54 protein-coding genes and 1 pseudogene (1 of these 55 running past the window's edge) are annotated in these 56,099 nt (G+C 66.2%); 31 read left to right on the top strand and 24 right to left on the bottom strand.

Going from position 1 to position 56,099, the window contains the following annotated elements; genetic code table 11:
- The 4 genes from U7114_RS10060 to U7114_RS10045 form a co-directional block, all read right to left on the bottom strand.
- Positions 1-768, bottom strand: partial view of an aconitate hydratase gene (locus tag U7114_RS10060; protein ID WP_321216111.1) — the start only. Its footprint begins 1,230 nt before the window's first position; the window shows 768 of its 1,998 coding nt (coding positions 1-768); it begins with the start codon at positions 766-768; its stop codon lies beyond the left edge, outside the window.
- An 84-nt stretch (positions 769-852) separates the two neighbouring features.
- Positions 853-1,926: an ABC transporter substrate-binding protein gene (locus U7114_RS10055; RefSeq protein ID WP_321216112.1), complete on the bottom strand. Its 1,074-nt coding sequence runs from the start codon at positions 1,924-1,926 to the stop codon at positions 853-855.
- A 32-nt stretch (positions 1,927-1,958) separates the two neighbouring features.
- A complete protein-coding gene (locus U7114_RS10050; RefSeq protein WP_197432532.1) occupies positions 1,959-2,756 on the bottom strand; it encodes an ABC transporter permease in 798 nt (265 codons plus the stop codon).
- Positions 2,757-2,818: 62 nt separating this feature from the next.
- Positions 2,819-3,664 carry an ABC transporter ATP-binding protein gene (locus tag U7114_RS10045; RefSeq protein ID WP_157242437.1) on the bottom strand — a complete coding sequence of 282 codons (846 nt, stop codon included), beginning with the start codon at positions 3,662-3,664 and terminating at the stop codon, positions 2,819-2,821.
- A gap of 142 nt (positions 3,665-3,806) precedes the next feature.
- Between U7114_RS10045 and U7114_RS10040 the strand changes: the two genes are divergently transcribed.
- The 3 genes from U7114_RS10040 to U7114_RS10030 all read left to right on the top strand — a co-directional run bounded on the left by U7114_RS10040 (position 3,807) and on the right by U7114_RS10030 (position 6,959).
- A complete protein-coding gene (locus U7114_RS10040) occupies positions 3,807-4,598 on the top strand; it encodes an IclR family transcriptional regulator (RefSeq protein WP_157242436.1) in 792 nt (263 codons plus the stop codon).
- 124 nt (positions 4,599-4,722) lie between these two features.
- A complete protein-coding gene (locus tag U7114_RS10035; protein ID WP_323057254.1) occupies positions 4,723-6,042 on the top strand; it encodes a CaiB/BaiF CoA-transferase family protein in 1,320 nt (439 codons plus the stop codon).
- Positions 6,042-6,959, top strand: a complete 918-nt coding sequence (locus U7114_RS10030) for a hydroxymethylglutaryl-CoA lyase (protein WP_323057252.1) — start codon at positions 6,042-6,044, stop codon at positions 6,957-6,959. Before U7114_RS10035 ends, U7114_RS10030 begins: the two co-directional genes overlap by 1 nt.
- Before the next feature lie 77 nt (positions 6,960-7,036).
- On the opposite strand, the gene U7114_RS10025 is transcribed toward U7114_RS10030, so the two are convergent.
- The 3 genes from U7114_RS10025 to catA form a co-directional block, all read right to left on the bottom strand.
- Entirely contained in the window at positions 7,037-7,450 is a 414-nt protein-coding gene (locus U7114_RS10025; protein WP_323057251.1) for a thermonuclease family protein, read from the bottom strand.
- A 612-nt stretch (positions 7,451-8,062) separates the two neighbouring features.
- Positions 8,063-9,388, bottom strand: coding sequence for a benzoate/H(+) symporter BenE family transporter (locus U7114_RS10020; protein ID WP_323057250.1), 1,326 nt, complete (start codon positions 9,386-9,388; stop codon positions 8,063-8,065).
- Positions 9,389-9,497: 109 nt separating this feature from the next.
- The gene (gene catA / locus U7114_RS10015; protein WP_323057249.1) at positions 9,498-10,382 is read right to left on the bottom strand and encodes a catechol 1,2-dioxygenase; all 885 of its coding nucleotides are present in this window, start codon (positions 10,380-10,382) and stop codon (positions 9,498-9,500) included.
- A 330-nt stretch (positions 10,383-10,712) separates the two neighbouring features.
- Between catA and benA the strand changes: the two genes are divergently transcribed.
- The 5 genes from benA (at position 10,713) to U7114_RS09990 (ending at position 18,076) form a co-directional block, all read left to right on the top strand.
- Positions 10,713-12,098 carry a benzoate 1,2-dioxygenase large subunit gene (gene benA / locus U7114_RS10010; RefSeq protein WP_323057247.1) on the top strand — a complete coding sequence of 462 codons (1,386 nt, stop codon included), beginning with the start codon at positions 10,713-10,715 and terminating at the stop codon, positions 12,096-12,098.
- A 35-nt stretch (positions 12,099-12,133) separates the two neighbouring features.
- Positions 12,134-12,670, top strand: a complete 537-nt coding sequence (gene benB / locus U7114_RS10005; RefSeq protein WP_321216128.1) for a benzoate 1,2-dioxygenase small subunit — start codon at positions 12,134-12,136, stop codon at positions 12,668-12,670.
- Positions 12,671-12,792: 122 nt separating this feature from the next.
- Positions 12,793-14,364 carry a benzoate 1,2-dioxygenase electron transfer component BenC gene (benC, locus tag U7114_RS10000; RefSeq protein ID WP_323057246.1) on the top strand — a complete coding sequence of 524 codons (1,572 nt, stop codon included), beginning with the start codon at positions 12,793-12,795 and terminating at the stop codon, positions 14,362-14,364.
- Complete coding sequence (locus U7114_RS09995; RefSeq protein WP_157242420.1) at positions 14,364-15,191, top strand: 1,6-dihydroxycyclohexa-2,4-diene-1-carboxylate dehydrogenase; 828 nt, start codon at positions 14,364-14,366, stop codon at positions 15,189-15,191. Before benC ends, U7114_RS09995 begins: the two co-directional genes overlap by 1 nt.
- A gap of 53 nt (positions 15,192-15,244) precedes the next feature.
- Positions 15,245-18,076 (top strand): AAA family ATPase, encoded by a 2,832-nt coding sequence (locus tag U7114_RS09990; RefSeq protein ID WP_323057244.1) that lies wholly within the window; start codon positions 15,245-15,247, stop codon positions 18,074-18,076.
- A 21-nt stretch (positions 18,077-18,097) separates the two neighbouring features.
- Here U7114_RS09990 and catC read toward each other — a convergent pair whose 3' ends face one another.
- From catC to U7114_RS09970, 4 genes are all read right to left on the bottom strand, one after another.
- Positions 18,098-18,376, bottom strand: a complete 279-nt coding sequence (gene catC / locus U7114_RS09985; RefSeq protein WP_323057243.1) for a muconolactone Delta-isomerase — start codon at positions 18,374-18,376, stop codon at positions 18,098-18,100.
- A gap of 27 nt (positions 18,377-18,403) precedes the next feature.
- The gene (locus tag U7114_RS09980; protein WP_157242417.1) at positions 18,404-19,507 is read right to left on the bottom strand and encodes a mandelate racemase/muconate lactonizing enzyme family protein; all 1,104 of its coding nucleotides are present in this window, start codon (positions 19,505-19,507) and stop codon (positions 18,404-18,406) included.
- The gene (locus tag U7114_RS09975; protein WP_323057411.1) at positions 19,504-20,448 is read right to left on the bottom strand and encodes a LysR substrate-binding domain-containing protein; all 945 of its coding nucleotides are present in this window, start codon (positions 20,446-20,448) and stop codon (positions 19,504-19,506) included. Before U7114_RS09975 ends, U7114_RS09980 begins: the two co-directional genes overlap by 4 nt.
- Positions 20,449-20,576: 128 nt before the next feature.
- On the bottom strand, positions 20,577-21,962 hold the full coding sequence (locus U7114_RS09970; protein ID WP_323057242.1) for an aromatic acid/H+ symport family MFS transporter: 1,386 nt from the start codon (positions 21,960-21,962) through the stop codon (positions 20,577-20,579).
- Positions 21,963-22,286: 324 nt separating this feature from the next.
- Here U7114_RS09970 and U7114_RS09965 point away from each other — a divergent pair, with 324 nt between their 5' ends.
- The 3 genes from U7114_RS09965 (at position 22,287) to U7114_RS09955 (ending at position 24,974) form a co-directional block, all read left to right on the top strand.
- Positions 22,287-22,985, top strand: a complete 699-nt coding sequence (locus tag U7114_RS09965; protein ID WP_323057241.1) for a maleylpyruvate isomerase family mycothiol-dependent enzyme — start codon at positions 22,287-22,289, stop codon at positions 22,983-22,985.
- A gap of 368 nt (positions 22,986-23,353) precedes the next feature.
- Positions 23,354-24,331, top strand: a complete 978-nt coding sequence (locus U7114_RS09960) for a muramidase family protein (RefSeq protein ID WP_323057239.1) — start codon at positions 23,354-23,356, stop codon at positions 24,329-24,331.
- A gap of 283 nt (positions 24,332-24,614) precedes the next feature.
- Positions 24,615-24,974 (top strand): hypothetical protein, encoded by a 360-nt coding sequence (locus U7114_RS09955; RefSeq protein ID WP_323057237.1) that lies wholly within the window; start codon positions 24,615-24,617, stop codon positions 24,972-24,974.
- A gap of 33 nt (positions 24,975-25,007) precedes the next feature.
- Here U7114_RS09955 and U7114_RS09950 read toward each other — a convergent pair whose 3' ends face one another.
- Both U7114_RS09950 and U7114_RS09945 read right to left on the bottom strand, forming a co-directional pair.
- On the bottom strand, positions 25,008-25,238 hold the full coding sequence (locus U7114_RS09950; RefSeq protein ID WP_323057236.1) for a hypothetical protein: 231 nt from the start codon (positions 25,236-25,238) through the stop codon (positions 25,008-25,010).
- 3 nt (positions 25,239-25,241) lie between these two features.
- A complete protein-coding gene (locus U7114_RS09945; RefSeq protein ID WP_323057235.1) occupies positions 25,242-25,979 on the bottom strand; it encodes a CapA family protein in 738 nt (245 codons plus the stop codon).
- Between the two features lie 106 nt (positions 25,980-26,085).
- Here U7114_RS09945 and U7114_RS09940 point away from each other — a divergent pair, with 106 nt between their 5' ends.
- On the top strand, positions 26,086-27,117 hold the full coding sequence (locus U7114_RS09940) for an NADPH:quinone reductase (protein WP_323057234.1): 1,032 nt from the start codon (positions 26,086-26,088) through the stop codon (positions 27,115-27,117).
- Positions 27,118-27,184: 67 nt separating this feature from the next.
- Here the strand turns inward: U7114_RS09940 and U7114_RS09935 are convergent, their stop codons facing one another.
- The 3 genes from U7114_RS09935 to U7114_RS09925 form a co-directional block, all read right to left on the bottom strand.
- Positions 27,185-27,646, bottom strand: a complete 462-nt coding sequence (locus U7114_RS09935; RefSeq protein ID WP_323057233.1) for a hypothetical protein — start codon at positions 27,644-27,646, stop codon at positions 27,185-27,187.
- A 118-nt stretch (positions 27,647-27,764) separates the two neighbouring features.
- Complete coding sequence (locus tag U7114_RS09930; RefSeq protein ID WP_323057232.1) at positions 27,765-28,385, bottom strand: signal peptidase I; 621 nt, start codon at positions 28,383-28,385, stop codon at positions 27,765-27,767.
- A gap of 67 nt (positions 28,386-28,452) precedes the next feature.
- A complete protein-coding gene (locus U7114_RS09925; protein ID WP_157242407.1) occupies positions 28,453-29,076 on the bottom strand; it encodes a TasA family protein in 624 nt (207 codons plus the stop codon).
- Between the two features lie 247 nt (positions 29,077-29,323).
- Between U7114_RS09925 and U7114_RS09920 the strand changes: the two genes are divergently transcribed.
- A complete protein-coding gene (locus U7114_RS09920; RefSeq protein ID WP_157242406.1) occupies positions 29,324-29,701 on the top strand; it encodes a hypothetical protein in 378 nt (125 codons plus the stop codon).
- 125 nt (positions 29,702-29,826) lie between these two features.
- On the opposite strand, the gene U7114_RS09915 is transcribed toward U7114_RS09920, so the two are convergent.
- The 3 genes from U7114_RS09915 to U7114_RS09905 form a co-directional block, all read right to left on the bottom strand.
- Positions 29,827-30,555, bottom strand: a complete 729-nt coding sequence (locus U7114_RS09915; protein ID WP_323057231.1) for a hemerythrin domain-containing protein — start codon at positions 30,553-30,555, stop codon at positions 29,827-29,829.
- Positions 30,556-30,851: 296 nt separating this feature from the next.
- Complete coding sequence (locus U7114_RS09910) at positions 30,852-33,026, bottom strand: DNA/RNA non-specific endonuclease (protein WP_323057230.1); 2,175 nt, start codon at positions 33,024-33,026, stop codon at positions 30,852-30,854.
- A gap of 67 nt (positions 33,027-33,093) precedes the next feature.
- On the bottom strand, positions 33,094-34,323 hold the full coding sequence (locus U7114_RS09905; protein ID WP_157242403.1) for a S8 family peptidase: 1,230 nt from the start codon (positions 34,321-34,323) through the stop codon (positions 33,094-33,096).
- A 330-nt stretch (positions 34,324-34,653) separates the two neighbouring features.
- On the opposite strand from U7114_RS09905, the gene U7114_RS09900 reads away from it, so the two are divergent.
- Both U7114_RS09900 and U7114_RS09895 read left to right on the top strand, forming a co-directional pair.
- Positions 34,654-35,547: an SMP-30/gluconolactonase/LRE family protein gene (locus U7114_RS09900; protein WP_157242402.1), complete on the top strand. Its 894-nt coding sequence runs from the start codon at positions 34,654-34,656 to the stop codon at positions 35,545-35,547.
- Positions 35,548-35,561: 14 nt separating this feature from the next.
- Complete coding sequence (locus U7114_RS09895) at positions 35,562-36,593, top strand: aldo/keto reductase (protein WP_323057228.1); 1,032 nt, start codon at positions 35,562-35,564, stop codon at positions 36,591-36,593.
- 3 nt (positions 36,594-36,596) lie between these two features.
- Here the strand turns inward: U7114_RS09895 and U7114_RS09890 are convergent, their stop codons facing one another.
- A complete protein-coding gene (locus tag U7114_RS09890) occupies positions 36,597-37,193 on the bottom strand; it encodes a dihydrofolate reductase family protein (RefSeq protein WP_323057227.1) in 597 nt (198 codons plus the stop codon).
- A gap of 287 nt (positions 37,194-37,480) precedes the next feature.
- Between U7114_RS09890 and U7114_RS09885 the strand changes: the two genes are divergently transcribed.
- The gene (locus U7114_RS09885; RefSeq protein WP_157242399.1) at positions 37,481-38,104 is read left to right on the top strand and encodes a dihydrofolate reductase family protein; all 624 of its coding nucleotides are present in this window, start codon (positions 37,481-37,483) and stop codon (positions 38,102-38,104) included.
- A gap of 82 nt (positions 38,105-38,186) precedes the next feature.
- Complete coding sequence (locus U7114_RS09880) at positions 38,187-38,846, top strand: cyclodeaminase/cyclohydrolase family protein (RefSeq protein WP_157242398.1); 660 nt, start codon at positions 38,187-38,189, stop codon at positions 38,844-38,846.
- Here the strand turns inward: U7114_RS09880 and U7114_RS09875 are convergent.
- On the bottom strand, positions 38,800-39,654 hold the full coding sequence (locus U7114_RS09875) for a glycosyltransferase family 2 protein (RefSeq protein ID WP_323057225.1): 855 nt from the start codon (positions 39,652-39,654) through the stop codon (positions 38,800-38,802). The genes U7114_RS09880 and U7114_RS09875 overlap by 47 nt on opposite strands.
- 97 nt (positions 39,655-39,751) lie before the next feature.
- Here U7114_RS09875 and U7114_RS09870 point away from each other — a divergent pair, with 97 nt between their 5' ends.
- The 8 genes from U7114_RS09870 to U7114_RS09835 all read left to right on the top strand — a co-directional run bounded on the left by U7114_RS09870 (position 39,752) and on the right by U7114_RS09835 (position 49,407).
- Complete coding sequence (locus U7114_RS09870) at positions 39,752-40,687, top strand: hypothetical protein (RefSeq protein ID WP_323057224.1); 936 nt, start codon at positions 39,752-39,754, stop codon at positions 40,685-40,687.
- Positions 40,688-40,847: 160 nt separating this feature from the next.
- Positions 40,848-42,236 carry a sigma 54-interacting transcriptional regulator gene (locus U7114_RS09865; protein ID WP_323057223.1) on the top strand — a complete coding sequence of 463 codons (1,389 nt, stop codon included), beginning with the start codon at positions 40,848-40,850 and terminating at the stop codon, positions 42,234-42,236.
- Positions 42,237-42,243: 7 nt separating this feature from the next.
- A complete protein-coding gene (locus U7114_RS09860) occupies positions 42,244-44,250 on the top strand; it encodes a VWA domain-containing protein (protein WP_323057222.1) in 2,007 nt (668 codons plus the stop codon).
- A gap of 107 nt (positions 44,251-44,357) precedes the next feature.
- Positions 44,358-45,296, top strand: a complete 939-nt coding sequence (locus U7114_RS09855) for a 5'-3' exonuclease (RefSeq protein WP_323057221.1) — start codon at positions 44,358-44,360, stop codon at positions 45,294-45,296.
- 143 nt (positions 45,297-45,439) lie between these two features.
- Positions 45,440-45,808, top strand: a complete 369-nt coding sequence (locus U7114_RS09850) for a hypothetical protein (protein ID WP_321216154.1) — start codon at positions 45,440-45,442, stop codon at positions 45,806-45,808.
- Positions 45,798-46,379: a hypothetical protein gene (locus U7114_RS09845; protein ID WP_321216155.1), complete on the top strand. Its 582-nt coding sequence runs from the start codon at positions 45,798-45,800 to the stop codon at positions 46,377-46,379. Before U7114_RS09850 ends, U7114_RS09845 begins: the two co-directional genes overlap by 11 nt.
- A 60-nt stretch (positions 46,380-46,439) precedes the next feature.
- Complete coding sequence (hrpB, locus tag U7114_RS09840; protein ID WP_323057220.1) at positions 46,440-49,100, top strand: ATP-dependent helicase HrpB; 2,661 nt, start codon at positions 46,440-46,442, stop codon at positions 49,098-49,100.
- 154 nt (positions 49,101-49,254) lie between these two features.
- Positions 49,255-49,407 (top strand): hypothetical protein, encoded by a 153-nt coding sequence (locus U7114_RS09835; RefSeq protein WP_197432528.1) that lies wholly within the window; start codon positions 49,255-49,257, stop codon positions 49,405-49,407.
- A gap of 58 nt (positions 49,408-49,465) precedes the next feature.
- Here U7114_RS09835 and U7114_RS09830 read toward each other — a convergent pair whose 3' ends face one another.
- Entirely contained in the window at positions 49,466-50,143 is a 678-nt protein-coding gene (locus U7114_RS09830; RefSeq protein WP_323057219.1) for an alpha/beta family hydrolase, read from the bottom strand.
- Between the two features lie 68 nt (positions 50,144-50,211).
- On the opposite strand from U7114_RS09830, the gene ligD reads away from it, so the two are divergent.
- Positions 50,212-51,234, top strand: a complete 1,023-nt coding sequence (gene ligD / locus U7114_RS09825; RefSeq protein ID WP_323057218.1) for a non-homologous end-joining DNA ligase — start codon at positions 50,212-50,214, stop codon at positions 51,232-51,234.
- Positions 51,235-51,297: 63 nt separating this feature from the next.
- Here the strand turns inward: ligD and U7114_RS09820 are convergent, their stop codons facing one another.
- Positions 51,298-51,918 (bottom strand): L-threonylcarbamoyladenylate synthase, encoded by a 621-nt coding sequence (locus U7114_RS09820; protein ID WP_321216159.1) that lies wholly within the window; start codon positions 51,916-51,918, stop codon positions 51,298-51,300.
- Positions 51,919-52,047: 129 nt separating this feature from the next.
- On the opposite strand from U7114_RS09820, the gene U7114_RS09815 reads away from it, so the two are divergent.
- From U7114_RS09815 to U7114_RS09795, 5 genes are all read left to right on the top strand, one after another.
- A complete protein-coding gene (locus U7114_RS09815; protein ID WP_157242388.1) occupies positions 52,048-52,482 on the top strand; it encodes a VOC family protein in 435 nt (144 codons plus the stop codon).
- A gap of 209 nt (positions 52,483-52,691) precedes the next feature.
- Positions 52,692-53,198 carry an HAD domain-containing protein gene (locus U7114_RS09810; protein ID WP_323057217.1) on the top strand — a complete coding sequence of 169 codons (507 nt, stop codon included), beginning with the start codon at positions 52,692-52,694 and terminating at the stop codon, positions 53,196-53,198.
- 152 nt (positions 53,199-53,350) lie between these two features.
- Positions 53,351-54,652, top strand: a complete 1,302-nt coding sequence (locus tag U7114_RS09805; protein ID WP_323057216.1) for an inorganic phosphate transporter — start codon at positions 53,351-53,353, stop codon at positions 54,650-54,652.
- Complete coding sequence (locus U7114_RS09800; RefSeq protein WP_104997881.1) at positions 54,649-54,870, top strand: hypothetical protein; 222 nt, start codon at positions 54,649-54,651, stop codon at positions 54,868-54,870. Before U7114_RS09805 ends, U7114_RS09800 begins: the two co-directional genes overlap by 4 nt.
- A 43-nt stretch (positions 54,871-54,913) precedes the next feature.
- Entirely contained in the window at positions 54,914-55,468 is a 555-nt protein-coding gene (locus tag U7114_RS09795) for a dihydrofolate reductase family protein (RefSeq protein WP_323057215.1), read from the top strand.
- 344 nt (positions 55,469-55,812) lie between these two features.
- Here the strand turns inward: U7114_RS09795 and U7114_RS19385 are convergent.
- Positions 55,813-56,099, bottom strand: a pseudogene (locus U7114_RS19385) (HNH endonuclease signature motif containing protein); the annotation flags it as partial.

Below are 56,099 nucleotides of genomic sequence, written 5' to 3'. Positions count from 1 at the left end.
GTCGTCGTAGCCTGCGCCGGCGTCGGCCGCCAGGGGGACGAACTGATCCTCTCGGCGCTGGGCCCGGAGCCACGCGCGGGTCTGGTCATCGGAGGGAAAGATGGCTGTGGCGGCACCTGTCTCGATGATCATGTTGCAGATGGTCGCGCGCGCCGAGACTGACAGGGAAGCCACACCCTCCCCGTAGAACTCGAACACCTTCCCGCGGCCGCCCCGCACGCCATGGCGGCGCAGCAGCTCCAGCACCACGTCCTTCCCTTCGGCATTGGGTCCGAGCGTGCCCGTCAGTTCCACCCCCACGACGGCGGGGCACACAAAGTCGAACCCGTAGCCCGCCATCGCCACGGCGACCTCCAGCCCGCCGGCGCCGAGGGCGAACATGCCGAGGGCACCCGCCGTTGAGGTGTGGGAGTCCGCGCCCACCAGGACCTGGCCCGGCCTGGAGAATTTCTCAAGGTGGATGTAGTGGGAGATGCCGTGCCCGGCGGGGGAGTAGCGCAGCCCGTAGCGGGCGGAGAAGGTGCGGAGGTAGTGGTGGTCCTGCATGTTCTTTTCATCGATCTGCAGGACGTTGTGATCGACGTACATGACCGCCAGCGGCACGGCGACGGAGTCCATGCCGAGCATTTCGAACTGCATGGCGGTCATGGTTCCGGTTGCGTCCTCGATGAGGATCTGGTCAACGGCGATGGTGATGTCGGCGCCGTGAGTCAGGCCGCCGGACGCGAGATGGCTGGCCAGGATTTTGTGGGTCAGTGTCTCGGGCATTCAGGGCTCTCCTCAAGCAGGAAGGCGGTGATGGCGGCAGAGGCACGCCATCTCTTGCGGATGGCGTGCCTCTGCCGGTTGGTGCTACTTCAGGAATTCGTTCGTGTAGGTGTCCGCCAGCTTGATGTCCTTATCCCCGACCTCCGGGTTGGCCACCCGCTGTGTCTTCAGGACCGCCTGAACGCCGTCCTCGGTAAAGGATCCGTCCTTGCTGAGCGTCTTCTTCAGGTCCTCAATGACCTTGGCGTAGAGCTGCTTGTCTCCGCCGGCGAACTTCTCAGGCATTTTCGCGGCAATCTCCTCGCCGGAGTGGCCGTCGATGAATTCGAGGGTGCGCTTGATCGCCTTGGCGAGTTTGCCTGCGGTTTCCTTGTTCTTGTCCAGCCATTCAGTCTTGGCGTAGAGGGAGGAGGACGGCCAGGAGTCGGTGTCGAATACTTCCTTCAGACCCTCCACGGTCCGGACGTCTTCCAGCAGCACCGGATCGTGGCCTATCCGCTTTGCGAGTACGGAGATGTCAGGTTCGAGCATCACTGCGGCGTCCACCTGGTTCTGCTCCACGGCGGCAACGGCAGAGGACCCGGCGCCGATCGCTGAAACTGCGGCATCTGCCTGCTGCATGCCATTCTTGGCCAGCAGGAACTTTACGAACATGTCGGTGGAGGACCCCGGTGAGGTCACTCCGACGTTCTTGCCCTTGAGGTCCGCAATGGACTTGATCTGGCCCTCATTCTTGGGCGCCACGATGAGGGCAAGCCCCGACGACTCGCCCATGTCGACGAACGCCTTGATGGGCTGGTTCTTGGCCTGCATCTGGATGGTGTGCTCGTAGTATCCGCTGGTGACATTTGTGCTGCCGCCCACCATCGCAGTGAGCGCTTTCGAGCCGCCCTGCAGGTCCTGGAGTTCGACGTTCAGGCCCTCTTCCTTGTAGTAGCCCAGTTCCTGGGCCAGCGTGGTGGGAAGGTAGGTCAGGAGAGTCTGGCCGCCGACGCCGATGATCACCTTGGTGCCTTCCCCGCCGCCGGCAGCACCGGTCCCGCCCTGGCCGGGAGGTGCAGCCGAAGGGGCGCCGCAGGCGGAGAGAGCCAGGGCAACGGAGGCAAGCAGGGTCAGGGGGCGGAAGAGCCTACGGCGCCGGGTTTCTTTCTGGGTCATGAGAGTTCCCTTTCAGGCGGTGATGGTAATAGTTACGAGGACCGGGCCGGGCGCCACCTGAGGAGGTGCCGTTCGAGGCGGTTGACGAGGAGGTCGATGATCAGGACCACAAACATCAGGATGAACATGCCGGCGAAGACTCCCTTGGTATCGAAGACACCCTGGGCCTGAGCTATGGCGTAGCCCACACCGGCGGAAGCTCCGAGGTATTCACCCACCACTGCGCCGGTGATGGCAAAACCTACGCTGATATGCAGGCTGGAGAAGATCCAGGTCAGGGCGCTGGGGATGAAGACGTGGCGGAGGAGCTGCTTCTCCGACGCCCCCAGCATGCGTGCGTTGTCCACGAGGACCCGGTCCACGCTCTTGACGCCCTCGAGGGTGTTGAAGAAGACGATGAAGAACACCAAGGTGAAACCGAAGGCGACCTTTGACCAGATCCCCAGGCCGAACCACAGCAGGAAGATCGGGGCCAGCACCACGCGGGGAAGGGCATTGAACATCTGCAGGAACGGGTCCAGGAGCCGCTCCAGGAAACGGACCCTCGCCAGGAGGAAGCCCAGGACCAGGCCGGCCGCCGCGCCCGTCAGGAAGGCGAGGATCGATTCCTGCAGGGTGATCCACAGGTGCGGGAAGACGAAGCCGCTGGAGATCCAGACCCATACCGTCATCAGGATGTCGGAGGGGAGGGGGAAGAAGAATGGGTCGATAACGCCAACGCGTCCCAACAATTCCCACGCGCCGAGGACAATGACGGCGAGGGCCAGTTGTCCCATCCGGATGGAGAAGTTGGACGCTTCACCCCGTTTGCGCCGGGGGCGCTCAACCATCGCCGGACCCCGCTCCTTCCGGAGGGGAAAGCGCTGTGTCTTCTTGGAAACTGGTGCCACCGTCATGCTGCGTCGCTCTCTTCCTCTTCCCGCGCTGATTCGTAGGTCTTGGATACCTCAACCTTGAGGCGCCCCCAGATTTCTCTATGGAGCTCGACGAACTTGGGATCGTCCCGGATGTCCAGGAGGTCACGGGGGCGGGGGATGTCGATCTCGTAGCTGCCGACGACGGTGCTTCCCGGCCCGGCCCCGAGGATGACCACCTCGTCGGACAGGGCAATTGCCTCGTCCAGGTCGTGGGTGATGAACACGACGGCCTTGTCCGATTCCTGCCAGAGCTGGAGGAGTTCGTTCTCCATGATCTGACGGGTCTGTACGTCGAGTGCGGAGAAAGGCTCGTCCATCAGCAGGATGTCGGGGTTGACGATCCAGGCCTGGGCGACTGCAGTGCGCTTGCGCATGCCGCCGGAGAGCTGGTGGGGGTACCGGTCAGCGAAGTTCTTCAATCCCACCTTCTCGAGCCAGCGGCGTGACTCGTCGTAGGCCTCGGCCTTGGAGACCCCGGCCATGGTGAGCCCGAGACTGACGTTGTCGATGACCGACTTCCAAGGCAGCAGGGCGTCCTGCTGGAACATGTAGGAGGCGCGGCGGTTCACCCCATGTACGGGCTCACCGAAGCTGTGGACAGTGCCCGAGGAAGGATTCAGGAGTCCCGCTGCCATGTTGAGGATCGTGGACTTACCCGATCCCGTCGGCCCAACGATGGAGACAAACCGTCCGGGCTCCACCTTGAGGTCGATGTCCCGGACAGCGAAGTACGATCCACCGCCGGGAGTTGCAAACTCCTTGGTGCATCCGTTGAGCTCAACCGCAAAATTCGATGATTCAGGCTGTGAGGGCTGCGTCATTGCTATTCTCCCGCTAACCACATTGTGAGTTGTTGGCCATATAGTGGGCACTACGCTAACAGTAACGTCTGTCACACTACAAGGGGGCTTCAAATAGGCGCCACCCCGCCCTGACCGAGAAGAAGGAACCTGGAATCGAGCCATGAGCGCAACCGAAAACGCCGCCGCCCCGTTGCTGGTGCTGAAGAAGATCACGGCCATCCTTGATGCCTTCTCCCTGGTGCGGCCAGAATTGAGCCTCGCCGAAATACGCGCGGAGACCGGGTTGCCGCACTCCACGGTGCAGCGCCTGGTCGCGAATATGGTGCATGAGGGAATGCTCGATCGGCGTGATGACCAATTCCGGGTCGGGTTGCGTATGACCCACTGGGCGGCGCCTGCCCGGCAGGGCCTGGACTTCCTGGAATTGCTGACACCGGTAATACGGCGATTGCGGGATGAGCTGGGCGAGACGGTCTGCATCTTCAGGGAATCGCAGGGAAGCAGGGTTTGCGTCGCGTTGGCCGAGACCCGACGGGTTCTTCGAAGGGCGGTCGAGGTCGGCGATATCATGCCGCTCCACGCCGGTTCGGCGGGCCGCGTATTGCTCGCCTGGAACCCCGACCTGGCGGAGAGGGTCTACGGGTCAGGGCTCCGGTCCATCACCGACCAGACCATCACGGACGCAGCAAGCCTTGATGCCGCCGTCTCGAAGACTCGTGCGGACGGTTTTGCCATCACTACCGGGGAGCGGGTTTCCGGGGCCAGCGGCTTGTCTGTTCCGATCTTCGGCCCGCAGGCTGAGCTCTACGGTGCACTCACCGTCATGGGGCCCACCATGAGGATGCCTTACGACGTGTGTGCTTCCTGGATAGAGCCGGTCATCGCCGCGGCAGCTGAAGGTACCCGGCTGATCGGCGGAAGTCTTCCCTCCGAGGTGGAGCCCATATCGTGATTTTATATTCACAATATGAGGCCAGGAGTGCATACTGGTTCCTGTACGACGGGGAGCTCATGAACCTCCGTCCGTGTGTACGGCGCCCACTGGGTCCGCATCAGGAATCAGGAGTTGAGATTTGATGAAGGTTGTCGAAACCGGCACAGCGAAGCTTGGCAAGGACGCAAAGGACGGGGCCGGCCACGGGATCGCTGAAGAAACGCCACCAGCCGTCGCAGGCAGGGCCAAAATCGCGGGCGATGATGCGGGTCCTCTGTCCGGCGTGCGCGTCCTCGAACTGGGATCTCTGATCGCCGGCCCTTTCGCGGGACGGCAGATGGCAGACTTCGGTGCCGAAGTCATCAAGGTCGAATCCCCAAACAGGCCGGATCCCATGCGCGAATGGGGCCGCGCGCGCGTTAATGACCACACCCTGTGGTGGTCGGTGCAGTCCCGCGGCAAAAAGTGCGTCACTATGGACCTGAAAGCCCCCCGCGGCCGGGAGCTCTTTCTTGAGCTCTGCAAGGACGCCGACGTCATCCTCGAGAACTTCCGCCCGGGCACTATGGAAAAGCTTGGCCTCGGCCCTGAAGAGCTGTGGAAGATCAATCCCGGCCTCATCATCGCCCGGGTCTCGGGATATGGACAGACTGGTCCGGAAGCGTCAAAGCCGGGTTATGCCTCCGTCGCCGAAGCGCGGAGCGGATTGCGGCACCTGAACGGCTATCCCGACCAGCCGCCACCCCGCACAGGTATTTCACTGGGGGACAGCCTCGGCTCGCTGTATGCCCTGCAGGGGATCCTGCTGGCGTTGTACTGGCGGGATGCCCGCGGGGGGACCGGCCAGGTGGTCGATGTGTCGCTCGTTGAGGCGTGCTTTTCACTACTGGAGAGCGCGGTGCCGGACTACGCCGCCACCGGTATTGTTCCCGGACCCAGCGGCTCGGGACTGAAGGGGATCGCGCCGTCGAACATCTTCCGCTCCAGCGACGGCAAGTGGGTTGTCATAGCGGCCAACCAGGATTCGGTCTTCGTGCGCCTGGCCACAGCGATGGGCATGCCCGGGCTCGCGGAGGACCCGAAATACCGTGATCATGCGCAGAGGGGCCGCAACCAGGAGGAGCTTGAAAGCATCATCGCCGATTGGGCGGTGCACTACTCCGCCGGCGAGCTGGTCAGCCTGCTCGATAAACATGCTGTTCCGAACAGCACCGTGAGTACCGTTGAAGATATCTTCGAGGATCCGCAGCTCAAAGCCAGGGACATGCTCGTGGAAGTGGCTGACGACGAGCTGGGCGCCGTGGTCCAGCCGGGAATCGTTCCCAAGCTCACGCGCTCCGCCGGCCGGATTAGCTGGAACGGGCCTTTGGTGCATGGATCCCACAATGCCGATGTGTACCAGGGCCTCCTGAACCTCACCGAAGAAGAGTTTCAGAATGCACGTAGCGAAGGAGCAATCTGATGGCGTTTGCCCACGGAACCAGGCCGGTCTCGATCGTGGACGTCAGCCCCCGCGACGGGCTGCAGAACGAGAAGACCCCCGTGAGCACGGAAGATAAGGTCCGGCTCATCGAAGAGCTGATCCGGATGGGTGCGCGGCGGATCGAAGCCGTCAGCTTTGTGAATCCCAAAGCCGTACCCCAGATGGCAGATGCCGACGCCGTGATGGCGTCGGTCCCGCGCACCGACGCCGTGAGTTATATCGGCCTGGTGCTGAACACCAGGGGTGCCCTCCGGGCTGTCGATGCCGGGGTGGACGAGATGAACTATGTACTGCCGGTGACCGACGCATTCGCCGCAGCCAACCAGAACACCACAGTTGCTGCAGCGCTTAGGGCTCTGGAGGAAGTGTCGGACATCGCTGCCGCCGCATCCATTCCACTCAGCGTCACCGCAGCTGTCGCTTTTGGCTGCCCCTACCAGGGAGACGTCCCGATCGAGCAGACCCTCGAAGTCGTCCGCAGTGCAATTGGCCGCGCGAACCTGGCGGAAGTGGCGTTGGCCGACACGATTGGTTGCGCCGTCCCGTGGCAGGTGGGCGAGACTTTCGCCACGCTGCGCGAGGAAACCGACCTGCAGTTGAGGGCCCACCTTCACGAGACCCGCCACACGGCGCTGGCCAATACTTATGCGGCGATGGCATCGGGTGTCGATGTGTTCGACAGTAGCGTCGGTGGTCTCGGAGGATGCCCCTTCGCTCCCGGCGCGGCCGGAAATATCTCCACGGAGGATCTCGCGTGGATGCTCGGGCGTGCAGGCTTCCCGACAGGCATCGACGTGCACAAAGCAACGGAACTGGGCCGCTGGATTTGCGGCCTGGTCGGAACCAATCCGCGTTCCGGACTGGCAGGGGCAGGGGTGTTCCCCGCGGCAGCGTAGGGCGCAGTAGTTTGGCTGCACCTCGCGCCCCGGTCAGCGTGCAGTAGCGTCAGCGCCGATCGGGGAACCCGCCTCGTTCAGTTTGTGTTGCCTGCACACGTGGCCGGGCTCCACAGGCCCCGTTCTGCAGTACGGGCGGCCTGTTCGGCCTCACGGAACCTGTCCTGGTATTTGTAGGGGGTCTCATAGGTGTATTCGTGGGCGAACCCTTCGGCCACCATTTTTTCGTTGACGAGTACGCCTTCAGATTGCCAGACGTAAGCCAGCGTCCGGCCGTAACGGTCGCGGCGACTCTGGCTGGGATCGTATTCCAGCCAGACCTGGGTTTCGTCCATGAGTTCGGTGGCTCGCCGGGATGCTTCGAGTCCGAAGCACTGGACCGTCTTCCTTGGATCGCTGACTTCCGGGGTGTCAATGCCGATGAGGCGGACGCGGGTCGATTTTCCATCGATGGTGACTCGGATCGTGTCCCCGTCAGTGACAGAGGTCACGGGAAAGGGTCCTTCCGCCCGTGTTGGCAGGGTCCGGTCAGGCGCCGCCGTGGTTGGATTCGGGCCGTTTCCCGGTAGGGAGCACCCGGCCAGCGAAACGGCGAAGAGGGCAGCTGTCGCCGTCGTGCGCCAGGCGGCCCGTATTCGGGTGGCCATCGGATGGCACTTTCAGTCGCAACAGTCGGGCCAGATTTGGTCCGCCTCTTGAAGGCCGTTGCCGGAGGTCCATGTCGGCGGAACAGCGGATGGAGCCCGCCGCCCCGTAACGGGGTAACTGATGCGGGTCGACGCATTGGCTTCGCCAGTGCGCGAGGGGCTGCCGAGGGCATTCAACGGTGCGATTCGTTTCACGTCAGGCTCCCGCGGTGAACCGTGCCGCTACCGCCGACGACGGAGGCGACGTCCGGTGTGGGTGCTTGATTCATGGCTACTCCTGTTCCGCCCATCCGGCTGGGTGCCTGCTGGATCAGTGGCTCGGTTCGGCTGGTGCTGCTGCTGGGTTAACCATGCCGCGGCTGGATCAAGACTTCCCATGGTTTTGCCCAGCTCAGGTGAAATTCTTGGGCAGGGACACCCTAGGGGCGCCTTCGCCGGGTACTCGCCGGTCCGCTTTTATGATCCTGCATGGTCCGGACGCTCCAGCAGCCGTGAGGCGGAGTATCCGATGACCAGGCCCCAGAAGGCTGCGTGGATGTTGAACAGATCCAGGCCGGAGATGGTCACCACGAAGGTCACCAGCGCTCCCAGGGTGAAGGTGGTGGAGAAGGCGGTCACGAACGCCTGCTGGAGTGCCCGCAGCATCGCGATTCCGCCCAGGACCAGGACGAATTCCTTGGGCGTGGCCAGCATCAGCCGGGTCAGGGTGGGAGCCAGCGCCGCGCAGGCCAGTGCGAGGCAACCGTAGGTCACCGCTGCTGTGTACTGCCGTCCCTTAACTCCCGACGACGTCAACAGGGCGTTCGTAGGGCCCGTCACGCATGCTGATACCGCGCCTAAGCCGGCGTTCAGCAAGGAAAACGCGCCGGACACGATGGCGAAAGCGTTCACGGGCGGCCGGTGTCCTGCGGCCCGAAGCACGGCGATGCCCTGGCCGTTCTGGACGAACAACACCGTCAAGGCCAGGGGAACCACCAGTTCCAGCTGCGACGCCCACGTGAACACCGGAGGGGTGAAGGCCGGGACAGCCAGGAGCGGTCCCGGCTCCCCGGGAACATACTGCCCGCTGACCGCCACCGCCAGGCAACCGGCCACCAACGTCCCCAGGACCGGGGGAAGGAATTTCCCCAGGGCCGGCACGGCGGTCAGGAGCAGGAAGGCGCCCACCATCGGGGCGGCGACGGCCGGATTGGCCTGGCTTGCGGAGATGATGTCCGTGCCGAAGCGGAGGAACACGGCGGCGACCATGGCCATGACGATCGGCATGGGGATCATCGCCATGATCCGACGGACCACTCCGGTGGCGCCCAGGGCCAGGACGAGCAGGCCGGCTGTGAAGAACGTGCCCACCACCTCCGCGAAAGAAAGATGGTGCAGCGACGGCCCGAGCAGAACCGTGCCTGGAATCGACCAGGCGAACCCCAGCGGCTGCCGGTACAGCAGCGACATGATCAGTGTCGCGGCTCCGCCGGAGAACAGGATGCCGAAAACCCACGAGGCGAGCTGTTCCTGGCTCAGCCCGCCTGCTGCCCCGACGGCGAGGGTGACGGCGATGGGCCCGGAGGCGGTGAAGACCAGGCCGATGGCACCGTTGGACAGGTAGGTCGGCGCCACGTCCCGAAGGAAACGGTGTGGTCCGGCGGGGCGGCGTCCGGGCCGTTCCAGCAGCGGTTGCCGCGCGGGCGGCATCTCCGCGGCCGACAGTCCGGGAGCCGGCCCTCCAGTGACGGGTTCTGCTGCGGCTTCCGGCTGGGCCGCCGGGTCCTGGCGGAAGGTGGGCATCCTGGCTCCTGGCTGCGTGGTTGGAACAGGCAGGCGCCCCGAAGATGCAGCTCCGGGGCGCCATGTGGCCGGGTCCTGGCGCCCGGCTTCAGACAGTAGGGGCAAAGGCCTACTTGGTCTCGCCTTCCTTGGCGAGGACGTAGTTGTACACGGCGTCCTCTCCGGCCCCGCCGTCCGTGCGGGGTTTGGGGTCCAGCATCAGTTCAGGCTTGACGGCCGAGGCGATGTCGTCAGCGTTGTGCGGGTCGCCCGGGAAGTAGAGCTGCTGGGTGACGGGCTGGTAGCCGGGTGCCGATACCTTGATGTGGATGTGGGCCGGACGCCAGGCGTGCCAGCCGGCCGCCTCAATGAGCTGGCCGCAGGCGCCGTCCGTGGGGATCTGGTACGGCGCCGGACGCATGGTGTTGATTTCAAAACGGCCTTCGTCGTCGGCTTTGACCGTGGCCCGGAAGAGCCACTCCGGCAGGCCCGGGGCGTACTGCGAGTAGAAGCCCGCGGCGTCCGCGTGCCAGATCTCCACCTGTGCGCCCTGCAGGGCATTGCCGTTGGTGTCCGTGAACTGGCCGGTGAAACGCAGGGGGGTGCCCTCTTCGCCGTCGCGCATGAGGACGGTGGCCGGCGTCGCAAGCTCCGGCGATCCGGGCACGTAGTACGGGCCTTCAATGGTGCCCCTGGTCCCGGGGCGGTCCTGGGAGTTGACGTCCTCGACCGTGTGCTCGAGCCACACGTCAAGGAACAGCGGCCACTCACCGTCGGTACCCACCTTGATCAGCCAAGCCTTCAGCGCGTTGTACTCCTCGTAAGTGACCTGGTGCTCAACGACGATGTCGTTGGCGGCCTTGATGAGCGCGCCGGCCAGCAGGCTCACGCGCTCCTTGGGCACGCGCAGTTCCGAAAGCTTGCCGGAAGCGGCGAAGCGTTCGGTGGCCTTCGAGCCGGCTTCAACGGCTGTGCCCTCGTTCTCGTTCCGGATGTCCACTTGAGTCTCAGTCATGGCGGTCTCCACCTTCGTCTTTGAAATTGGGGCCCAGAAAGGTCTCCTGGACCCGCCGCAGGACGCCGGTGCAGGAGTGCCTGCCGATCCGTGGCGTCGCGTGATGTCTGTCTCATCGTAGGTCCGAAGATAATGACGAAACAAATATTGATAATGCTGCTTTTTAGTCATGATCGATACATAAAGACACCCTTGGTCGACCCTAGGTGTTTGCCTGATGTGAGACCAGTCACGAGGGGGAAGAATTGCCTCTAACGTCCACCGCCGGCAACGACGCCAGCCCGGACCTCCCGCCCATCCGTCCAGCAATCTCCAATGAGGGAGCACGCCATGACCGAGAACCTGATCCATGCCCGCGAGGTCCTTGCCGACGCCGTGATCGACGACCGTGAGAACGGCATCATCCGGGCCAAGCGCGAAATCTTCACCGACCAGGAGATCTTCGAACTTGAGATGAAGCATATTTTTGAAGGCAACTGGGTGTACCTGGCCCACGAGTCCCAGATTCCCAACGTAGGCGATTACTTCACCACGTACATCGGCCGCACCCCGGTGATGATCACCCGGGACAAGGACGAGAAGCTCAACTGCATCGTCAACGCCTGTTCGCATCGCGGCGCCATGCTGTGCCGCCGCAAGACGGACAACCGCACCACCTTCACCTGCCCGTTCCACGGCTGGACGTTCAAGAACTCCGGCGAGCTGCTGAAGGTCAAGGATTCCCGGAACGCCGGCTACCCCGAGACCTTCAACAAGGAAGGCTCGCACGACCTCACCAAGGTGGCCCGCTTCGAGTCCTACCGCGGCTTCCTGTTCGGCTCGCTGAAGGCTGACGTGCTGCCGCTGGAGGAGCACCTGGGCGACGCCACCAAGGTCATCGATTCGATCGTTGACCAGTCACCCGAAGGGCTGGAGGTGCTGCGCGGTTCCTCCACCTACACCTACGACGGCAACTGGAAGGTCCAGGCCGAAAACGGCGCCGACGGCTACCACGTCACGGCCGTGCACTGGAACTACGCCGCCACCACGGCCCGCCGCAGCGCCGGTGACTCGGCCAACAAAACCAAGGCCATGGATGCCGGCAAGTGGGGCAAGGTCAAGGGCGGCTTCTACTCCTACGACCACGGGCACCTGCTGCTGTGGCAGGAGTGGACCAACCCCGAGGACCGTCCGCTCTGGGACCGCCGGGAGGAACTGGTCCAGAAGTACGGCGAGGAGATGGCCAACTTCATGATCAACATCTCGCGCAACCTGTGCCTGTACCCGAACGTCTACATCATGGACCAGTTCTCCTCGCAGATCCGCCACTTCCGGCCGATTTCCGCGGACCAGACCGAGGTGACGATCTACTGCATCGCACCCAAGGGCGAGTCCCAGGAGAACCGTTCCAAGCGCATCCGCCAGTACGAGGACTTCTTCAACGCCACCGGCATGGCCACCCCGGACGACCTGGAGGAATTCCGCTCCTGCAACAAGACCTACTGGGCCACCAGCGCCCCCTGGAACGACATGACCCGCGGCTCCACCCACGAGATCGCCGGCCCGGACGAGCAGGCCCAGGCCCTGGGCATGACCAAGGTCATCGCCTCCGGAGTGCGCACCGAAGATGAAGGGCTCTACCCCATCCAGCACGGGTACTGGAAGGAAGTCATGGACCGTGCCCTGGCGGAGGAAGAGGAGCGTTCCGCGCTGGCCTCCGTCCCCGCCTCCGCCTGACAGAGCCCACCGGAACCACAGAGAGCGCAGACACAATGACCAGCCTGACCCAAACCGCCCCGGTCCTCAAGGCCGCGGAGGACATTGCAATCCTCGAAACCGTCCGTGCCTTCCTTTACCGGGAAGCCCGCCTGCTGGACGACCGCCAGTTCGATGAGTGGCTCGAGTGCTACCACCCCGACTCCGAATTCTGGATGCCGGCCTGGGACGTGGATGACCAGCTGACGCAGGACCCGCAGAACGAGATCTCCCTGATCTACTACGACAACCGCGGCGGCATCGAGGACCGGGTGTTCCGGATCAAGACCGACAGGTCATCGGCCACCTCCCTCCCCGAGCCGCGCACGGGGCACAACATCACGGACGTTGAGGTTTTGGCGAACGACGGCGGCCGGGTCGAGGTGCGCTTCAACTGGTTCACGCTCTACTTCCGCTACAACACGACGGACACATATTTCGGCACCAGCTACTACACGATCGACCTTTCCGGCCCGGAACCGGTGATCCTGAAGAAGAAGGTAGTCCTGAAGAACGACTACATCCACCACGTGGTGGACGTCTACATGATCTGACCTGCCCGAACCGGCGCCCGGAAGTCCCCGGGTGCCGTGCGGCAGTTCCCATTCCGTGCCCGCCGGGCACGCCAGAATTTTCCCGGGACGCGACGACGCGCCCGCCCAGCCAGGAGGACCCCATGGGCCACAAAGTAGCCCTCAGCTTCGAAGACGGCGTCACCAAAGTCATCAAGGTCGGTGACTATGAGACCGTCATGGACGCGGCCTACAAGGCGCGCATCAACATTCCGTCCGACTGCCGCGACGGCGCCTGCGGCACCTGCAAGGCGTTCTGCGATTCCGGCACCTTCGACCCGGGCGACTACATTGACGACGCCATGACCGAAGAGGAACTCGAAAAGGGCTACCTGCTGACCTGCCAGGCCGTCCCCGAGTCCGACCTTGCCATCCAGATCCCGGCCACGTCGGAGTCGGCCAAGACGGCGGCGGCCACCTTCAGCTCCACCATCAAGGAGCTCAACCGGCACACGGACACCACGGTGTCCTTCACCCTCGAGGTGGACAACCGGGACGCACTGGCCTTCCTTCCCGGCCAGTACGTCAACCTCAGGGTCCCCGGCACCGACGCCGAGCGCTCCTACTCCTTCAGCAGCGGACCCGAAGTGCAGGACGCGTCCTTTATGGTCCGCGTAACCCCACAGGGCGCCATGTCCGAGTACCTGCGGGACCGCGCCGCAGTAGGCGACTCCATCGAGTTCACCGGCCCCTACGGATCGTTCTTCCTGCGCGAGCCCAAGCGGCCCCTGCTGCTCCTGGCCGGCGGCACCGGCCTGGCCCCGCTCCTGTCCATCCTCGAAAAGCTGTCCGAAAACCCGCCGTCCACCCCGGTCCACCTCATTTACGGGCTCACCCGCGAAGCGGACATCGTCGGCCTGGACTGGCTGCGGGCCTACGAAGCGAAGCTGCCCGGTTTCACCTGGGATTACATCGCCTCCGAGCCCGGCACCTCCGCCCCGCACACCGGCTACGTCACACAGATCATCGAACCGAAGCACCTTAACGAAGGCGACGTGGACATCTACCTCTGCGGCCCGCCCCCCATGGTCAACGCCGTCTCCAAGTGGCTGGACGCTGAAGGCATCCAGCCCGCCAACTTCTACTTCGAGCGGTTCGCGCCGAAGGAGACTACCGGAGGCGACGCCGAGACGGGAGCCCCGGCGCCGGCCGGGAAGATCCAGGCCGAAGGCGACACGATGAGCCGCGGCGAGGCCGTGTCCTCGCTGGAGACCGGCCGGCTGGACTTCCGCAAGGAGGACAGCTTCGCCCAGCTCGACGCCCGCATGGGCCTGGAGCTGGCGGTCAGCGAACTGCTGCTGGGCAGGCTCAGCGAGCAACAGCTGCGCCAGTTCCGCCGGCTCGCCCAAGCCACCACGGCGTCAGTGGACGGCGGGAGCATTACGGACCCCGAGGAGTTCGCGCGCACCAACGAGGAATTCCATGAGTACCTCTTCATGATCTGCGACAACCCCATGCTGCTGGAGTCCTACCGCCGCCTGGACGTGCACGCCCAAATGGCCGCGGCCTTCGAAACCGGAACGCCGATCTTCGAGCGGGTCACCCAGGACCACCTCGACATCGTGGACGCCTTTGAGCGCGGGGACAAGGACCGCCTCCGCGCCGTCATCACCGCGCACGCCCACGATGCGAAGGACACCATGGCCGGCGCCATCGACGCGAAGGCCGCCCTCTGATGGCTGAACCGTACGCCGGGCAATTCGTGACCCCAGGCAGGTTCGGCGGCAAGGTCGCCGTCGTCACCGGTGCCGCCCAGGGGATCGGCCGGAAAGTGGCCGAACGCATCGGCGCCGAAGGCGGGGCCGTGGTCCTGGTGGACCGCGCGGAACTGGTACACGATGTGGCCCGCGGCATCGAAGAGGCCGCCAAGTCGTCCGGTTCCGGTGGGTCGGCCACATCCGTCACTGCGGACCTGGAGACCTTCGCCGGCGCCACCCAGGCCGTCAAAGCTGCGCTTGCCGCACACGGACGCGTGGATGTCCTGGTCAATAATGTAGGCGGCACCATCTGGGCACGCCCCTACGAGGAGTACGACGAGGACAAGATCGAAAAGGAGATCCGCCGCTCGCTCTTCCCCACCCTCTGGAGCTGCCGGGCGGTACTGCCGGCGATGCTGGAACAGGAGTCGGGGACCATCGTCAATGTGTCCTCGGTGGCCACCCGCGGCATGCACCGCGTCCCGTATGCCGCTGCGAAGGGCGGCGTCAACGCACTGACCCAGGCCCTCGCCATGGAGGTGGCCGGGCGCGGAATCCGCGTAGTTGCCACGGCGCCGGGCGGTACTGAGGCGCCGCCGCGGAAGGTCAAACGTGGCCCGGAAGCCGAGTCCGCCACCGAGAAGGCCTGGTACCAAGTCATCGTGGACCAGACCGTGGAATCCTCCTTCATGAAGCGCTACGGCACCCTTGACGAGCAGGCCGCGCCCATTGTCTTCCTCGCCTCCGACGAAGCGTCCTACCTCACCGGCAGCATCCTTCCGGTGGCCGGCGGGGACCTGGGATAGCGGTTGGACACCGCCGCAAAGGGCGGGCAGGCCGCTCCGGTAGACTGGCGGCCATGACTGCGGGGTCCGTCCAAGGCGATATCGGTGCGGATTCGCCGCTGGTGGGCCGCGACTCGGTGTTCGAGGAGCTCCTGGACATCCTCCGCGCCGTCCGCAAGGGCAAGGTGGTCACGGCCGTCCTCACCGGACCGGCCGGCTCCGGGAAAACCGCGGTGCTCGAGTCCTTCCTGGAATATTGCCGCACGGGCGTCCGCGGCGTCCGCGTCCTCTCCGCCATGGGCGATGACTGGGAAGCGCAGTTCGCGCTCGCCGGCTACTCCCAGCTCATGCTCACCTCGCCGTTGCGTTCGGCAAAGGCGTACGACGGCGGCCCGCACCTTCCGGCGGGTCCCCTCGCCTCCCTGAGCACGGACCAGGTGGTCAACTACGCTTCGACGCTGGGCACCCACCTCGAAGGGCTGCAGTCGCACGGGAGCGTCGTGGTCGCCGTCGACGACGTCCACAAACTCGACGTGGAAAGCCTGCGCATCCTTACGTTCGTCATGCGCCGGCTGCACGGAAAGCGGATCCTTTTCCTGCTCACCTTGAACCCCGCCGACGCGCCGCGTATCCCCGCCGGCGTCCTGGACTACCTGACCGGGCACCAGGTGGTCCGCATTCCCATGGAGCCGCTCACCCCGCAACAGGTCCAGGAAGTGGCCCGGCGCCTGCACGGCATCGACCTCAGCGTCACCGCGGCGCACGGGCTGGTCCGGCACACGGGCGGCCTGCCGCAGCCAGTGGTGGAACTGTTGCGCGAGCTGCCCCCGGAAACCTGGCTGGCCTGGTTCCCCTCGCTGCCGCCCACCTCCCGGCTGCGCGCCAGGGTGCACAGCGTCCTGGATGCCGCCTCGCCCGGACTCGTTGCCGTCGCCGAAGCCGCGTCCGTGCTGGGCCGCAGCGCGGGCCTGTCGGAAGTAGCCTCCGTCAGCGGAGTGGAGTCCGTCCTCGAAGTCCTGGATGAAGGACACCGCGCCGGCCTCCTGCGGCTGTCCGTCGACCAGGCGCGTTCCGCCGTCGTGTTCGTTGAGCCCGGTACTGCCGAGGCGATTTACGAACAGATTGTTCCCAGCCGCCGCATCGCGCTGCACCGCCTGGCTGCGGAGGCCGTGGAGCCGGAGGGCGAAAAGCTGGGGCATCGGGTCTCGGCAACGCCCGCCGCGGACCAGGCGCTCGCCGAAGAACTCGAGGATTTCGCCGGCCGCCAGGCGGCCGTGGGTGCATGGCAGGACGTGGCGACGGCGTTGTTTTCCGCGTCGCGCCTGTCGTTGGATATCCGGGCCCGCAACGACCGGCTCCTGCGCGCCGTAGACGCACTGGTGGGGGCCGGCAATGTTGCCGAGGCGCAGACCTGGTCCGCCGCCGTGGACGCCCTGCCGCCCTCGCCGCTGCGCTCCTCAGTGCTGGGCTACCTGTCCACCGTGTCCGGCCAGAACGACAGCGCCCAAAGCCAGCTGGAAATGGCGTGGCGCACCAGCAACCCGGACCGCGATCCCAAGGCCGCCGCCCAGGTTGCGCAGCGTTTCGTCCTGCACGGGGTTGCATCCTGGGACGGGCCGATGATCACCGGCTGGGCGGAGCGCGCGATGGCCCTGACTGAACCCGGGACGCCGGCGCACGTCGAGTCGGAAGCCATCTACGGCCTGGGCCTGTACGCGCGGGGCCGGCTGGGGGAGGCGGAGGTTTCCTACCAGCGGGCGTTCGCGCACGCCGCCGAGAACGCGCAGAAGCAGCGTGTGCAAATGGGGGCAGGCTGGCTGGCGCTGCGGATGGACAACGTGGAAGCGGCCCTGGTGAACTTCGAGTCCGCCGCCCCCACCGAGTACCGCGGCGGGTCCCTGCGCATCTCCCTGTGGGCCGAGGCATGGCTGGCCCGCACCCATCTGGTGCTGGGGAACTGGGATGCCGCAGCGGCCACCATCGCCCGCTCCAGCGTCCGCCTTGAAACCTCCCGGATGCCCCTGATCCGGCCCCTGCTGTACTGGACCGCCGCGGAGCTCTGGTCCATGCGCGGCGACTGGGACCGCGCCCGCTATTACGTCTCCCAGGCCGCGGTCCAGCCGGGAACCTACCGGGCCATGCAGGTGCCGGCCAGCCTTGCCCGGGCCCGGTTCCACGAGGCGCGGGCTGATTATGAAAGCGCCCTCGCCGTGCTTCAGCCGCTGACCGAACTGGACCCGTGGACCGAGGACCGGGTGTCCTTCTGGCCCTGGCAGGACACGTACGTTAATGCGCTGGTGATGACCGATCAGCTGGACACCGCTGACGCTTTCCTGACCTCTTTCGAGGGGTTGCGGCGCGAACGCGAAGTGCCTTCCGACATGGCACGGATGGCCTGGGCCCGGGGCCGGCTGCTGGCGGCCCAGGGAGATCCCGACGCTGCCAGGGAGCATTTCGAGGCCGCCTTGGGCCACCTCCGCGGGCTCAACCGGCCTTACCTGCGGGCCCGGATCAGTTTTGCGTTCGGGCAGAGCATGCGCCGCGCCGGCAAACGGCGGCTGGCGTCCTCGGTGCTGCGTGCGGCGCGGGACCTCTACGACTCATTGGGCGCGGCCACCTATGTGGAGCGCTGCGACAGGGAGCTCAAGGCAACCGGCCTCGACGTCGGCAATCTCCCTGACCCTGCCGATTCGGTACTCACCGCCGCCCGGGACCACCACGTCCAGCTCACCGCGCAGGAGCAGGCGGTGGCCGAACTCGTGGCCGGCGGGGCGACCAACAAGGAGGCGGCCCGGGCCCTGTTCCTCGCCGAGAAGACGGTGCAGTACCACCTCACGCGGCTCTACCGGAAGATGGGCATCCGGTCCCGCAGCGAGCTCGCCGCCGCGTTCCGGGCCAGCGACTGACCCGGAACGGCGGGCTGGTACCTACTTAATGTCTGAGGGGTGCTTGGCCAGCGGCACCACCGAGATCTCCATGTACGGGAACAGCGGAAGGTTCTGCAGGATGTCGTGGAGTTCGTCGTTTGAGCCCACGTCAAAGACCGAGTAATTGGCGTATTCACCCACCACGCGCCAGATTTCCGGCCATTTCCCCGAGCGCTGCAGCTCCTGCGAGTAGGCCTTCTCCTTGGCCTTGATCTCAGCAGCCTCGGATGCCGGCAGGTCTGCGGGCAGTTTGACGTCCATATGGACCAGGTACTTCATTGATGTTCCTTTCGTGGAAGGGGTGGCTTAGCGGTCGCTGCGGTAGCGTTCGAGCTTCTCCTCGTTGACCCCGGCGCCCACGCCGGGGCCCTCGGGGACGCGGATGCGCCCTTCGATGATCTGCAAGGGTTCGGCCAGCAGGTCGTCCGCCATGTCCAGGTAGTTGGACAGTTCGGCGGCGCGCTTGGCAGTGTGGGCGAACGCGGCGCCGAACACCACCGAAGCCACCGTGCCCACCTGGGTGTCGATCTGGTTGCCGATGTACACGTCGATGCCCATGCCCTCGGCCATCCCCACGATCTTGGCCGCCTCGGTAAATCCGGAGCGGGCGGTCTTGACCGCCAGCAGGTTGGCCCCGCCGTTGAGGATTTCCCGGGCGGCCTCGCCGAGATTCGGGGCGGATTCGTCCGCCGCGATGGGGATGGGGGAGTTGGCAACGAGCCGACGGCGGCCCAGGACTTCGCGGGCGTCGTCCGGCTCCTCGAGGAACTGCAGGCCCAGGTCCGCGGTGCGGCGCAGCACCTCCGCAGCTTCATTCGCGGACCAGCCCCGGTTGGCGTCCATGTACAGTTCGGCGTCCCCGCCGAGGCCCTCACGCAGCGCGCGGGCCGCCTCGATGTCCAGGTGCAGCGGGCGCCGGCCGGTCTTGAGCTTGAACGTGTTGATGCCGTAGGTCTCGCGGAACTCCAATGCCAGGTCGAGCAGCTCCTGGGCGGGCTTGAAGCCGAGCATGTGGGAAACCCGCAGCGAGTCGGTGTAGCCGCCCAGCAGCTTGGTCACCGGCTGCCCCAGCGTCTTGCCGATGACGTCCCACAGGGCGATGTCCACGGCACCCTTGGCGGTCTGGTTGTGGATGGTGCGGTAAAGGATCTCCTGTATCTTCTCGCGGTCAAAAATGTCGACGCCGATCAGTTGCGGAGCGAACACGTCCTGCACCACCGCGGCGATGGACTTTTGCGTCTCACCGTAGGTGTACGGGCGCGGCGGGGTGTCCGCGAGGCCCACCACGCCGTCGTCCGTGCGGAGGCGGACCAGCACGTGGTCAGCCTCGTGGACGGATCCGGAGGCGAAATGCAGCGGGTGGCGGTAGGGGATCGAGTAAGGAATCGCCTCAATAGCTGCGATTTTCATGACTGGGAAGGCCTTTCATCGGTTGGAAGCGGGACGGGCCCGGAGGCCGGGTCGGGCAGCGGCTGTGCGGCTGTAGCGGCGCCGACGATGTCCAGGAAGTTATGCAGCAGGGTGGAGTGGTTGCCCCGCAGCCAGGCGACAGCGAGTTCCACGGAGGGGACGTTTTCGATCTCCCGGTAGGCAACGCCGTCGAGCTGGAAAGCCCGCACCCGGGACGGCATGACCGCCACGCCGCCGCCGGCGGCAACGAATGCCAGCATGGTGGAGGTCTCGCCGACAACTTGGGTGATGCGCGGTTGAAAGCCGGCCTGGCGGCACAGGTCGGCGGTGATGCGGTAGAGCACGGACTCGGGCGCATATGCGATGAAGTCCTGATCCTGCAGTTCATGCATCGCCACGGACCTGTCCTCCGCCAGCGCGCTGAAGGAGGGAACAGCGACGACGAGCGGCTCCCGGGCGACGACGCGGTAGTCAATCTCCTGGGATGAGACGGGGGGACGCAGCAGTGCTGCGTCCAAAGTTCCGTCGCGGAGACCCGCTTCCATGGACGGGGTGAGCATTTCGCCGTTCAACGCCAGGGACAGGCCGGGAAGGACCTGTTTGGCAAGGCGCGCGATCTGGGGCATGACGCCATAAGTTGCGGACCCTGAAAACCCCACCCGGAGGACGCCGGTGGCGCCCTTGCCGACCTGGTACACGTCCGCCTCCAGCGTTCCTATTTCGTTGACGATCTGCCGTCCCCGATCAAGCAGGAGCTGCCCCGCGGCCGTGAGGTCCACGCGCCGTGTGGTGCGGTTGAGCAGGCGCACCCCCAGCTGCTCCTCAAGCTGGCGGATCTGCTGGGAGAGGGGCGGCTGGGCCATATGGAGGCGCTTGGCCGCCCGGCCGAAATGCCGCTCCTCCGCAACAGCGATGAAGTAGTTCAGCTGCCGGAGCTCCACAGTGTGCCCGCCCTTCCGTTGGCGCACGCCGGGGCTGCCCTGGCCGCGCGATTGATTCACAGAATAACCCTAAAACGCTCTACTGGTTTATTAATGTGACTCAATTACGCCAGAACAGCCTCCGCCGGCTACTTGGGCTGAGGGGCCGCCAGCTTTTCCTCCGTCCGGCTCCCGGCCAGCTCCTCCACCTTGTGCCCGGCCTCCTCAAGCTTCCGCTGGCGGGGGACCAGCACGGTGACCAGGGCGCCCAGGAGCGCCACTGTGCCGTAAATGTAGAACGCCGTGGAGCCGCCGATGCCCGCGGCGGCAAGCCAGCCGCCGATGATCGGACCCAGCACGCCGCCCAGCCGCCCTACGCTGGCGCACCACGCGACACCCGCTGCGCGGGCGTTGGTAGTGAAGTAGTTGGACTGGAACCCGTACACCAAGACCTGGGTGCCGAGGGTTCCCACGCCGGCAACCGCGATGAAGGCAAAGAGCATGGGCAGCGGAAAGCTGAAGGTCATGAGCACGAGCGAGACGGTGGCAAGCCCGAACGTGGAGGCGATGATGCGCTGCGGGCCGCTCTTGTCCGCCAGGCGGGAGGCGACCAGGCCGCCCACGACGGCGCCAAGGTTCAGTGCAAGGGGGAAGAACAGGGCGTAGGTCCGTCCATAGCCGTAACCCTCCATGATCTTGGGCAGCCAGGTGTTGAGGCCGTAGGTCAGCAGCAGGCCGCAGAAGGACATGAGGCCCAGCAGGATGGAAGCCGCGGCGAACTGCCGGGAGAAGACGGCGGCAAAGCCGGACTTCCGGGGCGCTGCGCCCACCTCAAGGATCACGCGTTCCTCGAGGAGGGGTACGCCCGTGCGCTCCGCGACGGCCATGGCGTCCTGGTCGCGACCGCGGGCCAGCAGCCAGCGCGGGGACTCGGGGAGCTTGCGCCATGCAACAGGCAGCAGGATAACCAGCGGCAGGGAACCGATGATGAACAGTCCCCGCCAGCCGAGGGTGTCGTGGAACAGGATGCCCATTATGGACGCGAGGACGCCGCCTGCCGGGACGCCGGAATAGACAATCGCGTTGTAGAACTGGCGCCTTCCTGCCGGCGCGAACTCAGCCATGGTGGCTCCTGCAGTGGCGATAACCACGCCCAAGCCGAGCCCCGTTACGAACCGCATGGCCCCAAATGCAGGCACGCTTGCCGTCAGGGCCGTGACGAACATGCCCATTGAGAACCAGGCGATGCCCAGGAGCATCAGCCGGCGCCTGCCGAAGAAGTCGCCCACGGCGCCGCAGACCAGCGAGCCCACGAGTACCCCGATCAACGCCCAGGAACCGAGGAGGCCCGCTGTGGCCACGTCGAACTTCCCGATCTGGGAGGAATCGGCGAGCAGCCCCGGCAGGACGGTGCCGTAAATGACCAGATCGTAGCCATCGAACACAAGGGCCGCGCAGATGATGAAGGCCACCCAATTGGCGGTGCGTTTTTCTTTTCCTGGATTTTCGGCGATAACGGCATGCGGTTGTGTCATGGTCCCCAAGTTCCTCTCTAGGTGATGGCGGGGGTGGGCATGCGCGTAAAGATGGCATCCGACCCGGTTGTTTCAGCCTGACAGAGGTGTGATGCAGGACATATGAGGCAAATCCCCGGGATTCTGCCCGGGGGGTATTAGGAGCGCAGAACTACTGAAAGGTGCGCTTTAGGTAATAGATCCTACAAATCCGCACGAACGTAGGGACCCCCTGCCGCGCTGCCCTGATCCGCGTGGATACGCCTATCAGTCCAGACGATTCCGGTATGGAAGAGAGCCCTTAAACGGTGGTGTTACTGAGAAGGCCGCGGCTAGGCTGGCCGGATGATCAATACCGCCCGCCTATATTCGGACCTGTCCCGCCTGGGCAGGGAAACCGACATGTTTCTGGCCACAGTAGCGTCCCTCTCCGATGCTGAGATGGCGGCTCCGTCACTGTGCGAAGGGTGGAGCCGGGCTGACGTCATCGCCCACGTGGCATCAAGCGGCCGCGCCTTGGTGAACCTCATCGACGGCGCTGCCTCCGGCGTGGAACGGCAGCTTTATGCCTCACCCGAGGCGCGCTCCCAAGAAATTTCCGCCCTGGCCGCACTGCCGCGCGAGGAGCTCCTGGACGAACTGCGGGAGTCGGCCCGGAGCTTCGCGGAGCAGGCCCAACGGCTCAACGCGGAGCTGGCTGCCCCGGATGTCAACGTGAACGGCAAGGTCATCCCTGCGACGTCCATCGTGGCACTTCGCATCGCTGAAGTTGTCGTGCACCACCATGACCTTGACACGGCGTGGACCATCGAGGAAGCCGACCCTGATTCACTCCTGAACGCCATCGAAGCCGTGGTTCGTTCGCTGCGCGCCAAGGGCGTTCCGGGAATTACCGCGGTCACCGAAGAACGGGATGAATGGGTGATTGGTGACGGCGCCCTGCACGTTAGGTCGGACCGGGAAGGCCTGCTCTTATGGCTTGCCCGTGGGGACAGTGAGCATATAGAGGCCGACGGACTCTTGCCTGTCCTGCCAGCTTGGTAGCCGGGCCGAGAATCAGCAGTGCGGCAAGCCCGGGACGCGGAAGCCATCGGTGCGGGACCACTAGGCGGACGGCTCCAGATTCCTCGGGTTTCGCGGGTTGGCACTGTTTTCACACGCCGCACGCCCTGTTCGGGGAGGGGCGGAAGGAGTATTTCTGCCCGAAGCCCAAGTGGCGCACCTGCATGTCGTGCGCAGGTGCGCGCACGACGGCAGGCCTCTCCCATAGGATTTCATCAACTATGCTCGGGTTGGCCGGCCGGACTTTGCTCCCGGTAGTTCCGGGCTTTGGGGGGATTGTTATGGTGAAAATCGGCGACACTGTCGTGGCACGGAAGCATGGAGGGAAAGCCCGTTGGGCAGTTGCGTGCATGACGCTATTAGCGGTGGGGCTGTCCGCATGCACGCAAACTGAACCCCCCGCCGCATCACACCCGACCACCGCCGCGCCGGAAGTGACAACGGCCAGCGACGAAAAGCCTTCCCTGCGTGGGGAAGCGGTGACCGACTCGTTCGGCAATGTGGATTACTACACCACCGTCTCTGGTGACACCCTTGCTAGCGTGGCTGCCGCTTACAACCTTTCAGAGGCAAAGGTCGCTGAATTCAATGAAATCCAGCCAAGTTCACCGGTGAGTCCGGGTACAAGACTCCGGTTGATTCCCGCTAACCCAGTAACGGGGGCAAAGGGAACGGCCACCATTGACGCCAACGGGATCCCGACCAGTTACAAGGTGGAAACCGGTGACACCTTGAGTGGCATTACGTACCGGTTCAATCTAACCCAGGAGCAATTAGCCGAAGCGAACAAGGTCCCGTTCACCTACGAAAAAGGTGGCACCTACTTCATCCAGTCTGGACACGTTATCCAGCTGCAGAAAAAACCGGTGGACAGCCGATCAGGCACGGGAAAAACAGTCAACAACTCGTTTGGCCAAGCCGTCTATTACACCACCGTGGACGGTGACTCGTTCGACGGCCTCGGATACAAATTCCGCTCCACTACCGAACAGATCCTGCTTTACAACCCGTCACTCGCCGCAAACGAGCCGATCCCGGCGGGAAGCAAACTGCGGTTGATACCCGGCGAACTCAAGATCGAGGGTGCGCAGGGCACGTCCACTGCCGATGCTGAAGGGATTCCACTCACCTACACCACAGCCCCCGGTGACACGGAGCGCCAAGTCTCGTTCCGATTCAGCATCACCGACCTGCGAGCAGCGAACCGCCCGACCACCGGAACAGGCGGAGCATGGTACGAATTTGCTGACCTGCCAACTGTCGAACTAGCGCCCGGACAGACCATAAGCCTCGCGCTGGACAAGCCGATCAACAAACCGGGCCTTTAGGCTGCGGCGGGCATTCACTGCCCGGCAGGTGGCGTATGAGACGGCAAGAAGCACTGCAGCATCCTCGCGGAACCAGGCGGGACGCCGGTCCCTAAGCTTCGCGACCTGGAACGCCAGGACCCGCTTGCCGTTGGGAAGGAGGTTACCCGCGAAGACAATTGCACCGTAGAGGTAGAACAGCGCGATGCTGCAGGCATTCTTTCGACCTCCAGCGGTAGTGCCGTAGTGTCCGTACATCACGAGTCGTCCGCGTCGCGCCATACTGTCTTTCCAGGTTGCTCGGATGAACGTGCCACTCGACAGCGAGCCGCTCGTCGTTCTAGCGGCGGGCTCGCCGATCGGTTTGGGGGTCTTCCTGACCTGGACCAGCCGGACCCGGTCAGCAAAGACTACGCAGACCGGGTTCGCCGTGGCCGTGCCGGGTGCCCTCGTTGGCGCCTGGCTTGGCTTCAACGCCTCGACGGCCCCGTTCGTCGGGATCGGGTTCGCAATCGTGGGTTCCATCGCAGCTGCCAACCTCGCCCTGATTTTCCTCGACATAGCCACCGTCCCCTCCACGGGGTCGATCCCAAGTAAGCTGCGGGGCCCTGCGGACCATTCAGGGAGTGCAAAACGGATCTCTACGAACCGGAGCCCGAAATAGACGATGCACCGATGTGTATCACCCGCGCGTCGGCTACGCCAGCGGAAGCTCCAGGCACCCTTCGCCGGCATTCCAGCTGCTTCCGGTGCCCAGGTCGCCGCAGAGGCGGGCCATCCGGTCCGCGGTACCGCGGGCGCTCCGGACTGCCAGCCGGACCCGGAAGCCGGCGATGATGGTGGGAAACAAGCGCAGGGCCCGCGGCGTTCCGCCGTCGGTTTCCATCAGGAAGATGAAGGACAGGTCGTTGCGTTCCTCAGGGTCCACGGCCTAGTCATCAACGAAGTCCCCGGCGCTGTAGATGATGGGCCGGCCCCGATAGAGCTCGACGCCGCGGAAGACATGCGGTGAATGGCCGAAGACGACGTCGGCGCCCGCCTCGACCAGCTGCCGCGCCAGTGCCCGGTGCTCTGGTGGGGCGTCGGAGCCCCAGTTGCCACCCCAGTGGGCCGATACGATGAGCAGTTGCACACGTGCCTTGGTCCGTCGGAGCAGCGCCAGCAGTTGGTCGACGCGCTGCCCGTGGGTTGTCACGGGGACGTAGTACACGCCAGGGGTGCCGGGAGCCGCCTCCCAATCCGGCTGGTTGTCCGTGAACGCCACGAACCCGACGGCGGTGCCTCCCACGCGGCAGACGGCTGGCCGAGCGGCTGAGGTCAGGTCCGTACCCGCGCCCGCATGCAGGATTCCGTGCCGGTCCAGCGTGGGAAGCATTTCCTGCAGCGCGTCCGTTCCGTAATCGAGCACGTGGTTGTTCGCCAGAGAGACCAGGTCGATCTGCGCCAGGAGCAGGCTGCGTACGTTCTTCAGGTCGGTGCGGAACGTGAAGACCTTGCCCGGCGCGGGTTTGCCGCCGTCGGCCAGCACGCATTCGAGGTTGGCGATCCTCAGGTCCGCCCGCCGCAGGACCGGAAGGGTGTCACCCCAGGGATAGGCGGGGGCAACGGTCTGCAGGTGGTCGTTCACCAGCCGGCCGAGCATGACGTCGCCGAGGAATGCGATCTGCATGGCACCAGCATGGACTGCCTGTCCGGGAAGCGAAAGAGCGACCGTTGGAGCGTCCCGCCCGGCGCGCGGCGGGAATTTTCGGTCGGGGCAGGCGTTAGGTCTGAGTATGAAAGCTATCGTGTACCGTGCCACCGGCGATCCGTCTGTTCTCGAGCTCGTAGACCGCGAGATCCGCGACCCGGGGCCCGGGGAGGTGCGCGTGCGGATCATGGTGTCCGCGGTGAACCCCACCGACTGGAAGTCGCGCCGCGGCTCCAAACCGGGCGAACCCTTGCCTTTCGCGGAGGTCGTCCCGAACCAGGACGGCGCCGGAGTGGTGGACGCCGTGGGACCCGGCGTCGAGCGTTTCCATGTGGGTGACAGGGTTTGGCTGGCGTTGGCCGCCTATCAACGCGCCGACGGCGGGACGGCGCAGGAGTTCACCGTCCTGCCGGCCGAGCGGGTCTTTCCGCTGCCGGAGAACACCGGGTTCGACGTCGGCGCGAGCCTGGGCGTTCCCGCGGTCACCGCCCATCGGGCCCTGACCATCGCCGAAGACGGCCCGCTGCGGCTGCACCCGGGAGCCCTGGACGGCAAAGTGATTCTCGTCGCGGGAGGGGCCGGCGCCGTGGGCCATGCGGCGATCCAGCTGGCCAAGTGGGCCGGCGCCGTCGTGATCACGACCGTGAGCGGACCGGCGAAGGCTGCGCTGGCCACGGCCGCCGGCGCCGATCATGTCATCAATTACCGGGAAACCGACGCGGCCGCGGAGATCCGCCGGATTGCTCCCAACGGCGTCGACCAGATCGTGGAGGTGGCACCGGCGCGGAACGCCGAACTCGACCTGGCAGTGATCCGCAACCGCGGCTCCATCGCCGTCTACGCCAACAACGGCGGCGATCAGATGACCCTGGACGTACGCAGGCATTTCAGCCTCAATGTCCGCTACCAGTTCTTGCTGCTCTACACCGTTGGCACGGCGACGGTGCAGGTCGCCGCCGAGGACATCAATGCGGCCATCGCCGACGGCGCCCTTCCGGTGGGAGAGGCCGCAGGCCTGCCGCTGCATCGCTTTGACCTGGCTGACACGGCTGCGGCCCACTCCGCGGTGGAAGAGAGCATCGTCGGCAAGGTCCTGATCGATGTGTCAGCGGGCTAACAAATAACGCATCGGGAGCCTCGCGCGGGAGCCATCACCCTGCAGCCGGGACCGGGCGGGGTGGCTCTCAGCATGCGACGGTTGTACCGGGCAGGGGCTGCCCGATCCAGGTGTTCCCTCCCACTGTGGGATAAAGTCCTCGAACGTTATAGGGCCTGGGCGCCCTTCCCCCTGAGACTCTCACGGTGATCGGGCTGAGGTCATTTTGGGCCCTGTCCACCACAAACTGCGGCGCCGTGTCGGTGGGGTCACGAAAGATCTCGACACGGAACGCGCTGGCGCGGGGTACGTAACCATAGTTGGTGAAGGTGATCGTCAGGTCCCTGCCGTTGCAGCTGGAGGCAGCCACGGTACCGACAGGCTGGGCCAGGCTTAACGTCGCTGCATTCATCTGGCCCGTGGCCCCGGCTGTAAACGCTGCTTCCGCAATCCCGGGTGCGAGGAGCAGTACCGCGGCCGTTGCCAGGACCCCGGCGGAACGCGCGAAACCGGAGGGCCGGCCTGACTCGGTCTTTCCGCTGGTGCGCACGGCCTGGGCTCTCCTTGTCAGTCTCGGGGTCGGGATCCATTCTTGCCTGTCTACGGCGCCTGGGCCCGCGGGACCCGTTTCGGGCTCAAGGCCTAGACCACTACCGCACGTACGGTACTCATCGCCGGTGGTCCGTGACGGGCGGGGAATTCACTCCAGGTTCTTTCTTCCAAATCGACACCAGGACCATGCAGACCAGGACGGCGGGAGCGCCATACATCAAGCCCTGCAGGAGCACCGGTTCGCGCAGGACCCGGATGGCCGTGCCGAGGTAGGGGATGGTGGCGGCGTGGACATGGACCGTGCCGCCCTGCAGGGCGGCGGTCCATGGGTCGGCACCACTGTTTGCGTCGCCCTTTGTGCGGATGACCGTGGTGCCGTTGTCGTTCCGGCTAATCTCGACGATCCGATGGGTTTCGACGCGGTGGTCCTCGACGGGGATCCCGTAGGTGATGACGTCCCGGGTTTTGAGCTCGCTGACAGGCTTCGGGACCGATACCACGACGTCGCCGGCGTTGATCATGGGGGCCATGGATCCGGTGAGCATCGTGCTGGTCTGGTACCCAAGAACCCTGGGCCCAACGGCCAGGAACAGGAAGAGGGCCGCGGCGCCGATCATCACGGACGTGGTGGCAGCCCTGGTGATGCCCCGGAATGCCTTGGCCCATCGTGTGGTCCGCGCAGTGGCGGGTGAAACCGCCGTCGTTAACCGGGTGCATTGGGTTGGTGATGCCGTCATGGCAGTGTCCGTTCCGGGTGGTATTCCTCCGCCGCCCGGTTTCGGCAGGCGGCGGAGGAAGCTGTGGTTACTTGCTGGCGCCGGAGCGCTGGGTTCCGGTGAAGGACAGGTCGATGGAGCTGCTCTTGGCCTGGAAGCTGTTGTCCGCTGCACCTGGCAGGGACAGGGTCACCCGGAGGTTATCGGTGTTGCCGGCCGCGGTGGAGCTCAGGCCGGCCAGGGCGAGGTCCGCGCCGATGACGGAGCGGGAGGCCAGGACCTGGGTGACGGTGCCCCCCGAGCACGTGTAGGTGTAGGCGGGGGCGGTGCCGGCCTCGGTCCACGGCACGGAGCACTTGTCGATCGCGAGTTGCAGGCCCAATGCCGGGTCCGTGTCCAGCTTGGATGTGGCGGTCGCCAGTGTGGTCAGCGTGATGGCGGACACCGACTGGTTGCCTGTGGCATTGGTGAGCGTTACGGCTCGCTGCACCGTGTCCCCTGGGACAAGACCGGTGGCGGCGACGCTGAGACGGTTGGCTGCGCCCGAGGCGCCCAGCGAGATTGCCACGGTACCGGAGGCAACATCGGTGGAGGCGGAGGTGCTGGAGGTGAACGCGCCGTACGTGCCCAGGCCTGCGACGCCGGCGGCGGTGCCGACCAGGGCCAGGGAGGCGACGACTTTACCGGTGGTGGTGTTCAGGCTGAGACCCATGATGACGAACTCCCATTTCTTTGACGGCGGCCCGCCTTCTTGCGGACCTTGTGGCTGCCGGTTCTCCTGCCGACAACGCCAACAATGCCGGTCCCGTATCAAGTTGCTGGGTCGAATACGGCCAAGATCCCATCAAAAAACGGCCCGCAGGCACAAGGTTCGATCAAGGTCCACACTCTGAACCTTCGCGAGGGAGCCGCGATGCTCGCGGGCGGCATGCGGGTGGGGCTCGCACTATGCTCTGAACATGGCGGTTCGAGATCCGGAAGCTACAACCAGGAACATCAATCAAGAGCTCACGCAACGGCGCGGGTGGATTCTGACCATCGCGGTCGGGTTCGCGCTGCAACTGCTGAGTTTTGTCATCGGCCTGAAACCAGTGGGGCCGCTGTGCGGCAGCCCGCTGCTTCCGAATAGCCGTGCGGCTGAAATTTCCGACGCGCAGGGACAGACTGTCGGGCTGGCGACAGAGTGCTACCGGCAGATCGACTCCGCGTCGGTTTCGGTCTGGATTGTGATGGCGCTGGGGATCGGCCTGGTCCTGACGGGAGTCGCGGTCAGAATCGTGGGAATCCGCCGGTCCGTTGCCCGAGCCGGGAACCTTGGGGAGCCTGTGCAGGGCTAGCGGCACTGCTGCTTTCCGGCCTACTGCTGTTGGCTGAACACCCCGCCGCTGACGCCCCCTGGCAGCGGGGGGATCGCCGATGGCGCGGGCTCTTCCTTCGCTGGCGCTGCCGCCCGCCGGGCCGGCTAAAGCGTTTCGGGGATCGGCCGTCCCGGGAAGAGTGCCGCGTATTGCCTGCGGTACATCCTGCGGCCGATGAGTCGGTAGCCGAGGCGGGCGAGGGCCGGGATCTCCTCGAAGAAGATCGCCCTTCGGTCCTCGGGCGGGTTGGTGGCCAGAATCAGTCCGAGGTACGTGACCAGGAACTTCTTGTCGTGCTGCTTGACGCCGTGCTGCACCATTGCGTTCAATTCCTCCTCCGTCATTACGCGATCGACGGCGGGCATCACCTCGGTGACTTCGCGGCGCAGATGCTCGCTGAGAACGGAGTGAACGTCTTCGTAGCCTTTTGCGAGTTCGTCCCTGGTGCCTGCCTCTGCAGTCTGCATCCAGCGCTTGCGAACGGGCCCGATGCTCTCCACTCGGTCTTTGATCCCTCGGTGTTGTTGGAGCATCTGCTCCACGTGTGACGCGCATGCCGGAGCCCGTTCGGCGAGTTGCGGGTACATGAACAGGTTCTGGCCTTCCTGGTGGACTAGGAGCACCTTGTCGAAGTTGCCGAGCACTTCCCCCACGCGCGCGGCGCGGGCGGTGTCTCCCGCCGCGGTCGAGTGCACCAGGTTGGGCGCCTCCCGGTATGCCCAGAGGAGGAAACGGTGAACGCGCCGAATGCCGGTAGAGCCCGAACTCAGGACCGGTCCCGGGGGCACGGGAGCTACGGTTTCGCCGGGCAGCATCGTGAAGAAGTCAGTCATTTGGATTGCCTCCATTTCGGGAATCGGGCGGGACCGCCCGGGTTGCGGCTGGTGTTTGTCGGCGGGCCCGGTTGCGTTGGGTCCAGTCGGCGTAGGGAGGACGCCGATGTGCACGGCCGCTTCCGCGCCTGAAGGGGAGGGCGTCGCAAGGCGCTCGCTGGTTGTTGCCCTGGGGCGATTGCAGGAATGGGCGCCCAAGTCCGCCGGGATGACGGCTGTGCCGGTCATGCAGATAATCTACTACAAAAGTAGTGAGATGTCACTACGTTTGTAGTAACGAAGCGCCGGAGCGCCTCTTACAACTGCAGGTCCTCGAACGTATGGAGTTCCCTGGCCGGGGTTGGAGTGGCAAGGGCTTCCTGGGCCTTGGGGAGGGGCGTGAACTGGTCGTTCATCGGGTCCCAATCGAACAGGTGGGCAAAGTCCAGGCCCGTGAGTTCGCTGACCCTGCGGATTGGAACCTGGAAGGTTGCCGGGGTGAACGCTTCCCGGAGTATTTCCTCCACGAGTTCATGCTGGCTGATCATGTAGGCACTGGCTGAGTGGCTCCCGTCCGGTCGCCCGAACACCGGAATTTTCCAGAAGGCCAGCGGGATGGGGGTTCCCTGGAAGTCCGGATCGCGCGCGGTGAAGACCGGACCGGTAAACACCGTGAGCCGGAGCCCTTCGGCCTTCGCGGTATCCAGCAGGTAATCTTCCAGGCCGGCCCACAGCGACGCACCCTGGTTGAACTTCTTGTGCTGGGGTGAGCAGTTGGTGAAATGGAAGGTATCGTCATTGGCCGCGCGGGCAACGTCGGCCGGGCCCCAGGCCGGATCGAGGCGGCGGACCAGGTGCCCCCGGTCGAAGTCATTGTCCGTATAGAGCTCGTCGCCCGTCTGCTCAGACCGGTCCAGGCGTGGGTCGAAGTACCACTTGTCCCGCTCACGCTTGGGTGACTGGCTGAGCTGGCCGTCGACGTTCACTGCCGTGTAGAGAGCCAGGCGCCTTGTCCGCTGCATGACGAGGCTGAAATGGTGATAGTTGAGCACCGCTGGATCCTGCCCGGCGGCTGCGCCACGGTTCATCGCAGCGTCGGCACGCTGCCCGGCCGTGAGGACCGGCAAAGGCACAGCCGTGCCCAGGAAGCCGGGGTCGTACCCCTTCCTCCCGGAATAGTCCGGATCTATCGCCACTGCCTCTTCAGCGACTGCACTTCCGGTACCCGGGACCGCATGGCTCGGGTCCGCGGACGTCTGGGCCACTCCCTGAGCTGCCTGCACCGCGCCGAGCCGCACTGTGATGTGCAGGGGAATGGTGAGGGAAACCGCTCCGCCTTCGACTGTGGCGGGCTGGTGCGGTGCGGGTTGCGTCCGGACCTTAGCCCGTTGTTCCGCAGCTGGGACTTGGGGCAGTGCGGGCGGCGGCGGATTGAGCGCCTCCCCGAGCAGGGCGCGTTCGCCCTCGTTCATGCCGTCAGCGCCCTTCTCCAGCCACGTCAGGATGCTGCTGATCCTGACGCCCTCGTTGGCTATCCACCGGATCTTCAGCTCATCCTGCGTTCTGTCCCACACCGTGCCGTCGACGGTCAGGATTTCTCCTGCTTCGTTCCGAGCGGGCACGCCGGAGTGGTGCAGGCCCAGGACCTCCCACTGGTTGTTGAAGAGCGGTGACCCGGAAGAACCCGGCGATGTGTCGGTGTGGTAGTGCAGGAACTGGTCGAACCGGTCGAGGAGTTCGTTTTGCTGCAGGGCAAGCTGCTTCTCCTGGCCTTCGGGGTGCTGGATGATGTTGATGGATTCGCCGAGCAGGATTTTGCCCTGCTCTTTGGTGGTGCGGTTGAAGCCGAAACCCGCCAGCGGCACCGGCGGCGAAGTTCCGTCGGGCCGGGACTGCGCCGCTACGGCCACCACGGTGACGTCAAGGCCGGTATCAGTGCGGAAAAAGGTGTCCGGTTCCAGGTCGAACTGTGATGTGGCCAGGGGAAGGCCGCTGATGCCGTTCTGGAAATTGAACTCCAGCCGGGAGAACCGGGCGGACTGGGCGTCGGGCAGGACGTGGTTGTTCGTCAGGGCAAGGCGGGGCGAGATCATAAAGCCGGTGCCGAAGGAACGGACCTGGAACCGGTCGCGGACGATAACCCTGCCCACAGTGCGTGAGACCGCCGTACCCAGTTCCAGGAAGGCGATGCCAAGCAGGTTGCTTCCGCCGATGATCCGTTCCAGCACCAGGTCTCCCAGCACCTGGTCTTCCCGGACCTGGCCCGGTTGGACAGGGGAGGTATCCGCCGTCGCCTTCAGCGCGTCCATGACCACCGGCTGGCGCAGGACCCGCCGGCTGCGCAGCTCCACCCGTTCGGGGGCATCGACGTCGAGGATACTTCCCTGCGGAGTTTGGGCCGCCGCAATCTTTTCTTCGGTTCCCGCGCGGGGAACCTCCCGCGCTTCGAACCGGGCCTGGGTGGCGGTGAGCACATCTTCCGGTATTACCATCGGTCCGCTCCTTTAGCGCTGTTCGGGCGTGGCATCAACTGCGGTTTCGCCAAGAACGCGGAATCACTTAGTTGGCGTTCGTGGGTGCCTGGACCAAGCCTGCGCCCACGTCCACTGGATCCGTTCCGGCCGCAAGGGGCCGGAACGTTCCCGAGGCGATCAGTTTGGCCTGCAGGAGTACCGGACTGAGGGGGCCTTGAGCAAGGAGCTTTTCAGCCCATAGCGCCGCCACGCCGGCCACGTGGGGTGTTGCCATGCTGGTTCCGCTGATGGTTTTGGTGCCGCCGTTGAGCCAGGCGCTGAAAACCCCGACGCCGGGACCGGCCACGGTCGCCATCGTATTGGAGAAGGGGGCTACAGTGAGCCCGCTGGCGCCGTCAGCGAGGGCGGCCACGGACGTGATTCCGTAGGCCGCGGCCGGCGGGGCAACGTTGATCTCGTATGCGGGATTGCCGTTGCGTTCGCTTTCGTTCCCGGCCGCTGCGACCACCACTGTGGTCTGGGCGACGGAGGCGCGGGCGTTGAGAAGGTTGGCGAGCTGCTCGAAAAGCCTGACGTTGGCGCGGTAGCCCTCAAGGGCTATTGATGTGGCGGCGGGGATGGTCAAGCCGTTCACTTTGACCAGTTCGTCCACCCACCCGGGAAAGTCCATTCCCAGGGACATTGAGATGACCTGGGCACCGTTGTCGGCCGCCCACAGCATCGCCGAGGCAAGTATGTCGCTGCTGCCGCCGTTCGGGCCTCCAAGGACTTTGCCGATTACCGCCTTCTGAACGCCGGGTGCGACGCCGATCCGCTGGCCTGAGAGGTCGCGGCCAAAGATGGTGCCTGCGCAGTGGGTGCCGTGGCCGTTGTCGTCGTCAGCGCTGCCCGCCCCCGTGAAGTCCTTCGTGACCAGGTTGACGCCGGCGAAGGCCGGATGGGTGGCGTCGATGCCGGTGTCAAGGACCGATACGGTCACACCGGCGCCTGTGAACGGCGATTTATCCGCGCCCACGGCCTTGACGCCCCACGTGGCGGCAGCGGCGGGTGCAGCATCGGCCGCGAGGGGCTCAATGAGTTTCATTGGCATGGCAGGGGCGAAGCCAAGGACAGTGGGATCGTTCCGCAGTGCGGTGAGGGTGGCATTTGAGGGGTTCTCCTCCCGATCCACCGTCAGCCCCACGGCGCGTTCAGCGATGTTCTGGGCGGTGCTTTCGAGTCCCGGGGCTGCTCCCGGTCCATCGAAAGGGTCACGGGTAGCGCCCAGAGACGGGGCGCGCAAAATGACGATCTTCTGGTTGGGTAGCTGTGACATCTTGGGCTCCTTGGCCTTTCCACGGACGGGGTTGCGCTTTGGGCGCATCGGCTGCAGCAGTTGTGTTGGCAGTGCCGGGCGGGGAACCGCGCTCCACATGGCGCTAGGTTTACGTCTGGTGGCGTTACTCCGGCGTTACCGGATCGAACCCAGTGCCTTCGGGACGGCAGCCAGGTTCACGATGAGGACATGGAGGTCTCCCGCGTGGATGTTCCCCTCTGCCGGGGACTCGCCGCGCTATCGTTTCCCGTAATGCCTGACGCCCGCCGGCCGGATCGCCCCGGACGAGGGCACGGGCGTGCGAAGGCTGGAATGCGAAGGGGCTCAAAAATGGCTGAGGGACTGACAGTAGGCCAGTTGGAATGCCTGTTTACCGGCTCGGTGTGGGCCGAGGGGCCCGTTTGGGTGCCCCGCTCACGCACTGTGCGCTGGAGCGATATCCCCAACAACCGCATCCTCGAATTCAACGCAGCCACGGGCACCACCAGGGAGTACGCGGTGGGGGTCGAGTTCACCAACGGACGGACGCTCGACGCCGACGGCAGCGTAGTGCAGTGCAGCCATGGCCGCCGCCGGGTCGAGCGCGACCAGGAGGGCACCGTGACTGGCCTGGTGGATTCCTTCCGCGGCCGTCGCCTGAACTCACCCAACGACGTCGTGATTTCGCGTGACTCCAGCATCTGGTTCACCGACCCGCCGTACGGAATTCTTCCGGGCACCACGGAGGGACATGAAGGTGAGCAGGAGTACGGAGGCTGCCATGTGTTCCGCTTCGAGCCTGCTGCCGGCACTCTCACGGCCGTGATCACGGACCTTGTGTACCCGAACGGCCTGGCCTTCTCGCCGGACGAGTCGGTGCTTTACGTTTCCGACACCGCAGGGCCAAGCCATGGAGTACCGCTGAGGATCGTCGCCTATGACGTGAGCGGCAGCGTATGCAGCCGCCGGAAGACCGCCGTCGAGCTTGAAGACGGCCACGCCGCTGACGGCCTGCGCGTTGACGTCCAGGGGAGGATCTGGACCTCTGCCGGACCCGAAGTCCGGGTCTATTCCCCGGGCTTCGAACTCCTGGGGACCCTTGCCGTGCCCGAGACGGTATCGAACCTGTGCTTCGGGGGCCCGGACGGCCAGGACCTTTACATCACCGCGACCACAAGCCTTTACCGGATCCGCACCACCACCCGGGATGCGGCCGCCTTCACGTTTGATCCCACCGCCAACTGATCACGAGGATAACCATGCACTACAGAACCCTGGGCCGCAGCGGCACCGTCGTTTCCAGCTACGCGCTGGGAACCATGACGTTCGGTGCGGAGGCCACCGAGGAGTCGTCCTACGCAATCCTGGACAGCTACTTCGCTGCGGGCGGCAATTTCATCGACACCGCCGACGTCTACAGCAAGGGCGTTTCCGAGGAGATCATCGGCCGCTGGCTTGCCAAGCGGCCGGAGGAGAGGGACAGCGCGGTGGTGGCCACCAAAGGCCGCTTTCCAATGGGGACGTCACCGAACGACGTCGGAACGTCCCGCCGGCGCCTGACCCGCGCCCTGGACGATTCCCTCCGCCGCCTGGGAGTGGAGCAGATCGACCTGTACCAGATGCATGCCTGGGACCCGATCACACCGCTGGAGGAGACGCTGCGCTTCCTGGAAGACTCTGTCAGCCGCGGCAAGATTGCCTACTACGGCTTCTCCAACTTCCTGGGGTGGCAGCTGACCAAAGCCGTCCACGTTGCCAGTGCCCACGGCTGGAACCCGCCGGTCACCCTGCAGCCCCAATACAGCCTCCTGGTCCGTGAGATCGAATCCGAGATTGTTCCGGCTGCGCTTGACGCCGGGGTTGGCCTGCTTCCGTGGTCTCCGCTCGGCGGCGGGTGGTTGTCCGGCAAGTACAAGAAGGACCAGGCCCCCCAAGGAGCCACGCGCCTTGGGGAGAACCCCGAACGCGGCATGGAGGCCTGGAAGGCGCGCAATGACAATCCCCGTACCTGGGCCGTCATTGATGCCGTGGAAGGCATCGCCGCCGCCCGCGGCATCAGCCCTTCCCAGGTGGCGTTGGCCTGGCTGGCGGACAGGCCGGCCGTCACGTCGGTGATCCTGGGTGCGAGGACCACCGAACAGCTCGCGGACAACCTTGCTGCCGCCGACGTGCAGCTCACCCCTGACGAAACCAGGCGGCTGACGCAGGCCAGCGAGCCCCAGACCGGCGTCTATCCGTACGGCCCGCTGGCGCAGGAGCAGCGGAGCCGCAGGATTGAAGGGGGAAGGTAACGCCTAGCGGATCATGCGGTAACGCACGTGAGTAACTAACCGGGTTCCCAGCACTTCCGTCGGTTCCAGCTTCAGGTTCCCGACGCCGTCCAGGAGCCGCTCGCCCGCGCCGAGGGTCAGCGGCGCGATGTGCAGCCGCAATTCGTCGATCAGGCCGGCCGAAAGGTATTGGCGGGCAGTCTCTGCACCGCCGGCAACGGCGACGTCCTTGCCGGCCGCGGCCTCGCGTGCCTGGGCCAGCGCCGCTTCGATGCCGTCACTGACGAAATTGAAGGTGGTGCCACCCTCCATCTCCAGGGGAGCACGCGGATGGTGCGTGAGGACAAAGACAGGAGCGTGGTAGGGAGGCTCCTCGCCCCACCAGCCGCGCCAGTCCTTACCCCACGGTCCGGCTCCGGGACCGGCGAACATGTTGCGGCCCATGATGTAGGCACCCGCGGAGAGGATGCCCTTCAGCGCTTCGGCATTGGCCTCGGCTTCTTCGAACTGCCACCGGTGCAGGTCCTCGCCACCCTCGCCCAACGGGTTGTCCGGGGTCTGGTTCGGACCGGCAAGGAATCCGTCGAGGGATACGGTCAGATCGCACGTGACGCTGCTCATGGTTTCCTTAGGGCACTGGGGGCTTGCGGGGGGTTTTATCGAAAGAGGGCGGCAACTGCTCTGATCCCGATCAACGTGCCGGGCACGGTGAGCCCCTCGGGACGGAGCCGCTGAAGGCGTTCCATCCGCACATGATCTCACGCCGGCCGGCGGAGGGGGAGTCCGGGAGTCTGCCCGAAATGGGGTGGCCGGCAAACCGCCCTGGCCATGTACCCCGGCGCAGGCACTTGAAGGCCCGATTGCAGCAGGGATAGCATGGCCGGCACCTGCCATCAAAGGAGACGGCCATGGGCGAAGCAACCCCGGAGGCGCCATCAGCAGAGCTGATGGTTGACTTCATCATTTCCCTGGACGGGTATGCCTCTGCGGAGGGCTGGCCCGGCTGGTGGGGACTGGAGGGGCCGGAATACCTGGCCTGGCTGGACCAGGAGGGAAAGGAAGACCGTACGTATCTGCTCGGTGCCAATACCTACCGGCTGATGTCCGGCATGTCCGAGGAGGCGGCTGCCGGCGGCTCAGCGTTTTCGGAGGAAGAAGGGGCCAGCCTCACGGGGCTTGCCGCGGTGCCGAAGGTGGTCTTCTCCTCCACGCTCCAGGGGCCGCTGAGCTGGCCGAATTCGGAGTTGGTCAACGGCGACGCCGTCGCGGCAGTGAAGGAGCTGAAACGGACCGGGACCCGGCCCCTGAGCACGCTCGGCAGCCTGCGGCTCTGCCGGTCGCTGCTTGAGGCGGGCCTGGTGGACAGGTTCCGGCTGGTGGTTTTCCCGGTGATTACCGGGCGCACCGGCCGGGAGCGGATCTACGACGGCTATCCGGACATCGCCCTGGAGCTGGTGGAGAGCCGGACGTTTGACGGCAGGCTGCAGCTGCTCGAGTACATTCCCACCGTGCTGGACGGACCGCCGGAGTGAATTACGACGGCGGGACGGTCATAGGTCTTGGGGGTGTCGCCGGCCGCGGCATACCTGCCGGGGACAGGGCACACTTGATGGCATGACTGATTCGGCTGCTGTGACCACCCAAGGCTCAACTGTTGAGGAGTGGACGCGTGCCCTGGCGGAGTCAAAGGGCTCGCCCGGCGGAGGAGCAGGGACGGGAGTGATGCTGGCCATCGCAGCGTCGCTGGCGTCAATGGTCGCCGGCTACACCGAACCCAAGGAGCACCAGGGGCCGGAACTCGCTGCCCTGCACGAGCGGGCCTGCGCCCTTCGCACCGATGCCCTCAAGTTGGCCGACGACGATGCTGCCGCCTCCGAAGCGTTCGGCGCCGCCTTCCGGCTTGAACGCGGCCCGGAACGGGACCGGGCGGTACACCGGGCCTCCGTTGACGCAGCCAAGGCCTCCGCCGTGCTGGGCGAAAGGGCCGTTGCTGCCATTGATGACCTTGGCTGGCTCGCCTCCAACGGGAACCCTGCGCTCATAGCTGATGTCGTCGTCGGATTCGGCGCCTTGAGGGCAGCGGTTGCGGGGGCACGCACGAACGTCAGTTTCGACCTCGCCACCCTGAGGTCTGCCGGTGCCACGCTGGACCAGGTCAGGGAAGAGCATCAGGCGCTGTGGGCGGCCGTGGAGCAGCTTACCTCGGCGCTCGAACGCATCGACCAGCTCACGGCCGCGGTGGATCACCGTGCCGCCCCCACCGACGCCGGCTGAACCGCCGCACTTCCCGCCGCCGTCGTACCTGCAAACGGTCCAGGCGGCGCCGCAGCGGCGCTTCTTCCCGGAACTCAACGCGGCACGTGGTCAGTGTCATGGCCCCGTGGCGGCGGAAGGATGCCCAGCTGGTAAGCGGCCGGGACGAGACGCCTACGGTGAGGGCGGGGTCGTAGATGACCGTCATCCCGGGGCGGAGGCGGTAGGAGATATCGACGTCGTCGTGGACATCCGCGTTGTCCCGCACCACGCTGCGGCTGATCTCCTGCCACACTTCCCGCCGCAGTGCGAAGTTTGAACCGAAGACCGGGGGATGGCCCAGCAACAGCCGGAAGACCCTGAAATAGCCGCTCAGGAACACATGCCTTCCGGCCCAGCGGACCCACGGGCTTCCGCCATAGAAATCGGCCGGCCCGGTCACAAGGGTCATGGGGCCCGCCGCCGCCAGGTCGGCCTCCACCCGTTCCAGCCAGTCGGCCGGGGGCCTGGAGTCCGTGTCCAGCCGGGCGATGATGTCCCCTGCCGCCGCATCAAAGCCGGCGGCGGCCGTGGCAGGAATGCCCTGCAGATCCACGGGGATGCGGCGTACCCCGGCGGCGGTGCAGACGGCGGGCGTGTCGTCGCTGCTGGCGTTGTCCACCACGATGATTTCGTGGGCCGGCCTGGTTTGCCGGGAGAGCAGGTGCAGGCACGTCCTCAGCATTTCCGCGTCGTTCCGGGTGGGGATCACCACCGAAACGGCCGGGGCGTCACCGCCAGCATACCCGCTGTCCACTGCAGCCCCCTCGACCTTCAGCACCCTGTGCATTCGCGGCCTTCGCCCTTGCCCCAATGCTGGCGCAAGAAGGCCCCGGGGGTCCAACTGCCCTACCGCACTGCCTGCGCAACCTACTAGCGTGGCTGGCGTGGCAGGGACTCTGGAAAGGGTAACGGCGTGGCTGCTTGAGGGCGATCCGGCGATCAGGTGGCAGGTGCTGCAGGACCTGCGCGGCGCCGGAGACGACGAGGTCCTCACCGAACGCCGCCGCGTGGCAACGGAAGGGTGGGGCGCCCGGCTCCTGGGCGAACAGGACGGGGCCGGCACCTGGTCCCAGGGGCTCTACCTGCCCAAGTGGACTTCCACCACCTACACGCTTCTGCTCCTGCACCGGCTGGGCCTTCCGGAGGAAAACCCGCAGGCGGTCCGCGGCTGCCACTGCCTGTGGGACGGCGCCAGGTATTACGACGGCGGACCCAGCCTGTGGCGCGGACCCCCGGACACGTGCGTCGTAGGAATGCTTGTCCTCTTGGCCTCCTACTTCCGTTACGGGGAGCCGCGGCTGGACGCGGCCGTGTCCTGGCTGCTCCAGGAACAGCTTCCCGACGGCGGGTGGAACTGCCAGACCAGGCGGACAGGCTCCCGCCACGGTTCTTTCCACACCAGCATCACCGTCCTCGAGGCACTCGATGCCTACGGGCGGTCCGGCGGACCGGCCGAGGTGCGGGCGGCAGCCGCGAAGGGACGCGAATTCTTCCTGGCCCATCACCTGTACCGCTCACACACCACCGGCGAGGTGGCCGACGGGGCATTCACCCGGTTCCCGTTTCCGCCGCAATGGCACTTCGATGTCCTCCGGGGACTCGAATACTTCCGGGCGAGCGGAGCAGCGCCCGATCCCCGGCTCGCGGATGCCGTGGAAAGGGTCCGCGCGGCCCGGAATCCTGACGGCAGCTGGAAGCGGTACGCGCCATACCCGGGCAGGCAGTGGTTCCCGCCAGAACCGCAGGGCCCCAGCCGCATGACCACCATGCGGTGCCTTCGCGTGCTCCGCTGGTGGGACAGTACCGGCAGCGCGGGATGAAATTGGCCTCAGAGCAGCGGCCACGGGCGGCGCATCCCGGTCCGGTCCACCGGCATGACGCGGCCCCGCCCGGGTTCCCGGGGGAAGGGGCAGCCGCCGTGGAACGGGTGTTTGGCGAAAGTCCTCGATTCACGGCACGGGAGGGGGCTACCGTGGAGGGGTGACTGATCGTCCCGATATCTTCACAGTTGGCGAGCTGCGCGCCGCCGGCCACGCCCACAAGGACCTCCGCCAGGAAATCCGAGACAACCTCCTCGCCGCGCTCGCCGCCGGCAGGGATCCGTGGCCAGGTTTGTACGGGTTCAGCCGCACGGTCATTCCCCAGCTGGAGCGCGCCCTGATTGCCGGCCACGACGTGGTGCTGCTCGGCGAGCGCGGGCAGGGCAAGACCCGCCTCCTCCGCACCCTGGCGGGGTTGCTGGATGAATGGTCGCCGGTCATCGAGGGCTCGGAACTGAACGAACACCCCTTCGAGCCCATCACCGAGCACTACCGTGCCCTCGCCCTCACCGAGGGTGACCGGCTGCGGGTGGCGTGGCGCCACCGGTCGGAGCGGTACGTGGAGAAGCTGGCCACGCCGGACACGTCCGTCGCTGACCTGATTGGCGACGTGGACCCGATGCGCGTGGCGGAGGGCCGCCCCCTCGGGGATCCGGAGACCATCCACTACGGCCTGGTTCCGCGTTCCAACCGGGGCATCATCGCCATTAACGAACTGCCGGACCTTGCGGAACGGATCCAGGTGTCCATGCTGAACGTGATGGAGGAGCGCGACATCCAGATCCGGGGCTACGTGCTCCGCCTGCCGCTGGACGTGCTGGTGGTCGCGTCCGCCAACCCGGAGGACTACACCAACCGGGGCCGGATCATCACGCCGCTGAAGGACCGCTTCGGCGCCGAGATCCGGACGCACTACCCAATCGAGCTCGACGACGAGGTGGCCGTCATACGGCAGGAGGGGCAGCTGGTGGCCAACGTCCCGCCGGTCATCCTTGAGATCCTGGCGCGTTACACCCGCGCGCTGCGGCAATCCCCGGCGATCAACCAGACCTCGGGGGTTTCGGCGCGGTTCGCCATCGCGGGAGCCGAAACAGTGGCTGCCGCGGCGCTCCGCCGGGCGAGTGTGCGCGGCGAGGCCGAGGCTGTGGCCCGGATAGTGGACCTTGGGACAGCGGTGGAAGTCCTGACCGGCAAGATCGAGTTCGAGTCGGGTGAGGAAGGCCGCGAGCAAGCCGTCCTTGACCACCTCCTGCGCACAGCCACTGCCGAGGCGGTGCGCGCGCACTACCAGGGCCTCGATCTCGGCCCGCTCGTGGCAGCGCTCGACGGGCACACCACAGTCACCACCGGAGAGCACGTCACGGCGCAGGAGTTCCTGGAGAACCTGCCGTCCCTGAATGGATCGGGCCTTTACGACGAAATCGGCATCCGCCTCGGCGCAAAGTCAAAGGGCGAGCGCGCCGCCGCGATCGAACTCGCCCTGGAAGGCCTTTACCTTGCCCGCCGGATCTCCAAGGAGTCCGACGACGAGGAAACGGTCTACGGCTAGGGGCACCATGGACATCCACCACCACTCCGCCAGGTACGGCCGGTACACGGGCGGACCCGATCCCCTTGCCCCGCCAGTCGACCTGGCGGAGGCGTTGGACGCCGTCGCCGACGACGTGATGGCAGGTTACTCACCCCGCCACGCCCTGCAGGAATTCCTCCGGCGCGGCGGCCGGAGCCGGGAAGGCCTGGACGACCTCGCCCGGCGCGTCCAGCAGCGCCGCAGTGAACTGCTTGGCAGGCACCGGCTGGACGGAACCCTCAGCGAGGTCAGGCAGCTCCTGGATACCGCCCTCCTGGAGGAACGCAAACAACTCGCCCGCGACGCGATGATGGACAACACGGACCGTGCCTTCCGGGAGATGCAGCTCCAGAACCTGCCCCAATCCACCGCGGCGGCCGTCAACGAGCTCGCTTCCTATGATTGGCAGTCCGGCGCCGCCAGGGAAGCCTACGAGCGGATCAAGGACCTGCTGGGCCGCGAGGCCCTGGACCAGCGCTTCGCCGGCATGAAGCAGGCGCTTGAGAACGCCACGGAAGAGGACCGGGCAGCCGTCAGCGGTATGCTCCGGGACCTGAACACGCTGCTGGACAAACACCGCCGCGGGCAGGACACGGAGGCTGACTTCCAGGAGTTCATGGCGCGGCACGGCCACCACTTCCCGGAAGATCCGCAGTCCGTGGAGGAGCTGATTGACGCACTGGCCAAGCGGGCAGCTGCGGCCCAGCGGCTCCTGCAGTCCATGTCGCCGGAGCAGCGGGAGGAACTGATGCGCCTGTCCGCACAGGCTTTCGGGTCGCCGGAACTGATGGCCCAGCTCGACCGGCTCGACGACACCCTTCGGGCACTGCGTCCCGGAGAGGACTGGACCGGGTCGGAGCGGTTCGAGGGGCAGGAGGGGCTGGGCCTCGGCGACGGCACCGGCGTCCTCCAGGACATCGCGGAACTGGACGAACTCGCCGAGCAGCTTTCCCAGTCCTACAACGGATCAACCCTCGGTGACCTGGACCTGGATGCCCTGGCCCGCCAGCTTGGTCAGAACGCGGCCGTCACCGCACGCACGCTGGCGGAGATCGAGCGGGCCATGCAGGACGGCGGGTACCTGCGCCGTGGCGCGGACGGGGACCTTCGGCTTTCGCCCCAGGCCATGCGGCGGCTCGGGAAGTCACTCCTGCGGGATACCGCGAAACAGTTGTCCGGCAGGCAGGGGCGCAGGGACACCCGCGTGGCGGGAGCTGCCGGCGAGCAGACCGGCTCCAGCCGCCAATGGGAGTTCGGGGACGCCGAGCCCTGGGACGTCACGCGCACGCTGACCAACGCGATCAGCCGTACCGCGGCCGACGGCGGGACCCCGGGCGCCGGACTCCGCCTCACCCCCGCGGACATCGAGGTGAGCGAGACAGAGGCCCGCACCCAGGCCGCCGTCGTCCTCCTTGTGGACGTTTCATTCTCGATGGCCGCCGAGGGGCGGTGGGTGCCCATGAAGCGCACTGCCCTGGCGCTGCACCACCTCGTGTCCACGCGCTTCCGCGGGGACAGGCTGGAGCTGATCACGTTCGGCCGCTGTGCCCAGGCGATGGATATAGGCGCGCTCACGGCCATGCCTCCCCGGCGTGAACAAGGAACAAACCTGCACCACGGATTGCTGCTGGCCGGCCGGTTCTTCCGCAAGCATCCCTCCATGCAGCCCGTCCTCCTGGTGGTGACCGACGGCGAGCCCACCGCCCACCTGCTTGCGGAAGGCGAACCGTGGTTCTGCTGGCCACCGGACCCGGAGACCATCCGGGTGACGGTGGCGGAACTGGACCGGCTGGGCCGTGCCGGCACGCAGGCCACGTTCTTCAGGCTGGGCAACGACCCCAGCCTGGAACGGTTCGTGCAGCGCATGGTGCGCCGGGTGGACGGCCGGGTGGTGGCCCCCGAGACCGGGGACCTCGGAGCCGCTGTGGTGGGGGAGTACCTGCGTGCGCACTTCCGCGGACGCGCGTTCGGAGACTCCGACTGGGCCTCCTAGTTACAGCACGGGATGGGTGCCCGGTCGTGGACGCCGGGCATGGAGAACCTCGGAATCGTGGCCCGGGCTGATGGCCGCGCAGGGCTGATCCGTGTGAGGATCGGAGTATGCCTGACCGCCTGATGCTGCTGGACACTGCCTCGCTGTACTTCCGCGCCTTCTACGGAATGCCGGATACGATCCGGCGCGGGGACGGCACACCGGTCAACGCCGTCCGGGGACTGCTGGACATGATTGCGCGACTGACCACTGATTATCAGGCAACGCACCTGATCGCCTGCTGGGACGATGACTGGCGCCCGCAATGGAGGGTGGACCTTCTCCCCACCTACAAGGCGCACCGGGTGGCGGAGGCCGTCGCGGGCGCACCGGACGTCGAGGTGGTTCCGGATGCGCTGGAGGCGCAGCTTCCGATGATCCGCCGGATTCTTGGGCTCGCCGGCATCGCCATCGTGGGCGCGCCTGACCACGAGGCCGACGACGTCGTGGGCACCTACGCGAGCCACGCGGACCTGCCCGTGGACGTGGTGACCGGAGACCGTGACCTCTTCCAGGTCTGCGACGACGAACGTCAGGTCCGGGTGATCTACACCGCCCGCGGCATGAAGAACCTCGAAGTCATCACCGAAGAAGTGGTGGTGGCCAAGTACCGGGTGCTGCCCCGGCAGTACGCCGACTATGCGACCCTGCGCGGCGACGCCTCGGACGGGTTGCCGGGCGTCGCGGGTATCGGCGAAAAGACGGCAGCGTCGCTGCTGCTCAAGCACGGCACCCTGGAGGGGCTCCTGGAAGCGGCCGGGCATTCCGGCAGCGGACTGTCCGCACCGGTGCGGGCCAGGTTGGCCGCCGCCGCGGACTACCTCTCGGTTGCCCCCGCCGTCGTCAGGCTCGTGCGGGACCTGGACCTGCCCAGCCCCGAACAGGCTGGGGCCAAGCTAAGCCCCGTTGCGGGGGAGCCGCGCACCGAACTGGAGCGCCTCGCCAGCGAGTGGAACCTGGGCGGCTCGGTCCGGCGGCTCCTGGCGGCCCTCGACCTGCGGCAGTAGGGACTGCAGTTCCTTTTTGTGGCGCTCCCTCAACGCACCACGCCGCACACTCTCCCTTGCGTAGTCCGGATCGGGTAGTAAGCTTGCTGACCATTAGTAGTAAGCTTGCTGATTAGTCGGAGAAGCGGGAGCAGGTCGAACACATGAGTGCAGTTATTGGTGCCATCTGGTCCCTGGTGGCCGCCGCCGGAGCAGCGCTGGCGGCCAGCGCGCCATTCGGTGCTGCAGGTCATGGCGCCCAGTACCTCGCCGGTCACGTGCTCTTGGGCGTGGGTCTGGGCCAGCTGCTCGCCGCAGTACTTCGTGCAGCCGTGCGCCGGGTTCTCCGGAATGCCCCCCGGACAACGCCGGTACCCCTGGCAGCAGGTCCTGAAGCATCACCTGCTGCGGCCCTGACACTAGCAGCGGCTGTCCCTGCACCGGCAATTGACGCAATCGAAACCACTGCCGTGACGGTCCTGTACCCCCGGCCGGCCGCAGTCCTGCCCCTGCAGGGCAAGCATGCCGCCTGAGATTCCAGGGCCCCGCAACTCGGGGAAGGCTCTCCCGAAGCCCCAGCGGCGGACGGTTTGGCCCGCGCTGGCCGCCGTACTCGCAGCTGCCGCCCTGGTGGCCGGAGCATTCCTTGCCTCCGCAGGTCTTCGCGGCTCCGACTCGGATGAGGCAACCCTTCAGGGCTTGCAGATCCGCGTGCTCAACGTGAGCCAGGCCGCCGCGGAGAACAGGCTGGACGGCGCCCTCGCTGCCTTGGACGCGCTCGAAAATGACCTGGAGGCTGCCGCCGCAGGGGGCCTGGTCTCGGCGTCCAGGTACCGTGGCATCGAAGCCGCATTGTCGTCGGTCCGGGCCGAGATCACCCGCCACATCGAAGCCCAGGCCGCTGCGGCTTCCGCAGCCAAAGCAACGGCTGTCGCAGCCGAAACCCCCACCACGGACGCTTCCGCCACGCAGTCGCAGCCCGTCCCGCCCCAACCGGAATCGCCCGCCGCCGCCCCGGCGCCCGAATCCGCACCCCAGGGACCGGGACTGCCCGAAGCCGCCAAAGATTCCAGGGGTAGGACCAAAGGTACGGGAAAGCCCTGATCCCGGTGTCAGGCCGGGCCTCCGTCACGGCGGCAGCGAAGTTCCGGGCAAAATGGAGGGATGACTTCTCCGAGCGGCCTGAAGGTGCCGCCAGCCGGCAAGGCCTTCAACCTGGCGGCCATCGGCGCCGGACTGCCCTTCGCTGACTCGCTCGCGGCTTTGGCTGAAGCCCTGGGCCGCAGCGGTGCCGGAGGAACAGCAGGTGCCGGAGGAACGGCAGTAGTGCAGGCGCCGCCCGGAACAGGCAAGACCACCCTGGTGCCGCCGCGCCTCGCAAACCTCCTTGCGTCCGCCACCGGCCAGCCGGGCCGGGTGGTCGTGACCCAGCCCCGCCGCGTCGCCGCCCGTGCCGCCGCCCGCAGGCTGTCCGCCCTGGACGGCAGCCGGCTGGGAAGCCGCATCGGGTACACCGTCCGCGGCGAACGCCAGGCAGGACCCGAAACCCTCATCGAGTTCGTCACGCCCGGCATCCTGCTGCGCCGCCTGCTGGCCGCTCCGGACCTCCCCACGGCCGGCGCAGTGGTCCTGGACGAGGTCCACGAACGCGGGCTGGAAACGGATCTGCTCGTCGGCATGCTCGCTGAAGTCCGCCAGCTGCGCGGCGACCTGGCCGTCGTCGCAATGTCCGCCACCCTCGATGCGCCCCGGTTTGCCGCCCTGCTGGGAGACCACGACGGCGGCGGGCCGGCACCCGTCGTTGACTGCCCTTCCGCGCTCCATCCCTTGGGCATAGAGTGGCGGCCGGCTCCCGCCGCCAGGCTGGACGGCCGGGGAGTAACGCCCGCGTTCCTGGAGTTCGTGGCCGGGACGGCCGCGGAAGCCCACCGGCGTGAACTGGCACAGAACAGCGCCGCAGATGCCCTGGTCTTCCTCCCCGGGGCGAGGGAGGTTTCCCAGGTCGCGGCGAGGCTCCGCAGCCTGCTTGGCCCAGGGACGGACGTGCTGGAACTCCATGGCCAGGCAGCGCCGGCGGAACAGGACCGCGCGGTATCCGGCCGTCGCCCGGGCGACAACGCCAGGATCATCGTCTCCACAGACCTCGCCGAGTCCTCACTGACCGTCCCCGGCGTCCGGCTGGTGGTGGATTCAGGGCTTGCCCGTGAGCCGCGGCGTGACGCTGCCCGCGGGATGAACGGACTGGTCACAGTCTCCTGCTCCCGGGCCTCGGCGGACCAGCGTGCCGGGCGGGCAGCCCGCCAGGGGCCGGGGACCGTAGTCCGCTGCTACAGCCAGCAAGCCTTTGGCGCCGCGCCGGCCCACGTGACCCCGGAAATCAACGTGGCGGACCTGACGGGCGCCGCCCTGCTGATGGCGTGCTGGGGGTCCCCAAGGGGGAAGGGCCTCCCCTTGCCTGACGCGCCGCCGCAGCAGGCCATGGATGATGCGATGGAAGTTCTGGCGGAGCTCGGGGCCGTGTCCGGCAGCGGCCAGGCCACCCGCGCAGGCAGGACCCTCGCCGGCATTCCCGCCGATCCGCGGCTGGCCCGTGCCCTGCTCGACGGCGCGGCAGCGGCCGGCTCCAGGGCGGCGGCTGAGGTTGTGGCTGCCGTGGCAGGTGATGGCCGCGCTCCCGGCGCAGACCTGGTGCGGCTCATGTCCCAGTTGCGCAGTGACAGCGGGCCGGCCGGGCGGCGTTGGACGGAGGAGAGCCGCCGCCTCCAGGCGCTGGCCGGGCAGGCAGGCCCGCTGTCCGAAGCTCCCGCGCTTCCTGCCCTCACCGGCGGCACTGAGGTGGTGGGCGCCGTCGTCGCCCTCGCTTTTCCCGACCGTGTGGCACGCAGGGTCCCCGGCGACGGGCCGGAGCGCTATCTGCTGTCATCCGGGACCCGGGCAGGCTTGCCGGCCGGAAGCAGCTTGGCAGGGCAGGAATGGCTGGCCGTTGCCGAGGTGTCCCGCGCCGAAGGCAGGGACTCCGCCGGCACCGGTGCCGTGATCCGCGCCGCGGCTCCGCTCTCGGCCGGCCTTGCCGAGGCGGCGGCGTCACACCTTCTGGCTGAGGCTGTTGAGGCGGCCTTCACGCAGGGCCGCGTCACCGCCCGCAGGGTCCGGCGATTGGGCGCCATTGGGCTCGCGTCCACTCCCGTGCGTCCGTCGCCCGCGGAGGGGAGGGCTGCGGTAGCAGCAGTGCTGCAGAAGGACGGACTTTCCGTCCTCAAATGGTCGACGCCGGCAGCATCCTTGCGCAGCCGCCTCGCCTTCCTGCACCGTGAGCTGGGCGGACCGTGGCCGGACGTGTCGGAGGCCGGGCTCCTTGTCCGGCTGCAGGACTGGCTGGGACCCGAGCTCGAGGCGCTTGCGGGGGGCGCGGACGCCAACACCATTGACCTCACCGGGCCCCTCCGGCGGCTGCTTCCCTGGCCGGAGGCAGCCAGGATGGATGAGCTCGCCCCGGAATGGCTGGAGGTCCCCAGCGGCTCCAGGGTGCGGATTGAGTATCCGGAACCTTCAGCGGGGACGGAACGGCCCGTGGTTGCCGTCAAACTCCAGGAGTGCTTTGGGCTGGCAGAGACGCCCCGCCTGGTCCATGGCCGGGTGCCGGTCCTGTTCCACCTGTTGTCACCGGCCCGGCGGCCGCTCGCCGTCACCGACGACCTGACATCCTTCTGGTCCGGACCCTACGCACAGGTCCGCGCCGAGATGAGGGGGCGCTATCCCAAGCATCCGTGGCCGGAAGATCCCTGGACCGCACCGGCCACCGCACGGACCAAGCAGCGGAAATAGCCCGCTGCCGCGTTCGCCTCCCCGGGCCCGCGGCCCCGCGTGAGATCTCCGATACACGCCCGTTACGTACCGTCGACGCGCTGAAACATGCACGGCATAGGCTCGTTTCCACTTGGACAGTGTTGTCCTCAACAGGAAACGGAAGGACGTAAAGATGTTTCTCTTCACCAGCCTTAACCTCTTGCTCGACGGCCGGCGCAGTGATGACAGCCGGTCACACGGCGGCGGCAGCGGACAAACCGAATTCCCTGAAGGCCAGCTCAGTTCCGCAGCCTGGGAAGGCTGGTGGCACGAGGAAGCCGCCTGACACCCGGACTCCCTGGCGCCTGGTTCCGGGCAGCGGCCCCGTCAAAGGCCGCTGCGAATCAGCCGGAGGCGCGGATGAAGCCAGCCACCGGCTCGGCAAGGGACGCGCCCACTTCCGCGGCTGAACGCTTCACGCCGGCCACCGCAAACGAATGGTCGCCGCCCTCCACCCACTGCAGGACAGCTGAGGGTCCTATCCGGCGCACCACGTCCTCCAGGATGCCGGGAGTAGCGAACGTGTCGCGGCTGCCCTGCAGGAACAGCATCGGTGAAGTGATGCCGTAGAGGTGTTCGTCCCGGACTTTGTCGGGCTTTCCCGGCGGATGCAGGGGATACCCCAGGTAGACCAGTCCTGCAGCGTCCATCCCGTCCGCCACGGCCATCGAGGCCATCCGTCCGCCGAAGGATTTGCCCGCCGCCCAGATGCGGCCGGTGGCGCCATGTTCCGCCGCCTTGCCTGCCGCCGCATCCATGGCTGCCCGCCAGGCTGCGATCGCTGTGGGTGGGCGGTCCGGGAACTTCCTGCCGGCCTCCCGGTAGGGGAAGTTGAAGCGGAGGGTGGCGAGGCCGAGGGAGTTCAGTGCGTCGGTGAACCCGCGCAGGAAGGGATGCTCCATGCCCGCACCCGCACCGTGCGCCAGCACCACCGTGGCGGACGGGCTGTCAGGGCACGCGTAGGTGCCGGAGACCATGACTTCGCCCACCGGGATGCTGAGGGCGGTTTCAGAAGCTGACATGCGTCCATCATGCCGGACCGGCCGCCAAAATCTGCCGGCCTCCTGTTGCAGGGGTGTACGTTGTCCCCATGGCGAGCGAACAGACCACCATCACAGTCCAGGGGCCGAACGGCGAGCGGGAAATGCGCATTTCGAGCCCCAGCCGGGTCATTTGGCCTGAGCCGGGAATCACCAAACTCGACCTGGCGAAGTACATCTGCGATGTAGGGGAAGCGTTCATCGCTGCCAACGGTGGCAGGCCTGTGGCCCTGCAGAGGTTCTCGGGCACCATCGACGGCGAGATGTTCTTCTCCAAGAACCCGCCGAAAGGTGCGCCGGCGTTCGTCCGGTCCACCAAGGTGGTCTTTCCGAGCGCACGCTCCCATCCCATGCTGATCCTTGATGAACCCGCAGCGGCCGTATGGGCGGTGCAGATGAACACCATCGTTTTCCACCCCTGGCCCTCCCGTGCGGAAAACACGGACAATCCCGACCAGCTGCGCATCGACCTCGACCCCCAGCCGGGAACCGATTTCGACGACGCCATCCCTGCCGCGCTGGCGCTGAAGGAGGTCCTGGCCGAGGCGGGCCTAGACTGCTTCATCAAGACCTCGGGGAACCGTGGACTGCACGTTTACGCGCCAGTGGAGCCCACGCGGGAATTCCTTGACGTCCGGCACGCTGTCATCGCTGCGGCCCGGGAACTGGAGCGCCGGATGCCGGAAAAGGTCACCACCGCCTGGTGGAAGGAAGAACGCGGCGAGCGGGTATTCGTGGACTTCAACCAAGCCAACCGGGACCGCACCATCGCCGGCGCCTACAGCCCCCGGCCGCTGCCCCACGCCCCGGTGTCCTGCCCGATCACCTGGGATGAACTGGAAAACGTGGATCCGAAGAACTTCACCGTCCTCACCGTCCCGGACCGGCTCAAGACGCTCGGTGACCCCTGGGCGGACATGGGCAGGAACCCCGGAACCATCGACACGCTCCTTGAGTGGTGGCAGCGTGACCTCAAGGCCGGGCTGGGCGAGCTTCCGTTCCCGCCGGACTACCCCAAGATGCCGGGCGAGCCGCCCAGGGTGCAGCCAAGCCGGGCGCGCAAGCAGGAGTAGCGGAAGCGGAAGGCAGCCTCCGCCGTCGCCCCAAGTCCTTACCCGCGCGCACTTTGCCAGCAGCTATTCGAACCGGGACGGATCCCCGGTACCGCGCCGGACAACCTCCGCCACGCCGCTGGAAAAGTCCACCACTGTGGTGGGTTCTGATCCGCAGTCGCCCGCGTCGATTACGGCGTCCACCTGGTGGTCCAGGCGCTCCTTGATCTCCCACCCCTGGGTCAGCGGGTCCTCCTCGTCAGGGAGCAGCAGGGTGCTCGAAAGCAACGGCTCACCGAGCTCCGCGAGCAGTGCCTGAACCACCCGGTTGTCCGGAATCCTCACGCCAACCGTTTTCTTCTTCGGATGCAGCAGGCGCTTCGGAACCTCCTTGGTGGCCGGCAGGATGAAGGTATAGCCGCCCGGGGTTACGGCCTTGATGCTGCGAAAGACATCGTTCCCGATGTGCACAAACTGGCCCAGCTGCGCGAAGTCACGGCAGACCAGCGTGAAGTGGTGCTTGTCGTCCAGCCGGCGGATGGTCCTGATCCGGTCCAGGGCGTCCCTGTTGCCTATCTGCGCGCCCAGCGCGTAGCAGGAGTCCGTGGGATAGGCGATCAGCCCGCCGTCGAGCACTATCTTGACTGCCTGGGTGATGGCGCGGGGCTGGGGGTCCTGGGGGTGAACGTCAAAGTATCTGGCCATGACCCTGAGCCTACGGCCCAGGCGGTCCCTTGCGCACCACCGTTCGGCATCCCCTACCACCCGCCCTTCGTTTGAGGCAGGATGTTGTCTGGTTCCACCATGTTCCGTCCCCATTCAAGGAGATCCACCATGCCGACCACTCTCAACCCCTACATCAGCTTCCGCGACAACGCCCGCGAGGCGATGACCTTCTACCAGGCGGTCTTCGGCGGTGACCTGGCCCTCAGCACTTTCGGCGAGTTCCAGGCCAGCGACGATCCGGCCGAATCGGACAAGATTATGCACGGCATGCTGACCACCACCCAGGGGATGGTGCTGATGGGGGCGGACACGCCGAACAGCATGGGGTACGCGCCGGGATCATCCATTTCGATCTCGCTCAGCGGTGACGATGAAGCGGAACTGCGCGGGTACTACGAGAAACTCAGTGGCGATGGCGGAACGGTGACCGTTCCCATGGAGCAGGCGCCCTGGGGTGACATCTTCGGCATGTGCACCGACCGGTTCGGTGTGGCCTGGCTGGTCAACGTCAACAACCCCCAAGTTGCCACGGGAACACCCTAGGACGGTAGCTTCTTTCGGGCCGGGAAGCAGGCGCGCTGAACGGTCCTCGCCCAGGCCCAGCAGCCCCGGGTCATTGAGGAGAATCCGGGCCGGTGCGAGGATGTAGGCGTGGAGCCAGACGTCAGATTCACCGGCCCGGAACATGAGCGGCCCGCCACTGCCAGGCCACCGGGCCTCCGGCAGGGCTAGGTTCCCGGTTCGGATCAGGAATGACCCGCACGCTCTATCTCGACGTCGACGGCGTCGTTTGTCCGTTCGGGCCAACCGGAGCCAGCGCTTGGGGATCCGGCTGGAAGTACGCCGATGCGGGCCTCCTGCCCGTGGCCTATGCGCCGGAACTCGTGGACGGGCTGAACGGCATTGCCGCGATGCCGGGGGTGCGCTGCGTCTGGCTCACCAGCTGGGAGGAACTTGCCCCGCAGTACCTGTGCCCGGCCATCGGCCTGGACGGGGCACGGTGGCCTTACCTGACTTCAGGCGGGACAGCCGCGGGGGAGGGCTGGTGGAAGCTTCGCGCCATCCAGGAGGACGTGGAAGCCGCCAGCCCTGAGGCTGTTGCCTGGATCGACGACCAGTTGGCATTCGAGGCGGCGGCCCAGGCCTGGGCCAGGCTCCTCGGCCGGCGCATCCTGGCCGTTTCCCCCGATCCGAGACGCGGCATCTCGCCCATGGAACTGGAGCGGATACGGTCGTTTCTCGGACAGCCGTTGTTTTGACCTGTTGTTGGGTACGCGTACGATCGATAAGGTTTCACGCCGGTCTGGTTACCGCCACAAGTCATTCCAAGCGAACAGCTGGTGAATTATCTGTGCAGGGCAGCCGGCGGAAAAGAAACTGCTGGACGTCGACTCTGCAGATTGGGCAACAGGTGGATATCACCTTCATGGTGGCGCTGGTTATCGCACTGGCACTATTTTTCGATTTCACTAACGGTTTCCACGACACCGCGAATGCCATGGCCACGCCCATCGCAACCGGCGCCATCAAACCAAAAACCGCGGTGGCGCTGGCAGCCATCCTGAACCTCGTGGGCGCATTCCTTTCCACGGAGGTGGCCAAAACGGTGTCCGGCGGAATCATCCGTGAGGGATCGGACGGCGTCCAGATCACGCCGGACATCATCTTTGCCGGACTCATGGGTGCCATCCTTTGGAACATGATCACCTGGCTAAAAGGCCTTCCCTCAAGTTCTTCGCATGCCTTGTTCGGCGGGCTCATCGGTGCAGCCATTGCCGGCATCGGCTTCAACTCCATCAACCTTGAAGGCCTCCTCCAGAAGGTCATCCTCCCGGCGATCTTCGCACCGCTTATTGCCGGCGTCGTTGCCTACATCTGCACGCGCCTCGCCTACGCGCTGACCTCGCGCCACGATCCCGAGACCGGCAGCAAGCTCACCCAGAAGCGCGGCGGCTTCCGGACCGGCCAGATCTTCACGTCCAGCCTGGTTGCACTGGCCCACGGCACCAATGACGCCCAGAAGACCATGGGCATCATCACGCTGGTCCTGATTGCCGCCGGAACCCAGGAGGCCGGCTCAGGACCCCAGTTCTGGGTTATTGCAGCCTGCGCCCTGGCCATCGCCATCGGCACGTACGCCGGCGGGTGGCGCATCATCCGCACCATGGGTGCCGGTCTCACCGAGGTTAAGCCCGCCCAGGGCTTCGCGGCCGAGACCAGCACGGCGTCTGCCATCCTTGCGTCCTCACACCTCGGCTTTGCGCTCTCCACCACCCAGGTTGCTTCCGGTTCCGTCATCGGCTCCGGCATGGGCCGCAAGGGAACCAGCGTGCGCTGGAACATGGTGGGCAAGATCGCGCTGGGCTGGCTGTTCACCCTTCCCGCCGCCGGAATTGTGGGGGCATTGACCGCCCTCCTGGTCAAGACTGGCGTGGTTGGCGTTTTGATTGCCGCCGTTGCCGGCACCGCAGCCGTGCTGCTGATGTTCTTCTACTCACGCAAGTCCGCCGTCGGCCATCACAACGCCATCGAGGTGGAAGAAGCCGGACAAGCCGTCCGTTTTGCCAAGAAGAAGGCCCTGGCACGTGCCCGTGCGCGCGCCAAATCCAAGGCAAACGCCCAGGCCGAGCCAAACACCCAGCCCACTAACAAAACCGAAGCCGGCACCCAGGCGGAAGCCGAAGCCGTCGACACGAAGGATGCCCAACGATGAAGTGGTTGGAACTGCTGACCGTAGCCGGTGCCACCCTGGCGGCCGCTGTGACTGTGGTGGTCCTCTACTCCCTGGGCGTCAGGCTGACCGCCATCGCCGGTGACCCGCAGCAGGTGTCCCCAGGAACCAAGCGTGCGTTCGCATACGTCTGCTTCGGCCTGTGCGGCCTGGCAGTGCTCTTCGGGCTGTACCTGATCATTCCGTACTTTTCCGGCTGACCTGCCTCTGGCAGGCGCTGATGCCGTTGGCTAGGCTGGCTCCATGCCACGTATCCAGTACTTCGTCGCCGCGTCCCTGGACGGCTTTATTGCCACGCCCACCGATGACCTGGGCTGGCTGCTGCAGTTCGACGGTTTTGAGGGCGGCAAGGAAAGCTACGAGTCGTTCATGGCAGATGTCGGCTGCATCGTCATGGGCGGCGGAACCTACGCCTGGCTCCTGGAACACGAGCCGGGCAACTGGCCTTACCCGGGCACACCCTCCTACGTGTTCACCCGGCATGAGTACACGGCTCCGGCAGGTTCCGACATCACCTTCGTCCGCGGCGAAGTCACCGAGTTCCTCGCAGACTTCGAACGGGCCACCGGCGGCAAGAACATCTGGGTGGTGGGCGGCGGGAACCTCGCCGCCCAGTTCGCTTCGGCCGGACTGCTCGACGAACTTATCCTCTCCGTCATCCCGGTGGTACTGGGGGATGGCAAGCGGCTGCTTCCGCTGGCAGGCCCGACGCCGCCACTCGAGTTGGTGGCCTCGCGCACCATGGGCAGGGGAATCGTGGAGCTGCGGTACCGGCTGGACGGAATTGCCGGCTCCTGAGCGGAAGCCCAACCAACGTTCATCCGTCGCGGGCGTGCAGGAACTGCTCGAGGGCTTCTTCGCCGGGGGAGAGCCCGGTGTAGGCGAAGTCCGTACAGCCTGCGATTGATCCTTCCAGGCGTTTCACTTCCGCAGCCCGATCCGGCCACTGGGGTGGTTCCCAGTCCTGGTGTTCGCTTGTGTAGTGGCGGCCGGTGGGTGAGGTCCAGCCGGGTGGTGCGGTTGTGGCGGCGGGGGTGGGTTTCCAGCTGCTGGTGTGGCGGAGTTTGTGGTGTTTCGGGCAGGGCTGGCCGAGGTTCGAGACTCCTGTGGTGCCGCCGTTGTGCCAGGCGAGGAGGTGGTCGGCTTCNGGCGGGGGTGGGTTTCCAGCCGCTGGTGTGGCGGAGTTTGTGGTGTTTCGGGCAGGGCTGGCCGAGGTTCGAGACTCCTGTGGTGCCGCCGTTGTGCCAGGCGAGGAGGTGGTCGGCTTCGTTGTCGAGGGAGTGGTTGTTGCAGCCGGGGAAGGGGCATTTGCCGTCCCTTAGCCTGAGCCAGTTCCGCATGGCTTTGGTGACCCGGTAGCTGGTGCGGCCGATTTCCAGCGGCGCCCCGTCCCGCGGGTCCACGAGGACGCGGTGGAACGAATCCGCCC

The organism is Pseudarthrobacter sp. C1 (assembly GCF_034720455.1).
In the GTDB taxonomy this organism is placed as follows: Bacteria; Actinomycetota; Actinomycetes; order Actinomycetales; family Micrococcaceae; genus Arthrobacter.
Note: the sequence above shows the minus strand (reverse complement) of the source record. Positions and strands in the feature narration are given on the sequence as shown.

Coding starts and splice junctions, on each gene's coding strand:
- benA (WP_323057247.1), top strand. CDS start 10,713: ATGACCGAGAACCTGATCCATGCCCGCGAGGTCCTTGCCGACGCCGTG.
- U7114_RS09895 (WP_323057228.1), top strand. CDS start 35,562: ATGCACTACAGAACCCTGGGCCGCAGCGGCACCGTCGTTTCCAGCTAC.
- U7114_RS10020 (WP_323057250.1), bottom strand. CDS start 9,388: ATGCCCACCTTCCGCCAGGACCCGGCGGCCCAGCCGGAAGCCGCAGCA.
- U7114_RS09855 (WP_323057221.1), top strand. CDS start 44,358: ATGCCTGACCGCCTGATGCTGCTGGACACTGCCTCGCTGTACTTCCGC.
- U7114_RS09810 (WP_323057217.1), top strand. CDS start 52,692: ATGACCCGCACGCTCTATCTCGACGTCGACGGCGTCGTTTGTCCGTTC.
- U7114_RS10040 (WP_157242436.1), top strand. CDS start 3,807: ATGAGCGCAACCGAAAACGCCGCCGCCCCGTTGCTGGTGCTGAAGAAG.
- U7114_RS09875 (WP_323057225.1), bottom strand. CDS start 39,654: ATGCACAGGGTGCTGAAGGTCGAGGGGGCTGCAGTGGACAGCGGGTAT.
- U7114_RS09990 (WP_323057244.1), top strand. CDS start 15,245: ATGACTGCGGGGTCCGTCCAAGGCGATATCGGTGCGGATTCGCCGCTG.
- U7114_RS09815 (WP_157242388.1), top strand. CDS start 52,048: ATGCCGACCACTCTCAACCCCTACATCAGCTTCCGCGACAACGCCCGC.
- U7114_RS09960 (WP_323057239.1), top strand. CDS start 23,354: ATGACGCTATTAGCGGTGGGGCTGTCCGCATGCACGCAAACTGAACCC.
- catC (WP_323057243.1), bottom strand. CDS start 18,376: ATGAAGTACCTGGTCCATATGGACGTCAAACTGCCCGCAGACCTGCCG.
- U7114_RS09900 (WP_157242402.1), top strand. CDS start 34,654: ATGGCTGAGGGACTGACAGTAGGCCAGTTGGAATGCCTGTTTACCGGC.
- U7114_RS09945 (WP_323057235.1), bottom strand. CDS start 25,979: ATGCAGATCGCATTCCTCGGCGACGTCATGCTCGGCCGGCTGGTGAAC.
- U7114_RS09845 (WP_321216155.1), top strand. CDS start 45,798: ATGCCGCCTGAGATTCCAGGGCCCCGCAACTCGGGGAAGGCTCTCCCG.
- U7114_RS10035 (WP_323057254.1), top strand. CDS start 4,723: ATGAAGGTTGTCGAAACCGGCACAGCGAAGCTTGGCAAGGACGCAAAG.
- U7114_RS09835 (WP_197432528.1), top strand. CDS start 49,255: ATGTTTCTCTTCACCAGCCTTAACCTCTTGCTCGACGGCCGGCGCAGT.
- U7114_RS09995 (WP_157242420.1), top strand. CDS start 14,364: ATGGCTGAACCGTACGCCGGGCAATTCGTGACCCCAGGCAGGTTCGGC.
- U7114_RS09905 (WP_157242403.1), bottom strand. CDS start 34,323: ATGTCACAGCTACCCAACCAGAAGATCGTCATTTTGCGCGCCCCGTCT.
- catA (WP_323057249.1), bottom strand. CDS start 10,382: ATGACTGAGACTCAAGTGGACATCCGGAACGAGAACGAGGGCACAGCC.
- U7114_RS09965 (WP_323057241.1), top strand. CDS start 22,287: ATGATCAATACCGCCCGCCTATATTCGGACCTGTCCCGCCTGGGCAGG.
- U7114_RS09820 (WP_321216159.1), bottom strand. CDS start 51,918: ATGGCCAGATACTTTGACGTTCACCCCCAGGACCCCCAGCCCCGCGCC.
- U7114_RS09890 (WP_323057227.1), bottom strand. CDS start 37,193: ATGAGCAGCGTCACGTGCGATCTGACCGTATCCCTCGACGGATTCCTT.
- U7114_RS09850 (WP_321216154.1), top strand. CDS start 45,440: ATGAGTGCAGTTATTGGTGCCATCTGGTCCCTGGTGGCCGCCGCCGGA.
- U7114_RS09860 (WP_323057222.1), top strand. CDS start 42,244: ATGGACATCCACCACCACTCCGCCAGGTACGGCCGGTACACGGGCGGA.
- U7114_RS10030 (WP_323057252.1), top strand. CDS start 6,042: ATGGCGTTTGCCCACGGAACCAGGCCGGTCTCGATCGTGGACGTCAGC.
- U7114_RS09940 (WP_323057234.1), top strand. CDS start 26,086: ATGAAAGCTATCGTGTACCGTGCCACCGGCGATCCGTCTGTTCTCGAG.
- U7114_RS09920 (WP_157242406.1), top strand. CDS start 29,324: ATGGCGGTTCGAGATCCGGAAGCTACAACCAGGAACATCAATCAAGAG.
- U7114_RS09910 (WP_323057230.1), bottom strand. CDS start 33,026: ATGGTAATACCGGAAGATGTGCTCACCGCCACCCAGGCCCGGTTCGAA.
- U7114_RS09800 (WP_104997881.1), top strand. CDS start 54,649: ATGAAGTGGTTGGAACTGCTGACCGTAGCCGGTGCCACCCTGGCGGCC.
- benC (WP_323057246.1), top strand. CDS start 12,793: ATGGGCCACAAAGTAGCCCTCAGCTTCGAAGACGGCGTCACCAAAGTC.
- U7114_RS09795 (WP_323057215.1), top strand. CDS start 54,914: ATGCCACGTATCCAGTACTTCGTCGCCGCGTCCCTGGACGGCTTTATT.
- U7114_RS09970 (WP_323057242.1), bottom strand. CDS start 21,962: ATGACACAACCGCATGCCGTTATCGCCGAAAATCCAGGAAAAGAAAAA.
- U7114_RS09925 (WP_157242407.1), bottom strand. CDS start 29,076: ATGGGTCTCAGCCTGAACACCACCACCGGTAAAGTCGTCGCCTCCCTG.
- hrpB (WP_323057220.1), top strand. CDS start 46,440: ATGACTTCTCCGAGCGGCCTGAAGGTGCCGCCAGCCGGCAAGGCCTTC.
- benB (WP_321216128.1), top strand. CDS start 12,134: ATGACCAGCCTGACCCAAACCGCCCCGGTCCTCAAGGCCGCGGAGGAC.
- U7114_RS09930 (WP_323057232.1), bottom strand. CDS start 28,385: ATGACGGCATCACCAACCCAATGCACCCGGTTAACGACGGCGGTTTCA.
- U7114_RS09885 (WP_157242399.1), top strand. CDS start 37,481: ATGGGCGAAGCAACCCCGGAGGCGCCATCAGCAGAGCTGATGGTTGAC.
- U7114_RS09980 (WP_157242417.1), bottom strand. CDS start 19,507: ATGAAAATCGCAGCTATTGAGGCGATTCCTTACTCGATCCCCTACCGC.
- U7114_RS10055 (WP_321216112.1), bottom strand. CDS start 1,926: ATGACCCAGAAAGAAACCCGGCGCCGTAGGCTCTTCCGCCCCCTGACC.
- U7114_RS09830 (WP_323057219.1), bottom strand. CDS start 50,143: ATGTCAGCTTCTGAAACCGCCCTCAGCATCCCGGTGGGCGAAGTCATG.
- U7114_RS09880 (WP_157242398.1), top strand. CDS start 38,187: ATGACTGATTCGGCTGCTGTGACCACCCAAGGCTCAACTGTTGAGGAG.
- U7114_RS10045 (WP_157242437.1), bottom strand. CDS start 3,664: ATGACGCAGCCCTCACAGCCTGAATCATCGAATTTTGCGGTTGAGCTC.
- U7114_RS10050 (WP_197432532.1), bottom strand. CDS start 2,756: ATGGTTGAGCGCCCCCGGCGCAAACGGGGTGAAGCGTCCAACTTCTCC.
- ligD (WP_323057218.1), top strand. CDS start 50,212: ATGGCGAGCGAACAGACCACCATCACAGTCCAGGGGCCGAACGGCGAG.
- U7114_RS09915 (WP_323057231.1), bottom strand. CDS start 30,555: ATGACTGACTTCTTCACGATGCTGCCCGGCGAAACCGTAGCTCCCGTG.
- U7114_RS09955 (WP_323057237.1), top strand. CDS start 24,615: ATGAACGTGCCACTCGACAGCGAGCCGCTCGTCGTTCTAGCGGCGGGC.